Source organism: Sphingomonas sp. P3_C6, from assembly GCF_056402595.1.
Genome location: NZ_JBFUHB010000004.1, coordinates 224,029 through 279,161 on the forward strand (window position 1 = coordinate 224,029; position 55,133 = coordinate 279,161).

55 protein-coding genes and 1 tRNA gene (2 of these 56 only partly in view) are annotated in these 55,133 nt (G+C 65.4%); 28 read left to right on the forward strand and 28 right to left on the reverse strand.

Annotation, left to right across the window (positions count from 1 at the left end; genetic code table 11):
* From otsB to AC1DT7_RS07435, 6 genes are all read right to left on the reverse strand, one after another.
* Positions 1 to 368, reverse strand: partial view of a trehalose-phosphatase gene (gene otsB, locus AC1DT7_RS07410; protein ID WP_478035287.1) — the 5' portion only. It extends 316 nt beyond the left edge of the window; 368 of the gene's 684 nt are visible here — the first part of the coding sequence; it begins with the start codon at positions 366 to 368; its stop codon lies off the left edge, out of view.
* Between the two features lie 256 nt (positions 369 to 624).
* Complete coding sequence (gene hmgA, locus AC1DT7_RS07415) at positions 625 to 1,911, reverse strand: homogentisate 1,2-dioxygenase (RefSeq protein ID WP_478035288.1); 1,287 nt, start codon at positions 1,909 to 1,911, stop codon at positions 625 to 627.
* Between the two features lie 233 nt (positions 1,912 to 2,144).
* Positions 2,145 to 3,218: a 4-hydroxyphenylpyruvate dioxygenase gene (hppD, locus tag AC1DT7_RS07420; protein ID WP_478035289.1), complete on the reverse strand. Its 1,074-nt coding sequence runs from the start codon at positions 3,216 to 3,218 to the stop codon at positions 2,145 to 2,147.
* Positions 3,219 to 3,308: 90 nt separating this feature from the next.
* Complete coding sequence (locus AC1DT7_RS07425) at positions 3,309 to 3,689, reverse strand: DUF427 domain-containing protein (RefSeq protein ID WP_478035290.1); 381 nt, start codon at positions 3,687 to 3,689, stop codon at positions 3,309 to 3,311.
* 51 nt (positions 3,690 to 3,740) lie between these two features.
* Complete coding sequence (locus tag AC1DT7_RS07430) at positions 3,741 to 4,490, reverse strand: SDR family NAD(P)-dependent oxidoreductase (RefSeq protein WP_478035291.1); 750 nt, start codon at positions 4,488 to 4,490, stop codon at positions 3,741 to 3,743.
* Positions 4,491 to 4,647: 157 nt separating this feature from the next.
* Positions 4,648 to 5,226 carry a TetR/AcrR family transcriptional regulator gene (locus tag AC1DT7_RS07435; protein ID WP_478035292.1) on the reverse strand — a complete coding sequence of 193 codons (579 nt, stop codon included), beginning with the start codon at positions 5,224 to 5,226 and terminating at the stop codon, positions 4,648 to 4,650.
* An 82-nt stretch (positions 5,227 to 5,308) separates the two neighbouring features.
* Between AC1DT7_RS07435 and AC1DT7_RS07440 the strand changes: the two genes are divergently transcribed.
* The 6 genes from AC1DT7_RS07440 to AC1DT7_RS07465 all read left to right on the forward strand — a co-directional run bounded on the left by AC1DT7_RS07440 (position 5,309) and on the right by AC1DT7_RS07465 (position 14,387).
* Entirely contained in the window at positions 5,309 to 5,761 is a 453-nt protein-coding gene (locus AC1DT7_RS07440; protein WP_478035293.1) for a MarR family winged helix-turn-helix transcriptional regulator, read from the forward strand.
* Positions 5,762 to 5,829: 68 nt separating this feature from the next.
* Complete coding sequence (locus AC1DT7_RS07445) at positions 5,830 to 7,917, forward strand: malate synthase G (protein ID WP_478035294.1); 2,088 nt, start codon at positions 5,830 to 5,832, stop codon at positions 7,915 to 7,917.
* A gap of 122 nt (positions 7,918 to 8,039) precedes the next feature.
* Positions 8,040 to 9,536 (forward strand): flavin-containing monooxygenase, encoded by a 1,497-nt coding sequence (locus tag AC1DT7_RS07450; RefSeq protein WP_478035295.1) that lies wholly within the window; start codon positions 8,040 to 8,042, stop codon positions 9,534 to 9,536.
* Positions 9,537 to 9,989: 453 nt separating this feature from the next.
* Positions 9,990 to 11,366, forward strand: a complete 1,377-nt coding sequence (locus AC1DT7_RS07455; protein ID WP_478035296.1) for an EAL domain-containing protein — start codon at positions 9,990 to 9,992, stop codon at positions 11,364 to 11,366.
* A 63-nt stretch (positions 11,367 to 11,429) separates the two neighbouring features.
* The gene (locus tag AC1DT7_RS07460; RefSeq protein WP_478035297.1) at positions 11,430 to 13,931 is read left to right on the forward strand and encodes an ATP-binding protein; all 2,502 of its coding nucleotides are present in this window, start codon (positions 11,430 to 11,432) and stop codon (positions 13,929 to 13,931) included.
* A gap of 66 nt (positions 13,932 to 13,997) precedes the next feature.
* Complete coding sequence (locus tag AC1DT7_RS07465) at positions 13,998 to 14,387, forward strand: response regulator (RefSeq protein ID WP_478035298.1); 390 nt, start codon at positions 13,998 to 14,000, stop codon at positions 14,385 to 14,387.
* A 343-nt stretch (positions 14,388 to 14,730) separates the two neighbouring features.
* On the opposite strand, the gene AC1DT7_RS07470 is transcribed toward AC1DT7_RS07465, so the two are convergent.
* Positions 14,731 to 15,564 carry a class I SAM-dependent methyltransferase gene (locus AC1DT7_RS07470; protein ID WP_478035299.1) on the reverse strand — a complete coding sequence of 278 codons (834 nt, stop codon included), beginning with the start codon at positions 15,562 to 15,564 and terminating at the stop codon, positions 14,731 to 14,733.
* A gap of 42 nt (positions 15,565 to 15,606) precedes the next feature.
* Here AC1DT7_RS07470 and AC1DT7_RS07475 point away from each other — a divergent pair, with 42 nt between their 5' ends.
* The 5 genes from AC1DT7_RS07475 to AC1DT7_RS07495 all read left to right on the forward strand — a co-directional run bounded on the left by AC1DT7_RS07475 (position 15,607) and on the right by AC1DT7_RS07495 (position 18,071).
* Complete coding sequence (locus AC1DT7_RS07475) at positions 15,607 to 16,341, forward strand: ComF family protein (RefSeq protein ID WP_478035300.1); 735 nt, start codon at positions 15,607 to 15,609, stop codon at positions 16,339 to 16,341.
* Between the two features lie 31 nt (positions 16,342 to 16,372).
* Positions 16,373 to 16,630 (forward strand): glutaredoxin 3, encoded by a 258-nt coding sequence (gene grxC / locus AC1DT7_RS07480; RefSeq protein WP_478035301.1) that lies wholly within the window; start codon positions 16,373 to 16,375, stop codon positions 16,628 to 16,630.
* A 10-nt stretch (positions 16,631 to 16,640) separates the two neighbouring features.
* Complete coding sequence (locus AC1DT7_RS07485; protein WP_478035302.1) at positions 16,641 to 17,465, forward strand: carbon-nitrogen hydrolase family protein; 825 nt, start codon at positions 16,641 to 16,643, stop codon at positions 17,463 to 17,465.
* A complete protein-coding gene (locus AC1DT7_RS07490) occupies positions 17,462 to 17,917 on the forward strand; it encodes a DUF1178 family protein (protein WP_478035303.1) in 456 nt (151 codons plus the stop codon). Before AC1DT7_RS07485 ends, AC1DT7_RS07490 begins: the two co-directional genes overlap by 4 nt.
* Before the next feature lie 77 nt (positions 17,918 to 17,994).
* Positions 17,995 to 18,071, forward strand: a tRNA-Arg gene (locus AC1DT7_RS07495).
* A 331-nt stretch (positions 18,072 to 18,402) separates the two neighbouring features.
* Here AC1DT7_RS07495 and AC1DT7_RS07500 read toward each other — a convergent pair.
* The 5 genes from AC1DT7_RS07500 to AC1DT7_RS07520 form a co-directional block, all read right to left on the reverse strand.
* Positions 18,403 to 18,669 (reverse strand): hypothetical protein, encoded by a 267-nt coding sequence (locus AC1DT7_RS07500; RefSeq protein WP_478035304.1) that lies wholly within the window; start codon positions 18,667 to 18,669, stop codon positions 18,403 to 18,405.
* Between the two features lie 114 nt (positions 18,670 to 18,783).
* Positions 18,784 to 20,328 (reverse strand): ArnT family glycosyltransferase, encoded by a 1,545-nt coding sequence (locus AC1DT7_RS07505; RefSeq protein ID WP_478035305.1) that lies wholly within the window; start codon positions 20,326 to 20,328, stop codon positions 18,784 to 18,786.
* 38 nt (positions 20,329 to 20,366) lie between these two features.
* Positions 20,367 to 21,899 (reverse strand): hypothetical protein, encoded by a 1,533-nt coding sequence (locus AC1DT7_RS07510; RefSeq protein ID WP_478035306.1) that lies wholly within the window; start codon positions 21,897 to 21,899, stop codon positions 20,367 to 20,369.
* A gap of 353 nt (positions 21,900 to 22,252) precedes the next feature.
* Positions 22,253 to 22,525, reverse strand: coding sequence for an SWIB/MDM2 domain-containing protein (locus AC1DT7_RS07515; RefSeq protein WP_478035307.1), 273 nt, complete (start codon positions 22,523 to 22,525; stop codon positions 22,253 to 22,255).
* Between the two features lie 246 nt (positions 22,526 to 22,771).
* On the reverse strand, positions 22,772 to 25,258 hold the full coding sequence (locus AC1DT7_RS07520; RefSeq protein ID WP_478035308.1) for a TonB-dependent receptor: 2,487 nt from the start codon (positions 25,256 to 25,258) through the stop codon (positions 22,772 to 22,774).
* A 231-nt stretch (positions 25,259 to 25,489) separates the two neighbouring features.
* Between AC1DT7_RS07520 and folE the strand changes: the two genes are divergently transcribed.
* From folE to AC1DT7_RS07540, 4 genes are read left to right on the forward strand one after another with little or no spacing between them, the layout of a single operon-like run.
* Positions 25,490 to 26,110, forward strand: coding sequence for a GTP cyclohydrolase I FolE (gene folE, locus AC1DT7_RS07525; RefSeq protein WP_478035361.1), 621 nt, complete (start codon positions 25,490 to 25,492; stop codon positions 26,108 to 26,110).
* 4 nt (positions 26,111 to 26,114) lie between these two features.
* Complete coding sequence (locus AC1DT7_RS07530) at positions 26,115 to 26,891, forward strand: SDR family oxidoreductase (protein WP_478035309.1); 777 nt, start codon at positions 26,115 to 26,117, stop codon at positions 26,889 to 26,891.
* On the forward strand, positions 26,884 to 27,255 hold the full coding sequence (locus AC1DT7_RS07535) for a dihydroneopterin aldolase (protein ID WP_478035310.1): 372 nt from the start codon (positions 26,884 to 26,886) through the stop codon (positions 27,253 to 27,255). Before AC1DT7_RS07530 ends, AC1DT7_RS07535 begins: the two co-directional genes overlap by 8 nt.
* Entirely contained in the window at positions 27,252 to 27,743 is a 492-nt protein-coding gene (locus AC1DT7_RS07540; protein ID WP_478035311.1) for a DUF3237 domain-containing protein, read from the forward strand. Before AC1DT7_RS07535 ends, AC1DT7_RS07540 begins: the two co-directional genes overlap by 4 nt.
* Before the next feature lie 44 nt (positions 27,744 to 27,787).
* Here AC1DT7_RS07540 and leuA read toward each other — a convergent pair whose 3' ends face one another.
* From leuA to miaA, 7 genes are all read right to left on the reverse strand, one after another.
* Positions 27,788 to 29,446 (reverse strand): 2-isopropylmalate synthase, encoded by a 1,659-nt coding sequence (leuA, locus tag AC1DT7_RS07545; RefSeq protein ID WP_478035312.1) that lies wholly within the window; start codon positions 29,444 to 29,446, stop codon positions 27,788 to 27,790.
* Positions 29,447 to 29,608: 162 nt separating this feature from the next.
* The gene (locus AC1DT7_RS07550) at positions 29,609 to 30,247 is read right to left on the reverse strand and encodes a TMEM175 family protein (RefSeq protein ID WP_478035313.1); all 639 of its coding nucleotides are present in this window, start codon (positions 30,245 to 30,247) and stop codon (positions 29,609 to 29,611) included.
* Positions 30,244 to 30,858 carry a YceI family protein gene (locus tag AC1DT7_RS07555; protein ID WP_478035314.1) on the reverse strand — a complete coding sequence of 205 codons (615 nt, stop codon included), beginning with the start codon at positions 30,856 to 30,858 and terminating at the stop codon, positions 30,244 to 30,246. The genes AC1DT7_RS07550 and AC1DT7_RS07555 overlap by 4 nt, the downstream gene beginning before the upstream one ends.
* A gap of 130 nt (positions 30,859 to 30,988) precedes the next feature.
* A complete protein-coding gene (gene ilvC, locus AC1DT7_RS07560) occupies positions 30,989 to 32,008 on the reverse strand; it encodes a ketol-acid reductoisomerase (protein WP_478035315.1) in 1,020 nt (339 codons plus the stop codon).
* A 136-nt stretch (positions 32,009 to 32,144) separates the two neighbouring features.
* A complete protein-coding gene (ilvN, locus tag AC1DT7_RS07565) occupies positions 32,145 to 32,660 on the reverse strand; it encodes an acetolactate synthase small subunit (RefSeq protein ID WP_272627349.1) in 516 nt (171 codons plus the stop codon).
* 132 nt (positions 32,661 to 32,792) lie between these two features.
* Complete coding sequence (locus AC1DT7_RS07570) at positions 32,793 to 34,541, reverse strand: acetolactate synthase 3 large subunit (RefSeq protein WP_478035316.1); 1,749 nt, start codon at positions 34,539 to 34,541, stop codon at positions 32,793 to 32,795.
* Between the two features lie 80 nt (positions 34,542 to 34,621).
* The gene (gene miaA, locus AC1DT7_RS07575; protein WP_478035317.1) at positions 34,622 to 35,572 is read right to left on the reverse strand and encodes a tRNA (adenosine(37)-N6)-dimethylallyltransferase MiaA; all 951 of its coding nucleotides are present in this window, start codon (positions 35,570 to 35,572) and stop codon (positions 34,622 to 34,624) included.
* Here miaA and serB point away from each other — a divergent pair.
* Positions 35,565 to 36,443 (forward strand): phosphoserine phosphatase SerB, encoded by an 879-nt coding sequence (serB, locus tag AC1DT7_RS07580; RefSeq protein WP_478035318.1) that lies wholly within the window; start codon positions 35,565 to 35,567, stop codon positions 36,441 to 36,443. The two genes, miaA and serB, sit on opposite strands and share 8 nt — an antisense overlap.
* 69 nt (positions 36,444 to 36,512) lie before the next feature.
* Here serB and AC1DT7_RS07585 read toward each other — a convergent pair whose 3' ends face one another.
* Together AC1DT7_RS07585 and AC1DT7_RS07590 are read right to left on the reverse strand one after the other, a co-directional pair.
* Positions 36,513 to 36,974 (reverse strand): DoxX family protein, encoded by a 462-nt coding sequence (locus AC1DT7_RS07585; RefSeq protein WP_478035319.1) that lies wholly within the window; start codon positions 36,972 to 36,974, stop codon positions 36,513 to 36,515.
* A gap of 60 nt (positions 36,975 to 37,034) precedes the next feature.
* A complete protein-coding gene (locus AC1DT7_RS07590; protein ID WP_478035362.1) occupies positions 37,035 to 37,313 on the reverse strand; it encodes a BufA1 family periplasmic bufferin-type metallophore in 279 nt (92 codons plus the stop codon).
* 229 nt (positions 37,314 to 37,542) lie between these two features.
* Between AC1DT7_RS07590 and AC1DT7_RS07595 the strand changes: the two genes are divergently transcribed.
* The 5 genes from AC1DT7_RS07595 to AC1DT7_RS07615 all read left to right on the forward strand — a co-directional run bounded on the left by AC1DT7_RS07595 (position 37,543) and on the right by AC1DT7_RS07615 (position 40,852).
* On the forward strand, positions 37,543 to 38,082 hold the full coding sequence (locus AC1DT7_RS07595; protein WP_478035320.1) for a sigma-70 family RNA polymerase sigma factor: 540 nt from the start codon (positions 37,543 to 37,545) through the stop codon (positions 38,080 to 38,082).
* A complete protein-coding gene (locus tag AC1DT7_RS07600; protein WP_478035321.1) occupies positions 38,079 to 38,720 on the forward strand; it encodes a DUF1109 domain-containing protein in 642 nt (213 codons plus the stop codon). The genes AC1DT7_RS07595 and AC1DT7_RS07600 overlap by 4 nt, the downstream gene beginning before the upstream one ends.
* An 80-nt stretch (positions 38,721 to 38,800) precedes the next feature.
* Positions 38,801 to 39,067, forward strand: coding sequence for a BufA2 family periplasmic bufferin-type metallophore (gene bufA2, locus AC1DT7_RS07605; protein WP_478035322.1), 267 nt, complete (start codon positions 38,801 to 38,803; stop codon positions 39,065 to 39,067).
* Positions 39,068 to 39,269: 202 nt separating this feature from the next.
* Positions 39,270 to 40,100, forward strand: a complete 831-nt coding sequence (gene bufB / locus AC1DT7_RS07610; protein ID WP_478035323.1) for an MNIO family bufferin maturase — start codon at positions 39,270 to 39,272, stop codon at positions 40,098 to 40,100.
* On the forward strand, positions 40,097 to 40,852 hold the full coding sequence (locus tag AC1DT7_RS07615; RefSeq protein WP_478035324.1) for an HvfC/BufC N-terminal domain-containing protein: 756 nt from the start codon (positions 40,097 to 40,099) through the stop codon (positions 40,850 to 40,852). Before bufB ends, AC1DT7_RS07615 begins: the two co-directional genes overlap by 4 nt.
* Positions 40,853 to 40,872: 20 nt before the next feature.
* Here the strand turns inward: AC1DT7_RS07615 and AC1DT7_RS07620 are convergent, their stop codons facing one another.
* Positions 40,873 to 41,916: an SPOR domain-containing protein gene (locus tag AC1DT7_RS07620; RefSeq protein WP_478035325.1), complete on the reverse strand. Its 1,044-nt coding sequence runs from the start codon at positions 41,914 to 41,916 to the stop codon at positions 40,873 to 40,875.
* Between the two features lie 202 nt (positions 41,917 to 42,118).
* Between AC1DT7_RS07620 and AC1DT7_RS07625 the strand changes: the two genes are divergently transcribed.
* Genes AC1DT7_RS07625 through AC1DT7_RS07635 form a run of 3 tightly spaced genes read left to right on the forward strand, consistent with a single transcriptional unit; the run spans position 42,119 to position 44,922 of the window.
* Positions 42,119 to 42,835, forward strand: coding sequence for an AAA family ATPase (locus tag AC1DT7_RS07625; RefSeq protein WP_478035326.1), 717 nt, complete (start codon positions 42,119 to 42,121; stop codon positions 42,833 to 42,835).
* 4 nt (positions 42,836 to 42,839) lie between these two features.
* Positions 42,840 to 43,526, forward strand: coding sequence for a hypothetical protein (locus tag AC1DT7_RS07630; protein WP_478035327.1), 687 nt, complete (start codon positions 42,840 to 42,842; stop codon positions 43,524 to 43,526).
* A 19-nt stretch (positions 43,527 to 43,545) separates the two neighbouring features.
* Positions 43,546 to 44,922: an SPOR domain-containing protein gene (locus AC1DT7_RS07635; protein ID WP_478035328.1), complete on the forward strand. Its 1,377-nt coding sequence runs from the start codon at positions 43,546 to 43,548 to the stop codon at positions 44,920 to 44,922.
* A 266-nt stretch (positions 44,923 to 45,188) separates the two neighbouring features.
* On the opposite strand, the gene AC1DT7_RS07640 is transcribed toward AC1DT7_RS07635, so the two are convergent.
* On the reverse strand, positions 45,189 to 46,418 hold the full coding sequence (locus tag AC1DT7_RS07640) for a dihydroorotase (protein WP_478035329.1): 1,230 nt from the start codon (positions 46,416 to 46,418) through the stop codon (positions 45,189 to 45,191).
* Positions 46,415 to 47,404: an aspartate carbamoyltransferase catalytic subunit gene (locus AC1DT7_RS07645; protein WP_478035330.1), complete on the reverse strand. Its 990-nt coding sequence runs from the start codon at positions 47,402 to 47,404 to the stop codon at positions 46,415 to 46,417. Before AC1DT7_RS07645 ends, AC1DT7_RS07640 begins: the two co-directional genes overlap by 4 nt.
* 128 nt (positions 47,405 to 47,532) lie before the next feature.
* On the opposite strand from AC1DT7_RS07645, the gene AC1DT7_RS07650 reads away from it, so the two are divergent.
* Positions 47,533 to 48,129, forward strand: a complete 597-nt coding sequence (locus tag AC1DT7_RS07650; protein ID WP_478035331.1) for a DUF805 domain-containing protein — start codon at positions 47,533 to 47,535, stop codon at positions 48,127 to 48,129.
* Positions 48,130 to 48,138: 9 nt separating this feature from the next.
* Here the strand turns inward: AC1DT7_RS07650 and AC1DT7_RS07655 are convergent, their stop codons facing one another.
* Positions 48,139 to 48,747: a hypothetical protein gene (locus AC1DT7_RS07655; RefSeq protein WP_478035332.1), complete on the reverse strand. Its 609-nt coding sequence runs from the start codon at positions 48,745 to 48,747 to the stop codon at positions 48,139 to 48,141.
* 173 nt (positions 48,748 to 48,920) lie between these two features.
* Here AC1DT7_RS07655 and AC1DT7_RS07660 point away from each other — a divergent pair, with 173 nt between their 5' ends.
* Positions 48,921 to 49,820: a helix-turn-helix domain-containing protein gene (locus AC1DT7_RS07660; protein ID WP_478035333.1), complete on the forward strand. Its 900-nt coding sequence runs from the start codon at positions 48,921 to 48,923 to the stop codon at positions 49,818 to 49,820.
* A gap of 129 nt (positions 49,821 to 49,949) precedes the next feature.
* Here AC1DT7_RS07660 and AC1DT7_RS07665 read toward each other — a convergent pair whose 3' ends face one another.
* The 3 genes from AC1DT7_RS07665 to AC1DT7_RS07675 form a co-directional block, all read right to left on the reverse strand.
* A complete protein-coding gene (locus tag AC1DT7_RS07665) occupies positions 49,950 to 51,230 on the reverse strand; it encodes an MFS transporter (protein ID WP_478035334.1) in 1,281 nt (426 codons plus the stop codon).
* Between the two features lie 86 nt (positions 51,231 to 51,316).
* Positions 51,317 to 51,781 carry a Holliday junction resolvase RuvX gene (gene ruvX / locus AC1DT7_RS07670; RefSeq protein WP_478035335.1) on the reverse strand — a complete coding sequence of 155 codons (465 nt, stop codon included), beginning with the start codon at positions 51,779 to 51,781 and terminating at the stop codon, positions 51,317 to 51,319.
* Positions 51,778 to 52,887, reverse strand: coding sequence for a DUF3089 domain-containing protein (locus AC1DT7_RS07675; RefSeq protein ID WP_478035336.1), 1,110 nt, complete (start codon positions 52,885 to 52,887; stop codon positions 51,778 to 51,780). Before AC1DT7_RS07675 ends, ruvX begins: the two co-directional genes overlap by 4 nt.
* Before the next feature lie 111 nt (positions 52,888 to 52,998).
* On the opposite strand from AC1DT7_RS07675, the gene AC1DT7_RS07680 reads away from it, so the two are divergent.
* Together AC1DT7_RS07680 and gatC are read left to right on the forward strand one after the other, a co-directional pair.
* Entirely contained in the window at positions 52,999 to 54,795 is a 1,797-nt protein-coding gene (locus tag AC1DT7_RS07680) for a DUF4153 domain-containing protein (RefSeq protein ID WP_478035337.1), read from the forward strand.
* A gap of 73 nt (positions 54,796 to 54,868) precedes the next feature.
* Positions 54,869 to 55,133, forward strand: partial view of an Asp-tRNA(Asn)/Glu-tRNA(Gln) amidotransferase subunit GatC gene (gatC, locus tag AC1DT7_RS07685; protein ID WP_478035338.1) — the 5' portion only. 23 nt of this gene lie beyond the right edge of the window; the window shows 265 of its 288 coding nt (coding positions 1–265); its start codon is at positions 54,869 to 54,871; its stop codon lies beyond the right edge, outside the window.

Here is a 55,133-nt window from a genome sequence, read left to right on the forward strand (position 1 = left end):
CCGACCTCGGGCGCGAGGCGATAGTGCACCGCGACGCCGAGCGATTTGACCTCCACGACAATCCCCTCCCGGTCGGCGAACGCTGCGCGGATGATATGCTCCGCGGCAATCAACGCCTGAGCACGGCTCGCGGATAGTCGCCGCGTGCCGGCATGGATTTCGGCCCCATGGCTCCCGACGATCGCGATGCCGTCCAGCGCGTGCCCCAGAAAGGCGTGGAGCTGCTCGACCGATCGTCCACTGACTAAGGCGATTCGGCCGGAAAAGGTTCCCGCCAGCCGCCGAAGCAGCTCAATCAGTGCGGCATCGACCGTCACCAGATCGGGCCGATCGACGATATCGACCAGCGTTCCGTCGAAATCGAGCAAGACGCTGTTCCCCGGCACGAGCCTGGGGGGTGGCGCCAGCCGCGCAGCGGAGGAAGATGAGGTTTGCATCCGACCAACCTAGGTGGCCAGCCGCGAGATTCAAAACCGAGTGACTGGCTGATCCCAAGCGCGACGCTGATTGGCGCAGCCTGCGCTTACGTTCGCCTGCGCGGTACAGGTCACGTCTGCGGTAGCCTGTCGTCTCGACTGGGCGTCAAAGACGAGACACCGGATTCCGGCTCATTGCCAGGCGCGCCTATCCCGGCAATTCCGCCTTCGGAAATCCCGTCCATACCTGATCATAATCCTCGTCGAGCGCGCCGGTTTCCAGCGCATAGTCGGTCGGGTGGAAGACCCAGCGGCTCTCGATCATGAAGGCCATGGTGCCATCGATCTTGTGCGGCTTCAGCTCGGCCTCGCTCGCGCCCTTCCAGCTTGCGACGTCGGGGCCGTGGCCGCTCATCTGGTTGTGCAGCGAGAGCGCCCCTGGATTGAAGCCGTCGGCCTTGGCGTCATAGGCGCCCGAGATCAGGCCCATGCATTCGCTCATCACGTTGCGGTGGAACCAGGGTGGGCGAAAGGTATTTTCCGCCACCATCCAGCGCGGGGGGAAGATCACGAAATCGACGTTGGCGGTGCCCGGCACGTCGCTGGGCGAGGTGAGCACGGTGAAGATCGAGGGATCGGGATGGTCGAAGCTGACCGTGCCGATCGTGTTGAAGCGCGCGAGATCATATTTCCACGGCGCGTAATTGCCGTGCCAGGCGACGACATCCATCGGCGACCGGCCGAGATTGGTCGTCCACAGGTTGCCGAGGAACTTCTGCACCAGCTCGACATCGCCCTCGCGGTCCTCGAACCAGGCGACCGGCGTCTCGAAATCGCGTGGGTTGGCGAGGCCGTTCGCGCCGATCGGGCCGAGATCGGGGAGGCGGAAGGGCACCCCGTGATTCTCGGCGACATAGCCGCGCGCCTTGCCCTCGGGCAGCACGACGCGGAAGCGCACGCCGCGCGGGATCAGGGCGATCTCACCGGGCTTCACGTCGATCCGGCCGAGCTCGGTATAGAGGGTGAGGGCGCCCATCTCCGGCAGGATCAGCAGTTCGCCGTCCGCCGAGACGAAGGCGCGATCGACCATGTCCTTCGAGGCGCGGTAGATGTGCATGGCGACGCCGGCCTGGCTCTTCGGGCCGTCGCCGGCGACGATCATCGTCGTCAGGCTGTCGAGCCAGTCGGCATCATCCTCCAGATCGAGTGGCCCCCAGCGCAGGCGATTGGGCGCGAGGGGCTGCTGGCTGATGCCGGGGGCGAAACGCTTTGCGCCGGTGTAGCGGGTGAAGGCGGGGTGGGCGGCGGAGGGACGCAGGCGGTAGAGCCAGGAGCGGCGGTTTTCGGGGCGCGGGGAAGTGAACGCGCTGCCGCTGAGTTGTTCTGTGTAGAGGCCGAAGGGGGGCTTTTGCGGGGAATTGCGGCCAATGGGCAGGGCGCCGGGCACTGCCTCGGTTGCGAAGTGGTTGCCTAAGCCGGTTTGGTAGTCGGACACGCGGTCGCTCCTCTTACCCTCTCCCCCTGTGGGAGAGGGAGGGGCCCATCGCGAAGCGATGGGAGGGTGAGGGGGACACTCGATCGTTCCGAGCCTCACTCCCCCTCATCCGGCCCTTCGGGCCACCAGTTTGCCCATTTTACGGGCCGAAATATCCCCCGGATATTTCTAAATCATGCTGGGAGCATGATTTACCCGGGAAATGGTCAAACTCCCACAGGGGGAGAAGGAAGTCAGGCCTCGACCGCTCCGGGCACGACACCCCTGCGGATCTGGTCGAGCTCGATGCTCTCGAACAGCGCCTTGAAGTTGCCCTCGCCGAAGCCGTCATTGCCCTTGCGCTGGATGATCTCGAAGAAGATCGGGCCCACCATGTTCTCTGTGAAGATCTGCAGCAGCAGGCCGCCGCCGGTTTCCGGCGCGCCGTCGATCAGGATGTCGCGCTTGCGCATCTCCTCGACGTCGTGATTGTGGCCGGGCAGGCGCTTGTCGATCAGGTCGAAATAGGTCTGCGGCGTGGTCTGAAAACGGATGCCGTTGGCGCGCAGGGCATCGACCGTCGCGAAGATGTCGTCGGTCGCCAGCGCGAGATGCTGGATGCCTTCGCCCTTATAGTCCTTGATGAACTCCTCGATCTGCGAATGCTCGTCCTGGCTTTCGTTGAGCGGGATGCGGATCTTGTCGTCGGGCGCGGTCATCGCCTTGGAGAAGAGGCCTGTGGCCTGACCCTCGATGTCGAAATAGCGGATCTGGCGGAAGTTGAAGATGCTCTCGTAATAATTCGCCCAATAATCCATCCGCCCGCGCTGCAGGTTATGAGTGAGGTGGTCGAGCGTGTGCAGGCCGACTGTATGCTGGTCGGGCGACGCCCCCTCTACGGGCTCGAAGTCGATGTCGTAGATCGTCGCGGCCCCGCGGCGGTCGACCAGATAGAGGTTCGCGCCGCCGATGCCTTCGATCGCCGGGATGTTGAGCTCGGCCGGGCCGACCTTGCCCTCGACGGCGACCGCGCCGCGTTCGACCGCGAGCTTCAGCGCCTTGGCGGCATCGGCAACGCGGAACGCCATCGCGTTCGCCGAGGGGCCATGCTGGTCGCGGAAATTCGCGACCTGGCCGTTGCCATCCATGTTGAGCAGGAAGTTGATGTCGCCCTGGGCGTAGCGGCGGACATTCTTGGAACGGTGGGTGCCGACATGGGTGAAGCCCATCTTCACGAACAGATCCGCCAGCGCATCGGGATCGGGCCCGGTGAACTCGACGAACTCGAAGCCGTCCAGGCCCATGGGGTTATCGTTCGTGTCGGTCATCATGAGTCTCCGAAGAGCAAAGTGGTAACAGATGAAACTATGTAGAGGCGTCTCACCCGTTCGTCCACTCCTCAACGCGCCCATGCGGTATCAGGATGCTGGCAATTGCTCGATCGTGACGCGGTCCGTGTAGAAAGCGAGATGGTCTTTGATCTGCGCGACCGCATCATAGGGCGCCTCATAGGTCCAGATCGCATTCTCGGCCTTGTCGACGCCGGCAGGCAGCGAGAAATAGGAGGCGTCGCCCTTGTACGGGCAATAGGTCATATGGTCGGTGCGCGAGAGTAGCGCCAGGTTGGCATCCTCGCGTGGGATGTAGAGGACGGCCGGATAATTGGCCTCGCGCAGGACGAGGGCGTTGGCTGTGTCGGCGATTATCTGGTCGTCCGCCGTAACCTTCACGCGGACGGTGCTCGGCTCGATGCTGATGGGATGGTCGGGGCCGGGGATGCGGATCGGTTTGTCGGTCATGGCGATACCTCGCAAAAAAAGGGCGGCCCCAAAGGACCGCCCGGTATTTTATCAGAGAGCGGCGCGCTTGCCGCCATCGACGTTGACGACATGGCCGGTGATGAACGAGGCCTTGTCGGAACCGAGGAAGACCACTGCCTGGGCGATCTCGTCCGGCGCGCCGGTGCGGCCCAACGGTAGGGTCGAGGCGAGGCCGGCCTTGCCCTCTTCGCCACCGGTGAAGCGGTCGAGCATCGGCGTGTCGATCGGGCCCGGCGCGACGGCGTTGACGCGGACGCCGAACGGAGCGCCCTCGAGGGCAGCCGCCTTGGTCAGGCCTTCGACGGCATGCTTGCTGGCGGTGTAGAGCGCTGCATTGGCATAGGCAGCCTGGCCGAGCACCGACGAGATGTTGATGATCGAGCCCGAGCCCTGGGCCTGGAGCACCCGCAGTTGGTGCTTCATGCTGAGCAGCACGCCGAGCACGTTGGTGTCGAACATCGCCGCATAGCTTTCCGGCGTCTGATCGGTGATCGGGCCGGACTGGCCTTCGGTCCCGGCATTGTTGACCGCGATGTCGAGACGACCGAATTTGGCGACGGTGCCGTCGACCAGTGCGCGCAGATCATCATCGTGGCGGACGTCGGCACGGATGAAATGCGCTTCGCCGCCGAGATTACGCAGCTCCGCGGCGACGGCTTCGCCGGTTTCGGCATTGCGGCCGGAGATGACGACCTTCGCGCCCTCGCGGGCAAAGGCTTCGGCGGTGGCGCGGCCGATGCCGCTAAGGGCGCCGGTAACGAGGACGACGGGTGCTGACATTGTGGTGATCCCTGATGAATTCCGGCAGGCGAGATGCGCTGCGGCTCATCAAATATGTACGTACGTATTTAGCGCAAGGGCGCCACTATGTCCGTCCATAGTATATTTTATAAAGGGTTGATCGGGAAGGATTATAAATCCGATGATATCGGGCTGTTCAGCGCAGCAGAATGTCCAAGGCGATCCGTTTGAGCCGTTTCATCGGCTCGGCGCTGCGCTCTACCTTGGCGAGCAGGTTCGATCCCTGCAGCGCCGAAACCAGGAAGGCGGCGATGTCGTCGCAATCGAGATCGGCGCGAAGCTCGCCCGCCGCCACCGCGGCCTTGAGGCAATAGGCAATCGCGTCGGCCACCGCCTCGAAATTCTCGACGAGATGGGGTCGGATCGTATCGTTGCCGCTGGTTTCGATGGCGAAATTGCCCATCATGCAGCCATTGCAGACCTCCTCGCCCGAGGCGCGCGCGATATTCGTGTCGAGAAACGCTTCGAATCGGGCGAGCGGTGGTAGCGCGTCGTTGCGCAGCGTCCCGGCCATGAGGGCAAGGCCCTGCTGGAAATACATATCCAGTACTTCGAGGCCAAACGCCTCTTTCGATACGAAATGGTTGGTGAAGGACCCTTGCGGCACGCCCGCCGCCTGGACGATGTCCCGCACGCTGGCACCGTTAAAGCCGCGCTCATGCACGACCCGAACGCCGGCCGAGAGGATTTTGTCGCGGTTGGAAAGCTTTGCCATGCAAATAATATGGCCGTCCATATTTCGATGTCAACTATTACACCGGGGTGACGAAGCATCCGCGGGACGCTAGCGAAGACGAATGCCCAGTCTGAAGCTTGAACAGTTCCTGCCTTATCGCCTGTCGATCGCGTCGAACCGGGTGTCGTCGGCGATCGCGACTGCCTATCAGTCCCTGTTCGGGCTGCGCATTCCCGAATGGCGGCTGATCGCGGTGATCGCGGAGAGCGACGGCCTGACTCAGCAGGCATTGGGGGCAGCGACCCGGATGGACAAGGTGACGGTGAGCCGCGCGGCCATCGCGCTGGTCGATCGCGGCCTGGTGCAGCGGCGGCCAAACCCGGACGATCAGCGATCGCATCTGTTGTCGCTGACCATGGCGGGCAAGTCGTTATATGAAAGCGTCGCTCCCAAGGCGCTCGAGCTGGAAGCGCAGGTCTTTGCCGGCTTTTCTCCGGACGAAATCGCCGCGTTCAGCGTGATGCTCGACCGGATCGAGGCATCGGCCGCGCCGCTCGACCCCGAACAGGCTTGATGCACGGCCCCGGCCTGTCCTAAGCGGTCGCTACTCCCCAGGCAGTCGTGACTTCTCCAGGAGGCCCAATGCCCGAAATGTTCGATCGTGCCGGTTTGTCCGTTGCCCCACAGCTTGCGTCCTTCGTCGAGGAGCAGGTGCTCCCGTCGCTTGGCATCGATCCTGCCAGCTGGTGGCGGGGGGTGGCCGATATCTTCGCGCAATACGCCCCCGAGAATCGCACGCTTCTGGCCAGGCGCGACGCGCTGCAGGAGCAGATCGACAGCCGCTATAGTGCGGGCGAGGCCGCCGACGAGGCGTTCCTGCGCGACATAGGGTATCTGGTGCCCGAACCCGCGCCCTTCACCATCGGTACCGAGAAGGTCGATCCCGAGATCGCGACCATGGCCGGGCCGCAGCTGGTCGTGCCGGTGCTCAACGCCCGCTTCGTCCTCAATGCGGCCAATGCCCGCTGGGGCAGCCTGTACGATGCGCTCTATGGCACCGATGCGTTGCCCGGCATGGCGGTTCCCGGCGGTTATGATCCGGTGCGCGGCGCACAGGTGATCAACTACGCCAAGGCGTTCCTCGACCAGGCGGTGCCGCTTGCCGACGAAAGCTGGTCGGACTGGCGTGGCGGCACACCCGACCTGGCCGATCCGTCGCAGCTGGTCGGACGGAAGGGCGAATCGCTGCTGCTGCGCCATAACGGCCTGCACATCGAGGTCCTGATCGACCGGAGCTCAGTGATCGGGAGCCGGGACCCGGGCGGTATCGCCGACGTCATCCTCGAATCCGCGCTCACCACCATCGTCGATCTCGAGGATTCGATCGCCGCGGTCGATGCCGAGGACAAGGTCGCGGCCTATACCAACTGGCTCGGACTGATGCGCGGCGACCTGATCGAGAGCTTCGACAAGGGCGGCAAGACGATCACGCGCAAGCTGAATGCCGATCGCACCTATGATTCGACAGAGGGCACGTTGACGGTGCCGGGCCGCAGCCTGTTGTTCGTGCGCAATGTCGGCCATCTGATGACCACGCCGGCGGTGGTGCTGGGTGACGGCAACGAGGCGCCCGAGGGTATCCTCGACGCGATCATGACCGGTACGATCGCGCTCTACGACCTGCGCGGGCAGGGCCAGTATCGCAACAGCCGGGCCGGGTCCTTTTACGTCGTGAAGCCCAAGATGCATGGCCCGGAAGAGGTCGGCTTCACCAACCGCCTGTTCGATTCGGTCGAGGATCTGCTCGGGCTCGATCGCCACACCATCAAGGTTGGGGTGATGGATGAGGAGCGCCGGACCTCGTCGAACCTTGCCGCCTGTATCGAGGCGGTGAAGGACCGGATCGTGTTTATCAATACCGGCTTCCTCGACCGCACCGGCGACGAGATGCACACCGCGATGCGCGCGGGCCCGATGATCCCCAAGGCCGAGATGAAATCGAGCGACTGGATCAAGGCCTATGAGGACCGCAATGTCCGTATCGGGCTGGCGCATGGTTTCTCTGGCAGGGCGCAGATCGGCAAGGGCATGTGGGCCGCACCGGATCGCATGGCCGACATGATGGAGCAGAAGATCGGTCATCCGAAATCGGGTGCCAACACCGCCTGGGTGCCGAGCCCGACTGCGGCGACGCTGCACGCGATGCATTATCACCAGGTCGATGTGTTCGCGCGCCGTGAGGAGATCGCGCGCGAGGCGATCCCGGCGCTGACGCCCCTGCTGACCGTGCCGGTCGCCGCCAAGGGCCGTAACTGGACGCCGGACGAGGTGCGCGCCGAGCTCGACAACAATGCCCAGGGCATCCTTGGTTACGTCGTGCGCTGGATCGATCAGGGCGTCGGCTGCTCCAAGGTGCCGGATATCCACGACATCGGCCTGATGGAGGATCGCGCTACGCTGCGCATTTCCTCGCAGCACATGGCAAACTGGCTGCTGCACGGCGTGGCGACCGAGGCCGACATCGATGCGGCCTTTGCGCGCATGGCAGCCAAGGTGGACGTGCAGAATGCGGGCGACCCGCTGTACCGGCCGATGTCGGGACACGAGGCGACGAGCCTCGCCTATCAGGCCGCCCGGGCGCTGGTGTTCGAGGGGCTTACCCAGCCCAACGGCTATACCGAGCCGCTGCTGCACGCCTATCGCGCGCGGGCAAAGGCGGAAACGCACTAAGAGGTTCCATCGTCCCCGGCCTCCGCCGGGGACGGGTTCCCTGGCGGAAAGCATTTCGGATCGAAACTGATCTTTGCGTCCGTGCGGAAAATCGAATATCGGGTATCGCGGGAGAGCGATACATGGGCCTTGAGCATTTCGATGTTGTCGTGGTGGGAGCCGGAATTTCCGGTATCGGCGCCGGCTATCATATGCAGAAGCTGTGCCCAGACCGCAGCTACGTCATCCTCGAAGGCAGGGAGGCGATGGGAGGGACCTGGGACCTGTTCCGTTATCCCGGCATCCGTTCCGATTCCGATATGTACACGCTCGGCTATTCATTCCGTCCCTGGACCGAGGCGAAGGCGATCGCAGACGGGCCGTCGATCCTGAAGTATGTCAGCGACACCGCCCATGATGCCGGGATCGACCGGCATATCCGCTATCGTCACCATGTGAAGCAGGCTGGATGGTCGACGCCCGATGCGCGCTGGACGGTCGAGGCCGAAGGGCCCGACGGGCCGGTCGCCTTCACCTGCAATTTCCTTTTCATGTGCAGCGGCTATTATAATTACGCGCGCGGCCACACGCCGGATTTCCCGGACGCGGACAGCTTTGCCGGGCGCATCGTGCATCCGCAATTCTGGCCAGAGGATCTCGATTATAGCGGCAAGAATGTCGTGGTGATCGGCAGCGGCGCGACCGCGGTGACGCTGGTGCCGTCGATGGCCGAAAAGGCGGCGCATGTGACGATGCTGCAGCGATCGCCGACCTATGTCGTGTCGCGCCCGGCCGAGGACGGCTTCGCCAACTGGCTGCGGCGCAAGCTGCCGGCGATGCTTGCCTATGACATCACGCGGTGGCGCAACGTGCTGTTCCAGATGTTCTTCTACAATCTCGCGCGCAAGCGGCCCGAAAAGACCAAGGCGCGGCTGCTGGAGATGGTCCGGACCGAACTCGGCCCGGATTACGACATCGCGACCCATTTCACCCCGCGCTACAACCCCTGGGACCAGCGGCTGTGCCTGGTGCCCGACGGCGACCTGTTCGCCTCGCTCAAGAAAGGGGAGGCCTCGGTCGTCACCGACACGATCGAACGCTTCACGCCGACCGGCATCAAGCTGTCCTCGGGCGCGGAGCTGCCCGCCGATGTGATCGTCACCGCGACCGGGCTCGAGCTGCAATTGCTCAGCGATGTCGCGTTCAGCATCGACGGCGCGCCCGTCGATCTGTCAAAGACCTTCAACTACAAGGGCATGATGTACAGCGACGTGCCGAACCTGGCCTCGTCCTTCGGCTATACCAACGCGTCCTGGACGCTGAAGGCCGATCTGACCTGCGCCTATGTCTGCCGGCTGCTCAATACGATGAAGAAGCGCGGGCTGCGCCAGGCGACGCCGCGCATCGGTGACGAGGAACTGACGCCCGAGCCGTTCCTGAGCTTCAGTTCCGGCTATGTCACGCGGGCGATGGAACGGTTTCCGAAACAGGGCAGCAAGAAGCCGTGGAAGCTCCATCAGAACTACGCAAAGGACGTCGTCTCGTTGCGCTTCGGTTCGGTCGATGACGGCATGGAATTTTCGAATCCGACCCCACGCACCGAGGCGAAGCTGCCGAAGCGTGAGCAGGTGACGGCCTGAATCAGGCCGGGCTGGGGTTTGGATAGCCAGGAACGCCGGAACACAGTCCAGGCAGAGATAAAGCCAATTGGAGCTATTGGTTACCGGATTCCTGCGAGTCCCGAATCGGGACGAGGCCGGTAACTGCGGATAGTGCCAGGCTGGCCAGTCCGCTTTCGCGCTTGAAACCAGGCGCCGGTCGTATCGACCCGATCCCCAACCAACCTTCTAAAAAGACAGGCTATTTCGGCCAGGTATCGGGTCGATGAACTGGTTTACCAGGGACGGACGCCCTCGCCGTAGATCAGCGCAATAATGAACTTAAGCACTTGCTTTCTCCCTTGTGCACTCAGGCGAGCGCACGGACTTATTAACGGAAAATTAGGCATAAAGCAATCGGATTTCCGCCGATTTCGGCCCGGCATGGGGCGTTTTAAGAGTTCCTTCAGGGGTGTGCTGCTAACGCTCCCATTGATGGCGCGCGCTTCACGCAAATATCGCCCCGCAGGGGGGCTGGGAGGTCGTGGTGCGCGGCTGCTGATGCCGGCGGGCCTGCGTCACCGTTCAAGCGAGGAGACCGGCATGTCGGACGATGCGCAGCCGCCCTTGCCGAAGTCGTGGCAATTCCTCTGCCTCGCCGAAATTTCGAATTTTGCGGCGCTGCGCCGCCATCTCGGCCGGTCGCGCGCCGATCGCCTGCCGACCGACGTCGGCGGCCGGATCGATGCGAGCCTGGCCGATGCCCGTATCACCGTCGTCGGCCGCAATATCGTCGAGATCGCCTTCGAGGGCGATTCGCTGACCGATCTCGCGGCAGCGCTCGGCTGCCTGACCGCCGATTTCGACCTGCCGCTCGATCTGGATGGCGAACAGCACCGGCTCGAGATGCATTTCGGCGCTGCTGCCGCACCGATCGGCAATGCCGAAGATGTTCGGCTGGCCGAAGAAGCCGAGAGCGCGCTGGAGCAGGCTCGTAACGAGGCGCATGCCGTCATCCGGGATCTTTCCGCCGGCACCCCGGCCTTCGACCGGCTGACGCTGACCCGCGAACTGCCCGGCGCGATCAAGAACGGGGAGATGTTCCTCCAGTATCAGCCCAAGGTTCATGTCCGCCGCCAGGAGATTGCGAGCGCCGAAGCGCTGGTACGCTGGCAGCATCCGACGCGCGGGCTGATCCTGCCGGGCGACTTCATCACCGTTGCCGAGGAAGCGCGCGAGATTTCGGCGCTGACCCTGTGGACGCTCGACCAGGTGATCTCCGACCAGCGGCTGCTCGCCGAGGACGGCAACAACCTGACCATCTTCATCAACATCTCGGGCCAGCTGCTCGCCGATGTCCGCTTCGTGAAGCTCGCCTGCGCCAAGGTAATTGAGAGCGGTGCGAAGATCGGCTTCGAGATCACCGAGACATCGGTGATCCGCGATCCGCAGAGCGCCATCTTCAATCTCCAGGCGTTTGCCGATGTCGGCATCACCATCGCGATCGACGATTATGGTGCAGGCCTGTCCTCGCTTGCCTATCTGAAGCAGCTCCCGGCAAAGGAGTTGAAGATCGACAAGATGTTCGTGCTCCAGCTGACTAGCAGCAACCGCGATCCGCTGATCGTGCGATCCACCATCGACCTTGCCCATGCGCTGGAGATGGAAGTGACCGCCGAGGGCGTCGAGACCCAGGCGGCGATGGCGCTGCTGAGCGTGATGGGCTGCGATATGGTGCAGGGTTATCTCATCAGCCGCCCGGTCTCGATCGACGCGTTCCGCCAGTTCCTGCGCGACGACAAGGCGCGCACCCCGGAAGAGCCCGGCCATGCGATGTTCCGCCCCCCGGCGAGCTTCTGGAAAAGCGCCTGAGCGCAATATCGCCGCGTTCTTTAGCGCGTATTTAACGTGTCCCGTCCACACTGGACCGCGATGATGGGGATCGACCTTCGCGCCGTTCGGGCAGCGCTGATGGCGCTTGCGGCTATTGCCGTGTGTGCGCCAGTGCAGGCACAGACTTCTGCGCCTCAGGCCGATGCGTCGCGGACCGGGGATGCCGGAGCCAGATTCGACGCAATCGTCGCCGACGCCAAGGCGACCATGTTGATCGACCCCGGCAAGACGATCGTCAAGGCTCAGGCGGCGGAACGCGCGGCCCAGGGTCTGACCGGCCGTCAACGCACGATCGGCATTGCGACCGGGCAGTGGCTCCAGGGCGAAGCCTATCTGCGGCTCAACGACGAAAAGCACGCCAAGTTGTTGATCGACAAGGCCTTGCAGGGTGTTTCGACCGGAGGGGTACCGACGAAACTCAATGGCGACCTGCTGTTGTCTCGCGGCGGACTCCACACCATGACCGCGAATGTCGCGGCGGCATTGAGCGACTATCAACAGGCGCATAATATCTATCGGGCCATCGGCGCGACGCGCAGCCGCGCCGTGGCGTTGCAGAGCATCGCGCTGCTGTATCAGGAAGCCGAGGACTATGAGAACGCGCTGGCCTATTACAAACAGGCCGGCGAGGTATATCAGGGCGATCCCTCCCTCGCTTTCACCAATGCCAATAATCGGGGTGTATGCCTGAAGGAACTCGGTCGGTTCGCCGAAGCCGAGAAGCAATTCCGCGAAGCACTTGTCCTGGCGCGGTCGATGGACAGCGCCGCGCTCGAAGTCCTGGTCCTCCGCAATATAGCCCGCGCCGACCTTTCGATGGGGAAGCTCGATGCCGCCGATCGCGCCATTGCCGAGGGCGCGAGCGTGTCAAGTCGCGTCGGAGCGTCGGCCTCGGCCGAGCAGGATGCCAGTGTGGCGGCGCAGGCGGCACTGCAGCGCGGCCAACTCATACGGGCGGAAACGCTGATCGACCGCAGCTTTCGGGGCGTGGATCTGACTCAGACGACCCTGTCGTTCCGTGAAGCGCATCAGACCGCCTATGAACTGTTCAAGAAAATCGGCGACCAGGAGCGTGCCCTCATCCACCTCGAGGCGCTGAAGCGGCTCGACGACCAGACATCGACTCTTGCGGCATCGACCAATACCGCGCTGGCGGCCGCACGGTTCGATTCCGTCAACCAGAAGGCCCAGATCGAGAAACTCCGGGCGGACGAGTTGCAGCGCAATATCGATTTCGAGCGCTCCCGCACCCAGACCCAGCAACTCATCTTCATCGGTGCCGGTGTCGCGACGCTGATCATCGTCGCGTTGCTCGGCTTCGGCCTCGTTACGATCCGGCGCAGTCGCAACGAAGTGCGCGCCGCCAATATCGATCTTGCCGCGACCAACAGCGCGCTGGGCAAGGCGCTGGCCGCGAAGACCGAATTCCTGGCGACGACCAGTCACGAGATCCGCACGCCGTTGAACGGCATCCTCGGCATGACCCAGGTGATGCTGGCCGACCGCAAGCTCGACGAACCGACGCGCGACCGCATCGAGGTGGTGCACGGCGCGGGCCTCAGCATGCGTGCGCTGGTCGACGACATCCTGGACGTCGCCAAGATGGAAACCGGCAACATGACGATCGAGCGCGAGGCGTTCGACCTGAAGGCCACGCTGAACGAAGTGTCGCGCATGTGGGAGGAGCAGGCGCGGGGCAAGGGCGTCGCCTTCACGCTCGATCTGGACGATTGCCCGGAGCGGATCGAGGGCGATGCAGCCCGGCTGCGTCAGATCACCTTCAACCTCTTGTCCAACGCGCTGAAGTTCACCGCGAGGGGATCGGTGCGCTTGCGTGCCTTTTCAGACGAGGGTGGCCCGGACCCGCTGCTCAAGATCGAGGTACGCGACACCGGCATCGGCATCCCGGACGACAAGCATGAGCTCATCTTCGAATCCTTCCGTCAGGTCGATGCGGGGACCACCCGCAAATTCGGCGGCACCGGCCTTGGGCTGGCGATCTGCCGCAACCTGGCGCGAGCGATGGATGGCGATGTCACGGTATGCAGCCGGACTGGGGAAGGCTCGATCTTCACGCTCGCCCTTCCGCTGATCCGCGCGGCCGCGCCGGAATCCGTGGAAGAGGCATCGGAGACGCATGCGCTGATCATCCTCGACCGCAATCCGATCTCGCGCAGCATGCTGCGCGCCGTGCTCGAGGCGCGAGCCGGCACTGTATTGTTCGCCGGAACGGTAGACGACGCGATCGGCCTGATCGGGGCAGGGGGCGTTTCCCGGCTGCTGATCGACGATGCGACACTCAAGGCAAATGAAGATCTGCCCGCCGCGCTGGCGGCCCTGACGTCGGCGGCGGCAGAGGGCGGGGTCCTCTCCGCCCTGCTTTGGCAGGCGCCAAGCGACGATCAGCGCGCCGAATTCCGTGCGGCGGGTGTCGATCTGGTGATCGGCAAGCCCATTGCGGGTGCTGCTCTGGGTGAAATTCTGTTCCCATTGTATAAAAGCGACACCGCTGGCGACACCGATCTTGTAACGCGCGCGGCATGATCCGATAGAGACATCCGATATGGTTCCATTTTACCACCAAGCGGCCAGCGCCCCGGCATTCAGGCCATGAACATCCTCTTCATCGAGGATGATCCGATGAATCGGCGTGTCGTTAAGGACATGCTCGACGTGGCCGGCGCGACGATGGTCGGTGCCGAGAGCGGTGAGATCGGCCTGCAGATGATCCAGGACCAGGATTTCGACATGATCCTGGTCGATCTGCGCATGCCCGGCATGGATGGGATCGAGGCGATCCGCCATATCCGCGGCCGTCCCGACGCAAAGGGCAAGCTGCCGATCATCGTGGTGACGGCCGATACCGCGATCGACCTGCGCGAGCGGTGCCTGGCAGAGGGCGCCGACGAAGTGCTGTTCAAGCCGGTCGCGATGGATTCGCTGTTCGATGCGATCGGCCGGATGCTTGCCCGTGGATCGGGCGAGGGCATGATCGGCTGAGCGCCGCCGGCGCCGGTAAAGGGCGCTGAATTCCCTGTTCCGGGCGTTTATCAGGGAATTTAACAGGGAAATTCGTTTTTCTGCGGCCTTTTTGGCCGATTTTTCCGCAAATATACGCCAGATATCAGGGCGTTAAATGCGAATTCCCTGTTATCTGGTATCAGGGAATTCCGTTCCGTTTATCAGGGAATTCGGTTGCCCGATCAGGGAACCGGCTCGGTCCGATATAGAGACGACGATGAGAATGAGCGGAACGGCGGCATGATGCTCCGCAAGTCCGATAATGCGCCGATCCTTATGCCCGTTGAATCGATCGACATTATCACTGGCCGTCCGCCATTGCTCAGGCTGGCGGGATTCGCTTCAGCGCGTCCGCCAGCGAGGCAGTTGCGCTGCCACGCCGGGCGGGTTGGGGCTGGGACGGGGCAGGGGACCAGCCGGTCAGGAAGACGATCTCGAACCGCTCGGCAATGCGGCCGTCCGGGTCGGCCTGAGCGGCGAAGGCATCGGCGGCGCGGGCGAGGGTATCCCGGCGGAGCGGCGTGCGGCCGAGTAGCAGGTTGGTTGCCGCCATGCCGCGCAGGTCGGCCAGCAGCCGTCCGAGATTGCCGTACCGCACGCTCAGCGATTCCACATCGGCGACGGGCAGGGTGAATCCGGCGCGGACCAGCAGGTCGCCGGCGGACCGTACATCGATCTGCGGATGGATGCGGGCGGCCGGTCGATCCCGTTCGGCCTCGCGAAAGGCGGTGCGCAGGGTCGACAGGCTGCCGGCGCCGGTGAAGGCGGCGAGGAACAGGCCATCGGGTCTGAGCGCGCGGCGGATCAGGGTCAGGGCGCCGGGCAGGTCGTTGACGCTGTCGAGCACGCCGGCCGAAATCACCAGGTCGAAAGAGGCGTCGGCGAAGGGCAGGCGATCTTCGTCAGCCTGGACGTCGCCAGCGAAAAGGCGGCCCGAATCGCAGCGGACGATGCGCGCGCCGGGCGGCGGCTGGAACGCGCCGTCGAAGCTGCCCAGGTCGAGGATGTCGGCGAAGCTGCGCGTGACCGCGCCGAGCCGTTCCTGAATTCCATCGAGCATCGCCGCACGCAGGAAATCATGCTCGGCAAAGCCGGCGGCGGCCCGGTCGCGGCGGGTGCGTCGGGCGGATCGGTCGAAGATATCGGGTACGCTCACGTGGCGGCTTGTGCCGCCGGACGGGCGGCGCGACAAGGGCATGTGCAGCGGTTTCTCGCTCCCCTTCGTGTCGCCGCCAATCTCGCCTTGCCGCCGAGGTGCCCTGGCTGTGGCGCGGTGACGGGCGAGGACCACCGCTTCTGTGCCGCCTGCTGGGGTGCATTGCGCTTTCTCGGTCCGCCCTGGTGCGCCGGGTGCCATGCCCCTTTCGCCTATGACCGGGGAGCGGGCGCGCTGTGCGGCGCGTGCCACCAGACGCCGCCGCGCCATGCCGGGATACGCGCCGCGGTCGCTTATGGCGATGTCGCGCGGACGGTTGCGCTCAGGCTGAAATATGGCGGCCGCACCGCCTTTGCCGAGACGGTCGCCCGGCAGATGGCCCGGCTGATGCCGGAAAGCGCCGACCTGCTGGTGCCGGTGCCGCTGCATCGCTGGCGTATCTGGTCGCGGGGCTTCAACCAGGCCGCCCTGATCGCACGCGAGCTGACCCGCGCCACCGGCGTGCCCAATGATCCGATGCTGCTGTCGCGGACAAAGGCCACGCCGCCGCTGCGCGGCATGGGGGCGCAGGGCAGGGCAAAGGCGGTCGCGGGTGCCTTTCGTATCCGGCCGGACGGGAAGGACAGGCTGCGCGGCAAGGCGGTGGTGCTGATCGACGATATCCACACCAGCGGCGCGACCAGCGATGCCTGTACGCGCGTGCTGCTGCAGGCCGGGGCGGCGAGCGTGACGATATTGTGCTGGGCGCGCGTGCTCGATCCTGCAGCCGACGATTGACAAGCGGCGGGACCGCCCACATTTCGGAAGCATGGCAAAGATCGAAATCTATACCAAGGCTTTCTGCCCTTATTGCACCAGGGCGATGCGGCTGCTGGACAGCAAGGGCGTCGAGGTCGAGGAATTCGACATCACCATGGGTGGGCCGAAGCGTGCCGAGATGCTGCAGCGCGCCAATGGCCGCAGCACCGTCCCGCAGATCTTCATCGACGGCAAGCATGTCGGCGGATCGGACGATCTCGCCGCGCTCGAGCGTGAGGGCAAGCTCGACGCCCTGCTTGCGGCCTAAGGCCCGCGGCATGAGGATCGCGCTGCTCCAGATGACGACGGGTGTCGACCCTGTCGCCAATGCGCACACCATCACCACCGCCATCGCCGATGCGGCGAAGGGTGGCGCCGTCATGCTGTTCACGCCCGAGATGTCGGGCCTGCTCGACAGCAATCGTGCCCGGGCATCTGACAATCTTCATCGCGAGGCCGACGATCCCGTGCTGGCCGCTGTGCGCGAGGCCGCGGCCGACCACGGCATCTGGGTTCATCTCGGCTCGCTCGCGGTGCGCGGCGACGATGGCAAGCTGGCCAACCGCGCTTATGTGATCGGCCCCGACGGCACGATCCGCGCCCGGTACGACAAGCTGCACCTGTTCGACGTGGACCTGCCGACGGGTGAGAGCTGGCGCGAATCCGCGACCTACACGCCGGGTAGCGGCGCGGTGGTGGTCGATACGCCGGTTGGTCAGCTGGGCCTCGCCATCTGTTACGACATGCGCTTTCCCGACCTGTTCCGCGCGCTGAGCAATGCGGGTGCGACGGTGCTGGCGGTGCCGGCTGCGTTCACCCGGCCGACCGGCGCCGCGCACTGGCATATCCTGTTGCGGGCCCGGGCGATCGAGGCGGCGGCCTTCGTCGTCGCGGCGGCGCAGACCGGCGTGCATGAGGATGGCCGGGCGACCTATGGCCATTCGCTGGTGATCGACCCCTGGGGCGAGGTGCTGCTCGACATGGGCGAGGAGGCCGGCCTCGGTTTCGCCGAGATCGACCCGGCGCGTACCGCCGATGTCCGCGCGCGGATTCCGGTGCTGGCGCATCGCCGCACCATTCCGGAGGTCGCGACGGCCTCATGATCGTGTTCGATCTGCGCTGTTCGGGCGCGCACGTGTTCGAGGCGTGGTTCGCCTCGAGCGGTGCGTTCGAGGACCAGCGCACGCGCGGGCTCTTGTCCTGCCCGATCTGTGGTGACGGCGATATCGGGAAGGCGGTCATGGCGCCGAACATCCCCGCCAAGGGCAATCGCACAAATATTGTGGCGCCCGCGCCGGCAGCCGAAGCGCCATCGCCCGAGGTGATGAAGGCAGCGATTCGTGTCCTTGCGGCGGCGCAGGCCAAGGCGCTCGAAAAATCCGAATGGGTCGGCAGGGCTTTTGCCGATCGCGCGCGGGCGATGCACGCCGGCGAGACCGATCATGCGCCGATCCATGGGGAGGCGACGATTGGCGAGGCCAAGGCGCTCGCCGAAGAGGGCGTGACGATCGCCCCCTTGCCGTTCCCGGTGGTGCCGCCCGAGGCCCTCAACTGAACTGGCACCTGAACCGGGCGTTCGCGCGTCTCCGCCCGATTGACCGGCGCCGGGCCAATCTCTACCAACCCCGTCGCGCCCCCGTAGCTCAGCAGGATAGAGCGACGGTTTCCTAAACCGCAGGCCGGTGGTTCGAGTCCACTCGGGGGCACCAGCTTACAGGCTTGTTCAAGGCAGCGACGTCCGTGGTTCTTCCCCGGGTTTCGCTGTCTGTCGTCCTGTTGGAGTGGCTTGGGATTCCGAAAAGTTCACCATTGGGTCGAGTGCGGAACCTGGATGCAGGCCGCCGCAGCAGCTGGCGGATACGCAGTCACACATCGCCATGCGAGCAAAACGCCCTCGGAGATATTCGGAAACGCTCACCTTTACCGATGCGAATCTGAGCCCCGAAGAACCCCGATGAGTGAGGACCCTTACGAAGAGAAGGGGCAGGGCTTCGACGAGCTTAGCCCGAACGGAAAGGGGAGTAAGGCGAGGCGCGCCGCTCATCCCTTCTGCGCTGCCGGTGCATGCCCGCCGAGGGCGAGTATCGATACCCTTCGACCCCTGGGGCGCAGCGTATAGTCGCAGGCCAGGGCTACCGTGGCGAGGATGGCCAGCAGGGCCGACGAGATGTGCCAGGAATTGCTGGACTGTCCGCTCCAGCTGAAGATCCTCGCATAATAATTTCCAAGGTCGAGCAGGATCAGGATGCAGCCATAGGTCGATGAAATACCGAGCAGAGAGACGATCCTGCGTGTCATGGCGTTCATGTGTCGAGGCCCTTGTTTGCGGTCGTTCGGTCATGGCTGGCGACGGCTCTCCGTCGATCTCGAGACTAAGCGACCTTGGTTAACCGTGCCTTGACGAGACCGTGCATGCGACGGCTAACGGACTGGGACTGCTGCGCAGCCTTCTATGTCCGCTACGTCCCGGCCTTTTGCCATCAGGCGGGTCACGCCTTCGGCATCGCAGCTGGCGAGGATGACACCGTGCCTCGTGTCTGCGGCGGCAAGGCTGGTCGAATGGTCGATCGCGACGCCCCGCGCCCGCCACATCTCCCGATAGGCAAGCAGAACGGGGGCGTAGTGCGGCGTGCCCTCGAGGACAAAGCCGGGATCGACGACAAGGATCGGCCGGTCGGCGGCGGGCGCGATCCTGGCGAAGAGCGCACCATAGTGACCCGACCGCGCACCTTCGCCGACGATCGGCACATAATAGCGCCGGGCGACTGCCCCGGCCACGCCCATCAGGACGGGCCCCACTGCCACGACGAACAGCGCCGCCGCGATCAGCCGGGCATAGGGGGCATCGGGACGCAGTGCGGCCAGCGCTTGCGCGAACAAGGTACGGCATGTCGTCGCGGCGGCGATGGCCATGAAGGGCAGCGCGGGAAGGATATAGTGATTGAGCTTCGACGCGGCGCAGGTGAAGACGAGTAGCGTCGTCACGACGATGCTCAGCGAGAAGATCAGGACGAGCCGGGCGCGGCCGCGCGCAAGGAACAGGGCGACGGGTGACAGGAAAAGCAGGGGGGTCGCCGCAAAATAGCCAGCGCGGAGCTGATCGATATAGAACCAGCGCGATTTCGTCGCGACCAGCGACGATTCGAAACGGCCGCGCACGTCGTTGAACAACGCTGCGTTCAGATATCCCGGCCCCAGGATTTCGCGGAGCAGCAGGAAGCCGGCCAGCGTCGCGGTAATGCCGATCGCCAGGACATAATAGCCGGGCGTCGTAAGCAACCGCCGCCACCGGGCGGTTACGGTCAGATGCACGATCACGCCGAGCCCGGGCACCAGCGCTGCGACGCTCTTGGTGAGAAAGGCGCAGCACAGGGCCACGCCGATCAACGCCAGCAATGTCGGGGCGGGGCGGGGGCGATGCAGCGCGAGGAACAGCAGGCAGAGATAGGCGGTAACGAAGAACAGCAACAGGGAATCATAGTCGGCCGTGCGGGCGCTATGCTCGCCGAAATAGGCCGGGCTCAGGACCAGCAGGACGGCGGTGAGTGCTGCGCTGACCACCGATCCGGTGGTACGGCGCACGAACCAGAAAAGGATTGCCAGCGTACCGAGCGAGGCGATCATGCTGGGCAGGCGTAGGGCCCACTCGCTGGGGCCGAAGATGCCGACGCTTGCTGCCATGAGCCAGATCAGCAGCGGCGGCTTGGTGTTCCACAAATCGGGCGCGCCGCCATAGGTCGTGACAAGCCAGGATCCGCTCTCGCGCATTTCCAGCGCGTTCACGATGTTGCGCGATTCATCCCATAGCTGGATGGGCATCACGCTGCGATCGACGAAAAGGAACGCAGCCGACAGGATGAGGATCGCCGCGGCGACGAGATTGCCGGGATCTGCCCATTGGCAGGCGGCTGGTCGCCGGGCAGGCTTTGGCGACGACGGGCTCATCGTGGCAGTGATATCAGCCAAAGCCTAAGCTTTCGGTTACCATAAGTGCGGTCGCGCGCTCAGAGCGGTTTGCACGACGCTTTGTCGGCCCTCACCGAATAGACTGCGGAATGCCCATCCGACCAGATCGGGGTCAGGTCGCGCGCCCGCACCCGCCCTGGCGGGAAACCGATCGTCCACACCCGCTGGAATGTGCAGCGATCGAAGGCGCCGATCGCCTTGTCGAAATCGACCGATTGATCGTCGCTGCCGGCCGGGTGAACGATCTGGGAGGGATCGCTGTCGAACGGAACCGCTTCGGGATGGAGCGGGCGAATGAGTTGCTGGCCGGCCAGGGCCCATTGCTCGTTCGTAAAGACCCGGCGCCGCGCGATGGCGATCCCGGCGATATGGGACAGGCGCGGGTTGAACCAGGATTTCAGGCTCGGCTCGTCGACGAGCACGAGGACGGCCGACCCGCGCGGGATCGCCTCGATCGCCCGCAGCGCCATGGTCTGCCCCTGGCTGTACAGTATGAAGGCGAAAGTCGTCGTCACGAGCCGCATGGCGAAGAATGCGGCACCTCCGATCGCCAGCCGCCGCTCGAGGGCTCCGTGTTGAGGGGCAACCTTTATGGCGAGAATCCCGAGCGCTGCGGCACAGGGCAGGATACGCATATCGACCCCGGCGCCGCCCTGGAACAGGCGTGGGAGCAGGATGAACGCGACAACGCCGAGCAGGGCAGGGATGCCGAGAACGCCGACAAAGCCGAGCCGGGTCGACCGAATGGCTGCCCATAGAAGGCAGGCGATCACCGTCACGCAGGCGATATCGTAGAATTTCCAGCGCTCCCGCAGCAGGGATATCGCCCATTGGATCTTTGCACTCCAGTGGAACCAGTCGCCGGTATCGCCGGCAAGCCGATCGCTGGCGCCGCCGATCATGATCGCGGCCGGCCAGATCATCGGCAGCGCCATCAGGGCGGCCATCACCGCCGCATGGGGCCATCGATCGCCTGCGGCCACCCGCAGCCGCCACTCGGCACCGATCACGAACAGGCCGAGCATCGCCCAGCCGAAGCTGTGACAGAGCCATGCCACGCCGGCAAAAGGCACGAACACCCATAGCCGGACATGAGCCGGCCGCGTCCGCGCCAGCCGAAGCCACAATGCCAGGCCGGCCAGGGCAAGCGCCGCTGCGAGGCAGAAGTTCACGAAACCGAGCTGGAAGGGGAAACCATAGGCAAGGGGAAGGGCGAACCCGGCGGTGGCGGGCAGGCGGCCATGCGCCTCATAGCCCACCCATAGCATGGCGGCGACCGTCGCAGCCGGGATCAGTCCAATAACTAGCCAGGCGGCAGGTTCCACGTCCAGCAGCGAATGCAGCGCGAGGACCAGCAGATCGACGCCGAGATTGCCGATCACGCTCCAGTGAACGGCATAATGTTGTGACAGAGGGGTGATGCCCGCCTCCGCCAGAATGCGATAGCGGCCGATATGGCCGGGCGCGTCAGTCAGTGGCGCGAACGCCGGCCAGAGCATCGGCACCACCGCTGCCAGCACCGCGAAGAAGGCGAAGCGGCGGGTTCGCCACCAGGCCGCGTGACCGTTCATGCTTTGAGGCCATTATTTTTGCCTGCTGCCAGGATCGATGGCCAGACCGGCACCGCATCTACGAAGCACAGGAAGGACGGGCGCTGGCGAAGCAGGCCTGGCAATGAAAGATGTCGCTGCAATCTAGCGACCGCGCACCTGCGCTTGTGGAACGCGAGCCCCTTTCATGACAACCATTCTCCCCCCCCCACAAGGCTCCTACCGGCGCATATATTCGGGGTGTCGTGCCGGTACCAGCGGCTCTCGCGCGAGGCGGTGCCTGCTGCCGAGATCGGGATGAGGGTATTCAAGTCCACTCTGGGGGCACCGGCGCCGCTTGCGCGGGCGGTGCCCACCGGAGTGGGCCGTGTGGCTTACGCCTTGACGTGCTGTGCGATGTACTTGTTCATTTCGAACATCGTGACCTTGTCGCGACCAAACACCTTCTTCAGCTTCTCGTCGGCGAGGATCTCGCGCTTGTTCGCCGGGTTCTGCAGGTTGTTGGACTTGATATAGTCCCACACCTTGCTGATCACCTGGCTGCGCGGCAGCTTGTCGTTGCCGACGATCGCGCCCAGCTCTGGGGACGGCTGCACCGGCGCATGGATGCCACCGGTCTTCGGAGCTGCCGTGGGTTCTTTCGCCATAAATTGTCCTTCCTGATGTGTCGTTCATGTCGACATCGGTTTCACGCCTGTTTGAGCGTCTCTCGCTTGTGCGCTGCCTTTTTGGGATTGTCACGCCTTACAGTGGCTAATCCCCCTCCGTAACGGCGCAGATGCGATGGTTTTCGACGGGGATGCGACGGTACGCGCCGTTTCAAGATCGAAAACAAAGAAAAACCCCCTCTCCCGGTGGGGAGAGGGGGCGATTCCCATGCGTGGCCGCTGGGTTCAGAAGCTCTTGCGGAGCGTCGCGCCAAAGGTGCGGGGCTGGTTCGGATAACCGCTATAGCTGCCATCCTGCGCGACCGTGGGGAAGGTCGAGATAAGGTAATTGTCCTTGGTCAGGTTGCGTACCCAGAACATCAGCTCGAGCTGGTTGGCCCTGCTCTGGAAGCCCAGGCTGGCGTTCACCGTGTTCTGCCCATAGGTCGACAGGTTCGGCGGCGTGGTTTCGGTGAGCTGGAACTTGCTCATATAATTATATTCGCCGCGCAGATACGCACCGATATCGTTCGTCAGATCGTGCGAGAGCGTGGCCGAGGTCGAGAAGCTCCAGGTCGGGATACCCGCAGGCTTCTGGCCGGAAAGGTCGCGGAACGACGGGCGAAGCCCAGTCAGCGGGTTCTGGGGGCACCGAGCGGTATCGTAGTTCACGCACGCCGCACCGGTGAAGGAGTCGTATTTGGGATCGAGATAGGTGACCGAACCGGTGAGGGCTAGGATCGGGGCCGGGCTGTAGGCAGCATCGACTTCGAAGCCACGGACCGATTCCTTGCCTGCGTTGACCAGGCTGTAGCCCAGGCCGGTAAAGGCGTTGGACTGGAAGCCCTTGATCTCCTGCTGGAACACCGCGAGGTTGAAATAACCGCCGCGGAACTTCGCCTTGGCACCAGCTTCATAGACGGTCACTTCTTCCGGCGCGGCCGAGCGGCCGACACCGTTCAGCGGCGGGCGGCTGTCCGACGACAGGTTGATCGCGCTCGCCTTCCAGCCGGTCGAGTAGCTGACATAAACGTTTACGAAATCCAGGTCATAGGCGGCACGAGCCGCATAGGTGACCTTGTCCCCCTTGATGATCCCGGTTTCATTGGCATTGGGATAATTGATCGGGCCGTGGTTCGGTGTGTTGCCGTAGAAGAACTGGACCGCTCCGAGCGCGCCGAACAGGTTGGTCGGGATTTTTGCGCCCGGCGGCGCGGCGGGGTTGAGAATGGTCAGCGGAAGGAACCCGAGTTCCGGGACGTTCTGCAGATTGAGCGCCGAGAAGGGATCCTGCAGCACGACGAAGGACTGCGCTTCCTTGCGATCGTTCAGATAAGCTAGGCCCCCCGTAACGGTCAGACGGTCCGTGATCTTGTAGTCGACCTGGCCGAACAGCGAGTAGGAGGTCTGCTTCAGCTTGTAATTGTCGGCGAGGCCCTGGCCTGCCTGAAAGTAGGTCCGACCGGGGCGGATCGCCGGGTTCACGAGCGATTGCAGCGTTTCGAGCTGAGTCACTGCGCCGCCCGTGAGGGCATTAACGAAGGCACGCGCATCCTTGCCGAAGCGGATGTCACGACCCGTGGTGAGCTTTTCGTTCTGGTAGAAGCCGCCGACCAGCCAACTGAGCGGCCCGTCGCTCGTCGAGGCAAGCCGGAATTCCTGAGTGAAGGTCTTGGCGTTGTTGGCCGTCTTGTTGTTCGAAATGTCGGCGGCGGTGAAATCGATGTCCTGATCGGACCGGTTGACCTGGTTGCGATAGGCCGTGATCGAGGTCAGCTTCGCGAAGCCCAGGTTCCAGTCGACCTGACCCGAAACGCCCTTGCCCTCGACCCGGTTGAAGGGATCCGTGTTGAAGATGACGTTGCGGTCGAAAATCCTGGTGGTGTCCGAAACGGCGAAGCCCAGCGACTTGATCGCCTGGGTCGCCGGGCCGTTGAAGATCGAGGTGACGCCGCAGCACACTTCCTTGATCAGGTTGTAATCGGCGATGACGCGGATCGAGAAGTCCGACGACGGTTCGAACAGCACGTCGCCGCGAACCGACCAGCGATGGCGGTCGTTGACGCCGCTGCCGGTGGTCAGGTTCTTGAAATAGCCGTCGCGTTCATTGAGGCTGCCGGACAGGCGGAAGGCGAGACTGTCGCTGATCGGGCCGGTGATGGTGGCCTTGGTCTGCATCTGGCTGTAATTGCCGACGCTGATCTCCGCCTTGCCGCCCCATTCGAACGATGGGCGCTTGGTCACGATGCTGATGGCGCCGGCCGACACGTTCTTGCCGAACAGGGTCGATTGCGGTCCACGCAGGACTTCGACACGCTCGATCTCGGGAAGATCGTCGAGGGCGGAGGCTGAACGCGAGCGATAGACGCCGTCGATGAAGACGCCGACCGAGCTTTCGATACCGTCATTGCCGTTGCCGTTGCCGAAGCCGCGGATGATGAAGTTCGTCTGGCCGGCCGCGTTGAACTGAGCGACCTTCAGCGACGGAACCACCGACTGGAGATCGATCAGGTCGCGGATCTGCGCCTTCTCGATCGTCGCCGCACTGGTGACGGCCACCGAGATCGGCACGTCCTGCAGGGTCTGTTCGCGCTTCGTGGCGGTGACGATGATATCGTCGCTGTCGCTCAGTCCGGCATCCTGGTTGGCCGGCGCGGGAGTGGTTTGCGCCAGGGCCGGGGCGGCGTAGAGCAGCACAATGGCCGACGCGGCGAGCAATTCGAACTTCTTCATGATGATATCCCCTCTTGGCCAGCCCGTCGGTCTTATGCCAACTGAGCGTCGTTCGTAATCCAGGTATGCGAATTCTGCGTCGGGGGGAATCGGCCGTCAATGGCAGAATCGTAGGAAAACGGCGGGGTTGCGTAGTTGTTGCCCAAATGAGACAGTTTCGGAATCGAACTTAAATTGCACAAAGCGACATTGCCGTAACGTCAGGTTCGAGTAAGGCACAAACAAATGAGTATGGAACATCGCCCTGGCGGGCCAGAAAATGGCGACCTTGTTGCCGAAATACCCAAGATTCCGGTCCCGGACGAAGTTGCCGAGGCGGTGCGTACGCTGATCAGATGGTCGGGTGACGATCCGACGCGTGAAGGATTGCTCGACACGCCCCAACGCGTCGCCCGCGCGTGGAAGGAATATTGCTCGGGATACCAGGACGATCCTGCGCATCATCTGTCGCGCATCTTCGAAGAAGTGGGCGGTTATGATGAGATCGTCTTGCTGAAGGACATCCCGTTCCAGTCGCATTGCGAACATCACATGGCGCCGATCATCGGCAAAGCGCATATCGCCTATCTGCCCGGCAATTATGTCGTCGGCATCTCCAAGCTGGCGCGCGTGCTCCACGCCTTTGCCCGGCGGCTGCAGGTCCAGGAGCGGCTGACCGCCGAGGTGGCCGACTGCATCTGGGAGAATCTGAAACCGGTCGGCGTCGCTGTGGTGATCGAGGCGAGCCATGCCTGCATGACGGCGCGGGGCGTGCGCACGCCCGGCGTCTCGATGGTCACCAGCCGCATGATGGGCGTATTCCGCGAAGATGACCGCAGCCGCAAGGAAGTGCTCGCGCTGATGGGTTATTGAGCGCGTGAACGATCTGGTGCGGACGGTGCTGGTGACGGGTGCGCCGCGGCGGATCGGCGCGGTGATCGCGCGGCATCTCGCCGGGCGCGGCTGGCGCGTCGCGATTCATCACCATCATTCACCCGGAGAGGCCGAGGCGCTGGCGCTGACCTTGCCGGAGGCATGCGTGCTGACGGGGGACCTGGCCTTGCCGGGGACCGCAGCCGATCTGGTCGCCGCCGCGCGCGCCGCATTCGGCGGTCCGCTCGGGGCGCTGGTCAACAACGCTTCGTTGTTCGCCTATGACCGGCCGCCTGCGATCGATCCGGAGATGTTGCGCGACCATGCTGCGGTCAATCTCGACGCGCCGGTGCTGCTCGCCTCGGCGCTGGCGGCGCAGGAGGATCTTGGGGCAGGGGCGGTGGTCAATATCCTCGACCAGAAGCTGGCCAATCTCAACCCCGACTTCTTTTCCTACAGCTGCGGCAAGATCGCGCTTGGCGGCGCGACCGCGATGCTCGCCCAGGCGCTCGCGCCGCGTATCCGGGTCAATGCCGTGTCGCCGGGCATCTCCCTGCCCAGCCTCGACCAGACCGAAGACGAATTCCGCGCAGTGGCATCCGACAATCTGCTGCGCTGCCCGATCGAGGTGACCGCCATCGCCGAGGCTGTCGATTTCCTGCTGACGGCGCGGGGGATCAGCGGGCAGAATCTGTTCGTGGACAATGGCCAGCATTTCCTGCTGCGCGACAGCGATGTGATGTTCGAGACGCGCCGGGCAGGCCGGGCGGCTCATGGCTGAGGGTGTTCGTTTCACCACGATCCTCGACGGGCTCGAGCTCGTCATGGGCCTCGGCATCCATGCCGAGGAACTGGCGGCGCCGCAGCGCGTGATCGTCACCGTGCGCATGGAGGTGGACTATCCGGCACCGCCTTCCGACGACCGGATCGACGAAGTGCTCGACTATGACTTCGTCCGGAACGACATCCGGGCGCTCGTCGCCGGGCGGCACTTTCATTTGCAGGAGACGCTGTGCGAAGCGATCGCCGCGCTGTGCCTGAGGGACCGGCGGGTCGCACGCGTCACGGTGCGGTCAATGAAGCCCGATATCTATCCGGACGCCGCCGTCGGGTGCGAGATCGTGCGGGACAGGGAGATTATATGACGAAGCTCAGCGACGACCTTCCCGAAGCATTGCTGTCGGTGCGAACCCGGCCGCTTTTCGTGATGCGCCTGAACGTAGGCGCGATCCACGCTGTCGGCGGGCCTGAAGGCCCAACGCAGCGCGTTGCCGCCGTGCCGAGCGGTGTGTTCGAAGGCGAGCGGCTCTGCGGGGGCGTGCTCGACGGAGGCAGCGACTGGCAGACGGTGCGCGGCGACGGGACGACCACGCTGGATGTTCGCCTCCTGCTCCAGACCGACGACGGCGGGGTGATCGGCATGACCTATGCCGGCATCCGCCACGGCCCGCCCGAGGTCATGGCGCGGGTCGCGAAGGGCGAGGCGGTTGATCCTGCCAGCTATTATTTCCGGACAAGCGCGCGCTTCACCACATCCGATCCGCGTTACGACTGGCTCAATCGCATCCTGGCGATCGGCACCGGACATCGCCTTTCGACGGGGCCGGTCTACAGCCTGTTCGAGGTGCTCTGAGACGATGGCTTTCCTCCCCATCGACGATGGGGAGGAGAAAGCGGCTATGCGGCGTTGGCCGCGCTGAGCACCGCCCGGACCGAGGCGGTTGCGATATCCGCATCGATGCCGACACCGAATACAGTCCGCCCGTCGGCAGCCCGGCATTCGACATAGGCCGCCGCCTGCGCGTCCGCGCCATGGCCGATGGCGTGCTCGCTGTAATCGACCACGTCGAGCTGCGGGCCTGTCGTCTCGCTGAGCGCGGCGATGATGCCGGAGATCAGGCCGTTGCCGCGGCCCGAAATCGAGCGCTCCTCGCCCCCGATCGCGACCCGGCCGACGAACAGACGGTCACCTGCCGCGCCGCTCTCATGATAGTCGAGCAGCGTGAAGCGGTCCGAAGGCTTGGCCAGATAGGCTTTCTGGAACGCGTTCCAGATATCCTCGGCGTTCAGCTCGCGGCTGGTCTCGTCGGCCATCGCCTGGACGTGGCGGCTGAGATCGGCCTGGAGACGCTTGGGCAGCTTGAGCCCCTTGTCCTGCTCGATCACCCAGGCGACACCACCCTTGCCCGACTGCGAGTTGACGCGGATCACCGCCTCGTAGCTGCGGCCGAGATCGGCCGGGTCGATCGGCAGATAAGGGACTTCCCAGAAATCGTCGTTGCGTTCGGCCTGGGCGGTGAAGCCCTTCTTGATCGCGTCCTGATGCGAGCCGGAGAACGCCGTGAACACCAGCTCGCCGGCATAGGGATGACGCGGATGCACGGGCAGCTGGTTGCAATAGGTGACGGTGTTGATGATCTCGTCGATGTCCGAGAAGTCGAGCTTCGGATCGATGCCCTGCGTGTACATGTTGAGCGCGACGGTCACCAGGTCGCAATTGCCGGTGCGCTCGCCATTGCCCAGCAGGCAGCCCTCGACGCGGTCGGCACCGGCCATCAGGCCGAGTTCCGCCGCCGCGACACCGGTGCCGCGATCATTGTGCGGGTGGAGGCTGATCACCACGCTGTCGCGGTTGCGGATATTCTTGCCGAACCATTCGATCTGGTCGGCATAGATGTTGGGCGTGGCACACTCGACCGTCGCGGGCAGGTTCAGGATCAGCGGATGATCGGGGGTGGGGCGGAGTATCTCCATCACCGCCTCGCAGACCTCGACCGAGAAATCGAGTTCGGCGGTGGAGAAGGTCTCCGGCGAATATTCGAAATGCCAATCGGTACCGGGTTGCGCCGCCGCGCAGTCGCGCAGGACCTTCGCGCCGTCGACCGCGATCTGGCGGACTTCGTCGCGGCTCATGCCGAACACGATCTTGCGCCAGGCCGGGCTGACCGCGTTGTAGAGGTGGACGATCGCCTTTGGCGCGCCACGCAAGGATTCGAAGCTGGTTTCGATCAGGTCGCGGCGGGACTGGGTAAGCACCTGGATCGTCACATCGTCCGGAATGCGGCCGGTCTTGACCAGGCCCGAGATGAAATCGAACTCGGTCGCACCGGCCGAGGGGAAGCCGACTTCGATCTCCTTGATGCCGACCTTGCAGATCAGGTCGAAGAAGCGGGTCTTCTTCTCGCCGTCCATCGGATCGATCAGCGCCTGGTTGCCGTCGCGCAGATCGGTCGAGAGCCAGCGCGGCGGCGTCACGATGGTTCGCGACGGCCATTCGCGATTGGGCAGGTCGATCTGCGGGAAGGGGCGGTATTTGGTCGAAGGATCACGCAACATGGTTTGGTCCTCGCTGCTCGCGGTCGTCATTTGGGTTGGATAAGGCCCTTAGGCGGGTCGCGCGCGCCGCGATGGGCGCACGTCGAAGGTCACGCCTAAGGGCGCGTAAGTCGAAGCAGCGAAAGGCGTAGAGCCAGCGTCATGTGAAACCGCGTTACCGTGTCACCGCGCCTCATGTCCAGCCCGTCCTTCGAACAACCTGTCCAAAGGACCCTCGGGCAGGAACCACAGGACCGCGACCAGGGCGGCGCAGGCGATGCCGAGCCAGGGCGAGAGGAAGGACAGGGGAATGCCGACAAGGTACAGCAGCCCGGCGAACAGGCCTTTTCGCGCATATTCCCGGTAATAGGTTTCGGCAGCCGGGCCCCGCTTGCCCGTCCGCCGGATCGTCGCCTGGAGCCACATATAGGCAGCCGACGGCAACAGCATCGTCGCGAGGTAGAGCAATGTCGATTCGAGGTTGAAGTGATGCTCGCCGAGATACGAGGTCGAGAAGGGGACCAGCGACAGAGCGAACAGCAGCAGCATGTTCGACCAGATCAGGCTGTTGGTGACACGGGTCGCATGGGTGAACAGCCGGTGGTGGTTGACCCAGTAGATCGCGACATAGGCGTAGCTCAGGATATAGGCGAGAAAGACTGGCCAGAGCGTCCAGAGCTTGTCCATCCCCTCGGAGATCGGGGGATGGAGCTCCAGCACCATGATCGTCACGATGATGGCGACCACGCCGTCCGAGAACGCCTCGACGCGGCCGATGCCAGGCCGGCCTTCCTCGTTCCCTGACGGCGCGGGCTCGCTCACGGTGCGACGAACCCAGCGTTGATGGTCAGGTCAACCTTGTCGGAGACGCCGGGGAGGGAGTAATTGATACCGAAGTCGCTGCGCTTGATGCTGGTGGTCGCGGCGAAGCCGAAATTGAGCTTCTTCGCGCCCTGGGCCGCATTGCCAGCGCCGACGAAGCGCGCGGTGAGTACGACCGGCTTGGTCACGTCCTTCAGGGTCAGGTCGCCGGCGATGGTGGCCGTCGTGCCGCTGATCGTCACCTTGGTCGAGACGAACTTGGCGGTCGGGAACTTCGTGGCGTCGAAGAAATCGGGCGTCTTCAGATGCGCGTCGAGTTGAGGCACCGTGGTCAGCACCTTGTCGATCGGGATGGTGACATCGACCTTGGAATTGCCCGGATTGGCGGTGTCGACCACCAGCGTGCCGGTCGGCTGGGTGAACTGACCGGTATATTCGGTGAAGCCCAGGTGGTTCACCGTGAACAAGATCTGGCTGTGGCGCGGCTCGACCTGATAGGTGCCGGAGACGACCTTCGTCGCGTCGGGCGTGCCGGGAGGGCCGGCAGGCGGTGTCTGGGCGAGCAGCGGGGCAGTCGCCAGGGCCAGAACGGCTACGATAGCGATACGCATATGGATCTCCGATACGGAAAAAAGGGGCCGCGCCAAGATGACGCGGCCCCTCGTGAATGCAAGCGCCGAAGCGGAAACGATCCGTTGGCCGGGCGTAGCTCGAAATGCCCTTGACGGATCGCGTCGCGGATCAGTTCTTGTCCTTGTCCACCAGCTTGTTCGCGCCGATCCAGGGCATCATCGCGCGCAGCTCGGCGCCGACCTTTTCGATCGGGTGGGCGGCGGCGGCCTTGCGCGCTGCCTTCAGCTCGGGCTGGCCGGCGCGGTTGTCGAGCACGAAGTTCTTGACGAAACGGCCGCCCTGGATGTCGGCGAGCACGCGCTTCATCTCGGCCTTGGTCTCGTCGGTGATGATGCGCGGGCCGGTGGTGATGTCGCCATATTCCGCGGTGTTCGAGATCGAATAGCGCATATTGGCGATGCCGCCCTCATACATCAGGTCGACGATCAGCTTCACCTCGTGAAGGCACTCGAAATAGGCCATTTCCGGGGCGTAGCCGGCCTCGACCAGCGTCTCGAACCCCGCCTGGATCAGGTGGGTGAGGCCGCCGCACAGCACGGCCTGCTCGCCGAACAGGTCGGTCTCGCATTCCTCGCGGAAATTGGTCTCGATGATGCCCGAACGACCGCCGCCGACGCCCGAGGCATAGGCGAGCGCGATGTCGTGCGCGTTGCCGCTGACGTCCTTGTCGATCGCGATCAGGCAGGGCACGCCGCCGCCGCGGACATATTCGCTGCGCACCGTGTGACCCGGGCCCTTGGGCGCGATCATGATCACGTCGAGATCCTCGCGCGGCTCGATCAGCGCGAAATGCACGTTCAGGCCGTGTGCGAAGGCGATCGCCGAACCCTGCTTGAGGTTGGCGTGGAGATCGTCCGCATAGATCGCCGCCTGATGCTCGTCGGGTGCGAGGATCATGGTGATGTCGGCCCAGGCGGCTGCCTCGGCATTGGTCATCACCTTGAAGCCGGCGCCTTCGGCCTTCTTCGCGGTGGCCGAACCGGGGCGGAGCGCGATCGCGATCTCCTTCACGCCGGAATCGCGCAGGTTCTGGGCATGGGCATGGCCCTGGCTGCCATAGCCGACGATCGCGATCTTCTTGTTGGTGATGAGGTTCAGATCGGCGTCGCGATCGTAATAGACACGCATTGATTAGGCTCCTTTATTTCAAAAAAATCCGCCGTCATGCCGGACTTGTTCCGGCATCCATCGTGCAACCGGCGATGACCTCGCCTGTGGATGGATGGACCCCGGAACACGTCCGGGGTGACGAAACATTGGTGGCTCAGGCCGCTTCTTTTCCCCGCGCGATGGCGACGATGCCGGTGCGGGCGACTTCGATCAGCCCTACTTCGCGCATCAGCGTGATGAAGGTGTCGATCTTCTCCGGCCCGCCGGTCACCTCGAACACGAAGCTCGACGTGGTCGCATCGACGACGCGGGCGCGGTAGACATCTGCCAGGCGCAACGCCTCGATCCGGTGATCGCCGGTGCCACGGACCTTTACCAGCGCCAGCTCGCGTTCGACATGCGGCCCGAGTGCGGTGAGATCGGTCACCGAATGCACCGGGATCAACCGGTCGAGCTGGGCGAGGATCTGCTCCATCACATGGTCGGACGCCGAGGTGACGATGGTGATCCGGCTGACCGCCTTGTCGGAGGTCACGTCGGACACCGTCAGGCTTTCGATATTATAGCCGCGCGCGGTGAACAGGCCGGCGATCCGGGCAAGGATGCCCGGCTCGTTGTCGACCATGATCGCCAGCGTGTGGCGCTTCGCGGTTTCTTCCTTGATATGCATCTTAAATCCCCCTCCCGCTTGCGGGAGGGGCTAGGGGAGGGCGTGTGCCCCCAGCCGAGTTTCTGATTGGGGACAGGCCCTCCCCCGACCCCTCCCGCAAGCGGGAGGGGAGATTTGCTGTGTTCGTCTTCATCAGACCAGTGCCTTCGCCTCGTCGTCCATCTCGCCCGAGACTTCGGCCGCCTGGAGAATCATGTCGGTATGGGCCGCTCCGCTCGGGATCATCGGGAAGCAGTTGGCGAGCTTCGCCACCATGCAATCCACCATCACCGGCCCGTCATGGGCAAGCATCTCGGCGATGCCGGCCTCCAGCTGGTCGGGATGCTCGATGCGGATGCCCTTCCAGCCATAGGCTTCGGCGAGCTTAACGAAGTCCGGCAGGGAATCGCTGTAGCTCTCCGAATAACGGCTCGAATAGGTCAGTTCCTGCCACTGGCGGACCATGCCCATATATTCGTTGTTGAGAATGAACACCTTGACCGGCAGGCGGTATTGCGTGGCCGTGCCAAGTTCCTGGATGTTCATCTGGATCGAGGCTTCGCCAGCGATATCGATGACCAGCGCATTGGGATTGCCGAGTTGCGCGCCGATCGCGGCGGGCAGGCCGTAGCCCATGGTGCCGAGGCCGCCCGAGGTGAGCCACTTGTTGGGCGCCTCGAAATCGAAATGCTGTGCGGCCCACATCTGATGCTGGCCGACCTCGGTGCTGATGATCGGCGACTTCTTGTGCGTCGCCTCCCACAGCGCCTTGATCGCGCGCTGCGGCATGATCTCGGAGGCGCTGTCGACGAAATCGAGGCTCTTCACCGCGCGCCAGCCGGCGATACGGCGCCACCAGTCCGACAGATCGGGCTTGGGATGGCGGCGCGCCTTGTAGACCCGGACCATGTCCTCGAGCGCGTGGCCGACATCGGCGATGATCGGCAGATCCACGCGAACATTCTTGTTCACCGACGACAGGTCGATATCGACATGGATCTTGCGGCTGTTCGGGCTGAACGCGTCGAGCCGACCCGTCACGCGATCATCGAAGCGCGCGCCGAGGCAGAGGATCAGGTCGGCCTGGTTCATCGCCCAGTTCGCTTCGTAGGTCCCGTGCATGCCAAGCATGCCCAGCCACTGGTCGGATGCTGCGGGGAAGGCGCCGAGGCCCATCAGGGTCGACGTGACCGGGGCACCGGTGATCCGCGCGAGCTCCCGCAGCAGCTGGCTCGCCGCAGGGCCCGAGTTGATGATGCCGCCGCCGGTGTAGAGGATCGGCCGTTCCGCAGCCGCGAGCATGTCGACCGCCTGCTCGATCAGCGACTGGTCGGCCTTCACCTGCGGGCGATAGGTCTTGTGCTTGATCGGGCCCGGCTTGACGTAGCGCGCGCTGGCGACCTGGACGTCCTTGGGGATGTCCACCACGACAGGGCCGGGGCGGCCCGAGGTGGCGATGTGGAACGCCTCATGGATGACGTCGCCGAGGCGTGCCGGATCCTTCACCAGATAATTATGCTTGGAGCAGTGACGCGTGATGCCGACGGTATCGGCCTCCTGGAACGCGTCCGTGCCGATCAGCGCAGTCGGCACCTGGCCGGTGATGACGACCATCGGGATCGAATCCATCAGCGCGTCGGTGATGCCGGTGACTGCGTTGGTCGCGCCAGGACCCGAGGTGACGAGCACGACGCCGGGCTTGCCGGTCGACCGGGCATAGCCCTCCGCTGCGTGTGTCGCGGCCTGCTCGTGGCGCACCAGGATGTGCTTGATCCGCTTGCTGCGGAACAGCGCGTCGTAGATCGGCAGGACGGCACCGCCCGGATAGCCGAACACGACTTCCACCCCGAGATCGCACAGCGCCTCGACGAGGATATCGGCTCCGCTCTTCTCGGTCGTCATATTCTTTCCTACACATTGGACGCTGCCACGACGCAATATTGCTTCGCGAATGGCGCCGTTAAAGATCGATAATTTGTTCGTCAAGCGCCTTGAAGGAATCTAGTTTCAAAATCGTGCAGCAGGGCGCATGTTTCTGTCTCCGTGCTGCGCCGCCACATAGCGGGAGGTTGGTTCCGAAACCACGTAAATTGTCGTTTGGCATATTGGCGGGTCGCCAATTGCGCCGCGGCAAGTGCCTCTGGCTGCCCCATGGTGCCGGCGAGCATCGCCCCGATCTCCGGCACGCCGATGGCGAGGCGGACCGGCGCGGTGGGCAGGATATCGGTGCGGGCGAGGACTGCCCGCGCTTCCTCGATCCCGCCGCCGGCGAACATCGCCGCGAGCCGCGCGTCACAGCGGGCGAGCAGCCACTCGCGATCGGGCAGCATGACCATCGCCATCAGGTCGATCTGATGGCCGATCCCGCCGACCTTTGCCTGCTGCCACGTCGCGAGGGTCTTGCCGGTGGAACGGACGACCTCAAGCGCGCGGGCGACGCGGGTCGTGTCTGCGGGCGCGAGCCGGGCAGCGGCGGGCGGGTCGAGCTCGCCGAGCTGTCGATAGGCATCGGCTACCGGCAGTGCGCGAACCTCTTCGCGGATCGCGGGATCGATCGGCGGTACGGGCGCAATGCCGTCGAGCAGGGTGCGCATGTACAGGCCGGTGCCGCCGGCGAGCACCGGCAGGAGACCGGCCTGATGCGCGGAGGCGATTTCGGCGCGGGCTTCGGTCGCCCAGCGCGCGGCAGAATAGATGTCGGCGCCGTCGACATGGCCGAACAGGCGGTGCGGTACACGTGCCTCCTCCTCACGGCTCGGGCGCGCCGACAGGATGCGCAGATCGGCATAGACTTGCGCTGAATCGGCGTTGATCACCACGCCGCGATGTTTTTCCGCGATCGCCATGGCGAGCGCGGACTTGCCGCTGGCGGTCGGCCCTGCAATGAGCGCCACGCGCGGCAGGGCTCGCGGCAAGGGAGACGTGATGTTCATCGCAACGCTGATAGCAGCGGGAAATCTCAGCGGGGGCGATATTTCGGCCGCCCGGGATCTGCTCGACCAGGCGGGTTGCCTGCCGGCGGCGCACGCCTGGCTCGATGAGGGCTTTGCCGCCGACATCATGTTCGGTCTTGATCTCCAGGCGGCGCGGACCGCGCTCGACGGCGCTTTCCCAGGTGTCGATGTCGTCGTGCAGATCGCCGAAGGGCGGGCCAAGCAGTTGCTGGTCGCCGACATGGATTCGACGATGATCACCGTCGAATGCATCGACGAACTGGCCGATTATGCCGGGATCAAGCCGCAGATCGCCGCTGTCACCGAGGCGGCAATGCGCGGCGAGCTCGATTTCGAATCGGCGCTCGATGCGCGTGTCGCGCTGCTCAAGGGATTGGACGAGGGCGTCATCGCGACCTGCCTGGCCGAACGGGTGAAGATCATGCCCGGCGCCGTATCGCTGGTCCGCACGATGAAGGCACGCGGCGCGAAGGCCATCCTCGTGTCGGGCGGTTTCACCCGCTTTGCCGAGCCGGTCGCGGAGATGATCGGCTTCGACCGCGCCATCGCCAACCGGCTCGAGATCGTCGACGGATCGCTGTCGGGGCTGGTGGTGAAGCCGGTCGTCGGATCGGACACCAAGGAATGCACCCTGGTGGAGGCCACGGCCGAGCTTGGCCTGTCACCGGAGGCGACGCTGGCGGTGGGCGACGGCGCCAATGATCTCGCGATGATCAAGCGCGCCGGGCTCGGTGTCGCCTATCACGCCAAGCCGATCGTCGCCGCAGCGGCAGCGGCGCGGATCGATCACAACGACCTGACGGCGTTGCTGTATGCGCAGGGGATCGCCCGGAAGGACTGGGCTGCCTGATCTGCCGTCAGGGTCTTTAATTGCTGGGCCATTAGTGACGATCCGCCCGGGAGGGACGAGTGCGGCCGCTCAGCGCTCGACCTCCGGCGCCAAGCTGCGTGCCAGCAAGCGATCGAGCGACCAGGCGCCGCCGCCCCGCCCCATCAGCGGCAACAGGATCGCGACCCAGCTCAGATGGGTCGGCCAGGCGTCGGGATAGACGAAGACCTCGATGGTCAGCGTCATCAGAAACAGGGCAAGTGCTGAGAAGCGGGTCGCCAGCCCGAGCACGAGCAGGATCGAGAAGAGATGCTCCGACACCGTCGCGGCCACCGCGGCGATCTCGGGTGGAATCAGCGGCAGGGCATAGTCTGTGCGAAACAGCTCATAGGTGCTGTCGGTGACGGTCAGCAGGCCCTCCACCTTGGTCCTGCCCGACAGGAAGAAGATCGAGGCGATGCCGAGCCGCCCGATGAGCAGCAGCAGGGCATCGGGCACCAGTGCCGAAGCGCGCCTGACGGTGCGCAGGTACGATTGGACGAGGGGGATCATGGCATGCTCCATTCGGGATCGGGCGGGGCGCGACCCGGGACGCGCCCCGAAAAGAGCCGATCAGGCCTTTGGGGTCAGCGAGCCGGTGCCCTTGGGAGTCTTGATCGAGGTGCAGGTGCCGGCCTTGACCAGCTTCCACGCATCGCCCTGGTAATTGGCCTTGGACGTACCGGCGCAACTCGTGCCGGCACCGGCCTTGCAGTCGTTCTTGCCGGCGAGCGCGACGCCATAGCATTTTTCCATCGCCGGCTTGGTCTGGGCCGAGGAGGGGGCGGCGAGGGTCGCCCCGGTCACGGCGAGGGCAAGTGTGGCGGCAAGGGTGGCGTTGGTCGAACGCATCATGATTTCCTTCGATTGGGATGGCCTCGGGGCGCGCGGTACCGCCGGGGGAGGGCGGCACCGCGCGGTGCCCGGGTAGAGGAGGCTGGAATGCCCGGGTCACTCAGCCAGTTCGGCGACGACGCCCGGGCGGTTACAGATTTTCGCCATAGAAGATTTTTTCGGCAGGCCGGCGGCGATGCTGTAACCAATGGCGTGGTTGCCGCGAATTCTTCCCGAGGGAGCGCAAATGCGGGCAAGCGAGGCGGAGTTGCGTGGATTGATGATCAGCGGGCTCGACGGCGATGCCGGCGATCACGCGGCATTATTGCGCCTGCTCGTGCCCCTGCTGCGTGGCTTCTACCGGCGCCGTTCCGGCGACCGCGACGACGATATCGAGGATTTGGTGCAGGAAACGCTGATTGCGGTGCATACGCGCCGCGCCACCTATGATCGCGACCGCGCCTTCACCGCCTGGCTGTTCGCCATCGCCCGGTACAAGATGATCGACCATTTCCGCCGCCGTCGCCGGTTCCAGCCGATCGAGGGGCTGGAGGACATCTTGGTCGCGGAAGGGTTCGAGGATGCGTCGAGCGCCCGCATGGATGTCGCCGACCTGCTCGAGACGCTGCCGGCCAAGCAGGCGCGGATGATCCGCGCGACCCGGCTCGACGGGCTCAGCATCGCCGAGGCGGCCGAGGCCGATGGCATCGGCGAATCCGATGTGAAGGTGTCGGTCCATCGCGGGCTCAAGACATTGATGTCGCGTATCCAGGGAGGCCGGCGATGAACACCGACGACCTCATCAATTCCCTGTCCAGCAACGTCGCGCCGGTGCGGCGTGGTGCGGTCGGCCGGCGCATCCTGCTCGGGCTGGGCGGCGGCGTGCTCGTATCGATCGTGCTCGTCGTGGCGGGGATGGGCGTACGGCCCGACCTCCACACCGCGATGCACGGTTTCTCGTTCTGGATGAAATGGGGCTACACCATTTCCCTGTCGATCGCGGCGCTCGCGATGACGATCCAGCTCGCCCGGCCCGACACGCTGCGGCTTCGCGGCCTGTGGCTGATCGTGATTCCGGCCCTGCTGCTCGCCGGCGTCGGTGCGACGGAGCTGATCAGGACGCCGACCGGCGACTGGCTGAAGATGTGGCTGAGCTATAGCTGGATGCAATGCCCGTGGCGTGTGGTGGCGCTGGCGATGCCGATCTTCATCGGGCTGCTCTGGTCGTTCCGCCGCCTGGCGCCGACCCGGCTGCGCGCGGCCGGTGCCGCGGCGGGGCTGTCGGCGGGGGCGTTCGCCGCGACCGTCTATTGCCTGCACTGCCCGGAGGTGTCGGCGATCTTCGTGCTGACCTGGTATTCGCTCGGCATCCTGCTCGCCACCGCGATCGGCGCGCTGCTCGGGCCACGGCTGCTGCGCTGGTAAATTTCCGGTCGCTGTAACCCGGCGCCGAGCCGGGTCGAATGAGGGAGGCCAATAGGCAATTCCTTTCACCGGAGACCAACATGACCATCGTTCGCACCAGCATGAGCCTTGCCGCCGCCGCTGCCGTCGTCGCCATCAGCGCCGCAGCCCCGACCGCCGCCACCGCCGCGAAGGCAGGCGCCGCGAAGATCCATTGCTACGGCATCAACACCTGCAAGGGCACGTCCGACTGCAAGACGGCGAAGAACGACTGCAGGGGGCAGAATGACTGTAAGGGCATGGGCTTCAAGGAAGTCTCCGCCAAGCAGTGCACCGCTGCGGGCGGCAGCCTGACCGCGCCCAACTGATCGCGACCCGGCCCGGCGGTGTGTCGCATCGCCGGGCCGCATTTCCCCGATATTCCCTCCCCGGCGAAGGCCGGGGTCCAGATGGAAAGGCTTTTGTGATGACACGAAGCGCTCGTTGCCTTCTGTTCCCCAACCGGGCCCCGGCCTGTGCCGGGGAAGAAAAAAGGGCGGGATTCGCGTCGATCATGGGAGAGGCGTTTCAATGATCCCCCATTTCTCTGGCCACGGCCTGGGCCTGCGCAAGCCACATTATGCGGACTTCCTCGAACACCGCGTCGGCGTGGATTTCGTCGAGGTGATCTCGGAGAATTTCATGGTCTCCGGCGGCAGGCCGCGCCAGATTCTGCGTGAGGTGCGTGCGCGCTATCCCGTCGCGCTGCACGGCGTCTCGATGTCGATCGGATCGGCGGACGGCCTTGATGGCGCGTATCTCGCGCGGTTGCGGCAGCTGGTGGACGAGATCGAGCCGCTGTTCGTCTCGGATCATCTGAGCTGGTCGCGGATCGATGGCTTCAATTCCCACGACCTGCTGCCCTTGCCCTATACGCGCGAAGCGCTCGATCTGGTCGTCGCCAATGTCTCCCGCGCGCAGGAAATGCTGGGCAGGGCGATGCTGATCGAGAACCCGTCTACCTATATCGACTTCCCCGATGCCGACATGACCGAGTGGGAATTCCTGGGCGCGCTCTGCCAGCGGACGGGTTGCGGGCTGTTGCTCGACGTCAACAACGTCTTCGTCAGCGCGACCAATCATGGCTTCGATCCGATCGCCTATCTCGACGGCATTCCCGCTGAGCGGGTGTGCCAGATCCATCTCGCCGGTCATAGCCAGGGCACCGAGCTGCTGATCGACACCCATGACCAGCCGGTGCCCGTCTCGGTCTGGGATCTCTACGCCCATGTCCTGCCGCGGCTCGGGCCGGTGGCGGCGATGATCGAGCGCGACGATGCCATTCCCCCGCTCGCCGATCTGCTCGCCGAGCTGGCGATCGCGCGCCGCATCGGCGACCGGGCGCTGCAGGCCGCGGCATGAGCCTGCTCGCCCTGCAACGCGACATGCGCGCCTGGCTGGTCGCTGAGGACCGGCCGGCGGCCATGCGGCTCGGCGATGGCGTCGTGCCGGGCCTGCGGGTCCATCTGAACAATTACCGCGCGCAGCTCGTCGCCTRCCTGGCCGAAAGCTTCGCCCGCACGCGCGACTGGATCGGGGACGAGGCATTCGACCGGGCGTCCGCTCTCCATATCGACCGGGTGCCGCCGAGCAGCTGGACGCTCGACGCTTATCCCCGCGATTTCCTGGCGACGCTTTCCCTGCTCTATCCCGACGACCCGGAAGTGGCCGAGCTCGCCTGGATTGAAGGCGCGCTCGGTGAGGCCTTTGTCGCGCCCGACGCCCCGGCGCTGTCGACCGCCGACCTGACCGATATCGACTGGGACTGCGCCGTGCTCGCCTTCACGCCGACGCTCGATCTGGGTGCGTTGACCAGCAACGCCCCGGCGCTCTGGTCGGCGCTCACGGAAGGCGAGGTGCCACCACCGGCCGAGTTGCTTGCCGAACCAGGCGCGATCCTCGTCTGGCGACACGATCAGGTCTCGCGGTTCCGCGCGATCGATCAGGTTGAGCACCAGGCCCTCTCATGGGCGCGTGGCGGCATGCCCTTCGCGGTGCTGTGCGAACACATGGTCGCCTCTTGGGGAGACGGCGATGGGATCGCCCGGGCCGGCGCGCTGCTCGGCCAGTGGATCGCCGACGGCTTGATCGTCGGCGTTCATGCTTCAGCCTAAAGCTGGCCCGATCGGCGGCCTCACGGCGCGATCGGAACGCAGGGTGTCTTGGTCGGCCTGACCGCCGCGCACATCCGCGCCGCCTCGGCGGAGGAGGCGACGGGGCCGGCCTGGAGCTTGGTCAGCGTGCCGGTCCGGACCAGGAAGGGCTGTAGCCCGCGTAGCGCGCCGACCTGGCCCTTCAGCTTGTTCCACAGCGTCGTCGCATTGCCTTCGTCGCGGAAGGCGCCGAACTGCAGGCGCCAGCCGCGGCCGGCGACCGGGGTGCGCTCGCGCGCCGGCTCAGGCTGTGCCGCTACCGTCTGAGGCGGCGGCGTGCGCCGGGTTGGAACCCGGCCGACCGTCGGGGCGGGCGGGGTGAAGGACGGCGTGGCACCGACATTCGGCTGAGCGCCACGATTCTGGTCGTAGGAAGACGGCGGCAGATCGGTGCCCTTCATGGCGACCTGATTGCCCTGGCCGGTGATCTCGGGCGGCAGGACCGGCCGCTTCGCCTCCGCCTCATATTGGCGCGCAAGGGTGAGGCCCTTCTGGCGATCATTGGCCGGGATATACTGGTCCATCTGCGCCTGCACTTCGGACGCGCGGGGCTGGCCCTGCGCGGCGGCGCGGACGAGCAGCGCATAGGCGCGAGGCCAGTCGCGCGCGGCGCCGTCGCCATTATAGAGCATGGTGCCGAGCACGAGCTGCGAGCGGGGCTCGCCGCGTGCGACCGACTTTTCGAGCCAGGGCAGGGCGTCGCTGCGCTTGTTGTTCTGGAACAGCATCAGGCCGTAATTGGCCTCGGCCTCGATCTGCCCCTGAAGCGCCGCCTTGCGATACCAGCTTTCCGCCATCGCCATGTCGACCGGCACGCCGCGCCCGAGCTTATAGGCCTGGGCGAGGTTGAACTGGGCATCGGCGTCGCCCGCGACCGCCGCGGGACGCCACTCGTCGACTGCCTTGCGATATTCGCCGCGACCCCAGGCGTCCACGCCCGCCTTGACGTCGGCCCATGCCGGTGCCGTGATCGCCATGAAGATACCGGCAAGGCCAAGAGCCGCCGGCCGAAATGCCTTGCGCATGATGTCTCCCATCCCCGCTACGCTACTTGGGGTGATAATATTTGGGGGTGATAATGCCCTCTAACGGGGATTTGGCAAAGATTTCGTTAGGGACGAAATACCGTTTGGGGACGGAACCTTGCCGCGTCTCCGTCTCGTTAACCGCTTCTTGACGTGTCGCATGGCATTCAACCGCCTCGAATAGCGGGAGTTGAAGGGGCACATGCGCGTTCTCGCGATGGCATCGCAAAAAGGCGGATCCGGCAAGACGACCTTGTCAGGGCATCTGGCCGTCCAGGCTCAGCTCGCCGGGGCCGGTCCGGTCGTGCTGATCGATATCGATCCCCAGGGGTCGCTATCGGATTGGTGGAACGAACGGCACAGCGAATATCCCGCCTTTGCCCAGACCACGGTCGCCCGGCTCGCCGCCGATCTGGAGGTGCTGCGTCAGCAGGGCTTCCGCCTGGCGATGATCGATACGCCGCCGGCCATTACCATGGCGATCCAGAGCGTGATCGCGGTGGCCGAGCTGATCGTCATCCCGACCCGACCGTCTCCGCACGACCTGCGCGCCGTCGGCGCCACCGTCGATCTGTGCGAACGCGCCGGCAAGCCGCTGCTGTTCGTGGTCAACGGCGCAACGCCCAAGGCCAAGATCACTTCCGAAGCGGCGGTCGCGCTGTCGCAGCACGGCACCGTCGCTCCGATCACCGTTCATCACCGCACTGATTTCGCCGCCTCGATGATCGACGGCCGCACCGTCATGGAAGTCGACGTCAAGGGCCGGTCGAGCCAGGAGATCCAGCAGCTCTGGACCTATATCTCCGACCGCCTCGAGAAGAATTTCCGCCGCACCGTCTTTGCCGCACCGGCAACCTCCAATGGCTATGCCGCGCAGCGCCCCGTAGCAGGTGGCTTCGGCCGCCGCGTGGTGGGGTGATCCGATGACGATGTCCGGACAGCCAAAGCCGCTCGCGTCGCTCTCCTCGACACTGCTTGCCCGCAAGGGACAGGCCCGCCCCGCCATGCGCCCCCAGGGCTTTGGCGGCTTCGGTTCCTTCACCGGGACGCAGGACGATCTCGGTTGGAACGATATGGGCCATCCGGAAGGCCATGGTGCCGAGCCGGTCTATGCGCCGCCCGCCGCCGTTCCGCCGGTGCTTCGCCAGCGCGAGGCGCTGCAGGAGGAATTCGAATCGCCGCAGCCGTTGCTCAAGTCGCGCGCGATTCAGCTCGAAGGCTCCTATGATGCCGAACCGGCCCATGAGCCGGAAGAGGCCCGGGAGCCCGAGGCTTATGAGCCCGAGGCTTACGAGTCAGAGCCTCTGGCTCCGACCGACCCCGAACCCGTGTTCAAGCCGGCGCCCGTCGTCCATGCCTTGACCGCCCCCGTCGCCACGGTCTCGCCGGCCACTGCCGCGGGGATCGGGCGCGAGGCGATGGCGAAGCGCGGCAAGGTCGCCTTCACGCTTCGGCTCGATCAGGACCGCCATCTGCGTCTTCGCCTGGCGAGTGCGCTGCACAATTGTTCCGCCCAGGTCCTGGTGACCCAGGCGCTCGACACTTTCCTTCAATCCCTGCCTGAGGTGGAAGAGCTGGCGCGCCAGTTGCCGCCGAGAGCAACACGTTGAATCGAATAGGGGAATTTCGATGAAGACCCGGGCGATCGTCACTCTAGGGCTTACCGCACTCGTTGCCTGCGGGGCACTGGCCGGCGTCACCTCGCATGGCGGCATGGCCTTTGCCAGTGCGCGAGACGAATCGAAGGCCGAGCGCAAGGCGGCAGCCGAAGCGGACAAGGCGCGCGCCGCGCTTGCCAGGGGCAAGGGCGAGCAGGCGGTGATCCATGCCGAGGCAGCCGTCGGGCTGCGTCCGCAGATGACCAGCTTCCGCGTGCTGCTGGCGAACAGCTATCTGCGCGCAGGCCGCTTCGACTCGGCGCGTCAGGCCTTTGCCGATGCGATGACGCTCGATCCGTCCAACGGCAAGCTGCCGCTCAACCTCGCGCTTGCGCAGATCGCCACGGGCGACTGGGGCGGGGCCCGCCAGACTCTCGATGCGCACAAGGATATCATCCCGGTCAGCGACCGCGGCCTGGCGATCGCGCTGGCCGGTGACCCCGCGAGCGCGGTCGAACTGCTCGATGCCGCCGTCCGCACGCCCCAGGCCGATGCCAAGACCCGCCAGAACTTCGCGCTGAGCCTCGCCCTTGCCGGCCGCTGGCAGGACGCGAAGACCATGGCCGCCATCGACCTGGCACCGTCAGAGGTCGATAGCCGGATCATGCAATGGGCCGAATTCGCCCGCCCGAAATCAGCCTATGATCAGGTTTCCGCGCTGCTCGGCGTCACGCCGGTGCGTGATCCCGGCCAGCCTGTCGCGCTGGCGCTGAACGCGTCGTCGGGCGCTGCGCTGGCCGCCGTTCTCGCCCCGGTCGATGCCTTCATGCCAGGCCAGGCGGAGAATGCGGCGCAGGTCGCGCAGCAGATGGCGACGCCTGCTCCGGAGGCAGCGCCGGTGCCTATGGCCGATACCGCGGTCGCGACCGCACCGGTCGAGGTCGCTCCGGCGACCGGGCCGGCCTTCGCCAGCGTCTCGTTCGGGCCGCGTGAGGAAGTCGTGCAGCGCCTGCCGTCGAACCCGACCGCGAAGCCGTCGGTGCGGGTGGCCGTTGCCAAGGTCGCTGCGCCAGCTACGGCCGCGCCCGAAATGGCCCGCGCGGCCGGCAAGGGCAGCTATTTCGTCCAGCTCGGCGCGTTCGAGAACGCCGCCGTCGCCAAGGACGCCTGGAATCGTGCGGTCCGCCGCAACGCCAATTTCGTCGGCCAGACGCCGTCGGGCATGAACATCTCGTCCCGCGCCGGTAGCTTCTATCGCCTGTCGGTGGGCGGTTTCGCCCGCAATGAGGCGGTGGCACTGTGCCAGAGCTACAAGGCGAAAGGCGGCACCTGCTTCGTCCGCGCCCATGCCGGCGACCAGGTCGCCCTTTGGGCACGTCCGGCCGGCCGCCAGATGGCGTCGCGCTGAGGCATTGCCAGGCGGCTAAAGCCGCTGGTGTAGAGGAAAATTGAGCGGCGGGGAGCAATCCCCGCCGTCTCCTTTTGCGCGACGCGCTGCCACTCCAGCGGGCTTCTAAACGCTCGCCGGCAAAGGCCGGGGTCCAGTTGGGGGACGATGATGATCGTCGTCGCGCTCCGTTTTCTCGACCTTCCCAACCGGAACCCGGCCTCGCCGGGGAAGCAAAAAGAAGAATCGAAGCAGCGCGTCCGACGGGTCGGATTTAGCAGGGCGTTCTAGCGAAGCTCGGTGCCGCCCTTGAACAGGCGTAGCACCTTGCCTTGCACGGGCAGCTTGTCGAACGGCGTGTTGCCCGCCTTGGCGACCATACGATCGGTGTCGATCTGCCACGGGGCTTCCCAGTCGAGCAGCATGAAGTCGGCGGGCGCGCCTGCCGCCAGCTTGCCGGCATCGAGCCCGAGGATCTTCGCTGGATTCGCCGCGAGCAGCGCGAACAGCGTGTCGATCCCGATCACCTGATCGCGCACCAGGCCGAGTGACAGGGCGAGCAGCGTCTCGGCGCCCGCCATGCCCGCCGAGGAATCGGCGAAGGGCAGGCGCTTCTCCTCAGGGCCACGCGGATCGTGGCCCGAGCAGAGCACATCGATCGTCCCGTCGGCCACTGCCGCCAGCGCCGCCTTGCGGTCGCTTTCGCTGCGCAGCGCCGGGGACAGATGCGCAAAGGTGCGGAAATCGCTCATCGCATTGTCGGACAGGAACAGATGCGCCGGCGTGATGCCGCAGGTCACCGGCAGTCCGCGCTGCTTGGCGCGGCGGACCAGGTCGAAGCCCGCCGCCGTCGTCACCTGGCGGAAATGAAGGCGGGCGCCGGTTTCCTCGGCGAGCAGCAGGTCGCGTGCGATCGCCAGCGCCTCGGCGGTGGCCGGGGCGGAGGGCAGGCCGAGCCGGGTCGCGGTCTCGCCCTCGGTCGCCACGGCCGAGCCGACCAGTCCGGCATCCTCGGCATGGGTGATGACGGTCAGGTCGCAGTCGCGCGCATAGGCAAGCACGCGCCGCATCACGCCTGAATCGGCGATCCAGCGGCGGCCGGTCGCGATGGCGCGGGCGCCCGCATCGCGCGCGATCGCCATCTCGGCCAGGTCCGTGCCGGCGAGGCCGCGCGTCGCGGCGGCGATCGGATGGACCCAGATGTCCGGCTTGCCCATGTCGGCGGCACGCTGGATGATGCCGGGATCGTCGAGCACCGGCGACTGATCGGGCATCAGCCCAACCCGCACGATGCCGCCCGCGCGGCAGGCTGCCTTGTCGACCGCGAAGACGCCGAGATCGATGATCGCGGGCGCGATCATGACCGAGCGGCCGAGCTTGCCGCAATCGACATCGTCGACACCCTCGGGCGCTGCGTCACGGCCGATCGAGACGATCTTCTCGGCATCGATCACCAGCGTCGCGGTGCCGTCCGCCGGCGCCGTGGCAAGCGAGGCATTGGAGAAAGCGCGGATCATGCCCAGCCCTCCACCTTGCGGGCTCGTCGTGTCAGCACGTCGAGACAGGCCATGCGTACCGCCACGCCCATTTCGACCTGCTCGGTGATGGCCGAACGATCGACATGGTCGGCGACGTTCGAATCGATCTCGACGCCGCGATTCATCGGGCCGGGATGCATCACCAGCGCGTCGGGCCTGGCTCGGGCGAGGCGATCGAGGGTGAGGCCGTAGCGCATGTGATATTCGCGCATGGAGGGGACGAATCCGCCCGACATGCGCTCGGTCTGAAGGCGCAGCATCATCACCACATCGGCGCCGTCCAGCGCCGCGTCGAAATCGGTGAAGGGCGTCACACCCATGCGCTCGATCGCGGCGGGCATCAGCGTGGAGGGCGCGCAGACGCGGACCTCGGCGGCGAGCGCGGTCAGCGAGAGGATGTTCGATCGCGCGACCCGGCTGTGCAGCACGTCGCCGCAGATCACCACGCGCTGTCCCGCGACCGACCCGCGACGGCGGCGGATGGTCAGTGCGTCGAGCAGCGCCTGGGTCGGGTGTTCATGGCTGCCGTCGCCGGCATTGAGCACCGGACAGTCGACCTTGTCGGCGATCAGCCGCACCGCGCCCGAACTCATGTGGCGGATGACGATCACGTCCGCGCGCATCGCGTTGAGCGTCATCGCGGTGTCGATCAGCGTCTCGCCCTTCTTCACCGATGACTGGGCGGCATGCATGTTGACCACATCCGCACCGAGGCGCTTGCCCGCGATCTCGAACGACAGGAGCGTGCGCGTGCTGTTCTCGAAGAACGCGTTGATCTGGGTAAGGCCTTCGAGCCGCTTGTCGCTCTTCGCGCGGCTGCGGTTCGCATCGACCCATTGTTCCGCCTCGTCGAGCAGGAACATGATCTCGTGCGGCTGCAATCCGTCGATTCCGGTCAGGTGCCGGTGCGGGAAGACGGCGCTGCCCTTGATGAGGGTCGCGGGGCGATGATCTGATGCTGGCATTAAAGGGGTTCGGTAACGGCGGCAGGGGCAGCGCGCAAGCGGTCCGGCAATCGTGATTGTGGACAAGTCGCCAATGGACCGGGGCGGAGACGCATCATAGAGGTGCGGCACGCAGCGAGGGGGCGGTAATGGCAGGTTTTTTGGGAATGGTCGGGCGCGGCGTGCGCAATATCCTGCGGTTCTCCGGGCGCGACACGCTATCGCAATTCTGGTCCTATGCCGCGGTCGTCATTGGCGCCTCGCTGGTCGCGGGCGGCATGTTGTTCGTACCGATGATGGCGGCGACCATGGCGAAGATGCAGAGATTCGCGGCGGAGCATCCCGATCAGGCCGATGTCGTCACCGGCCCTGGTAGCTATTCAATCTCGATCCACGGCAATCATCCCGAACTGATGCCGGATGTCAGCGGGTTGATCAGCGGTGTGCTGGTGGTCGCCGTCATCGTCGTCGTCCTGCTGGCAGCGGCCGTAACCCGGCGGCTGCATGATCGTGGCAGAGGCGGTTATTGGGCGCTGGTCCCGCTCTTCTTCCTGGCGTCGGGAATGGCGGGGATGCGGGTTGTCTTCAGCCAGTTCGGTGCGACCGGGGAGCCCGATATGGGACTGTTCGGGCTCCTTTTCCTCAATAACATCCTCTATCTCGCGTCGCTCGCGTTGCTGGTTGTCCAACTCGTCCAGGATGGCAACAAGGGGCGGAACCGCTACGGGGAAGATCCGCGCGTCTGACCGCGGCGCTCACCTGATCGGTCGCACTACCAGGACCTTCAGATATTCGATCCGGTTTGCCGAGGGCACCGTCATCTGCAGTTGCGACCAGCGGCCGGGCAGCCAGGCGCAACCGTGCGGATCGGCCTGCGGGCCGATCGGGCCGATCTTCACCGGCAGCGGCTTGATCACCTCATAGGTGACGACCCGGTCGACCTCCGGTTTCCAGGCATATTGGACCGCGAGATAGAGGCGCACGTCGCGAACGCTCTCGATATTGTCGAACGTGCCATAGCCGCCCGGGCTGGTTTCCGGCTGGCCCTTGGCGATGGCCATCTGGAAACGCGTTCCGACCGCAAGCTGGGTCTCGTTCGGGATGAACCAGTTGGGCCAGGGATCATTGCCCGAGGCGATCGTCTGATAGGCGGTGGTCGCTTCCGCATCGGTCGCGTAGCGCCAGCGCTGATCCTTCCACCAGATACGTCCCGGGCGGGAAGAGATCGACTGGGCGTCGCACCGGGTGCTCGCCGAGGCGCTGTCTGGCCGGCCCGCGCCGCCGGTGGCACAGCCGCTCAGTAGGGCGAGCACGACAGCGGCGGTGACAGGCCGCAAAGACGGGATTCCGATGATCGACGGCATAAGTTGAGGCCCCCCGGCAAACTGCGGTGATGATATCCGATACTGCCCGTGCCGCCACCCCGACAGGGTCCAGATCGGCTGTTTCGTGTTGGCACGAAATGGCCTCGACCTCAGGTGCTTGCCGTGTAGGATCATGGTAAATCCGGGTCGCGGATTGGGTGGGGAAAGTGACGATGGATCATCCAAGGGCGGCCCCCGGCTGGCCCGTGCCCCAGGTGCGGTTTCATCTGCCTGCGCCTGAACTGCGCGATCTGGTCACCGCCTATGTCATCGTGGAATCGGCCGGCTCGCTGTGCGATTTTCTGCATCCGGAATGGGCGAACATCCGGTTCATCCTGTGGGGTAGCTGGGACATCCAGGATCTGGAGACGGGGGCGATGGTCCCCGCCATGGCGCCGGCGCTGTTCGGCCCGACCGACCGCACCCGACAATTTTCGAGCCCGGCCGGCGGCCTGCTCGGCGTCGGGCTGACGCCGCTGGGCTGGGTCAGGCTGATCGGCGGCAATGCCGGTGCGATCGCGAACAAGGTGATGCCGCTGGGCGATGCGCTGGGGGCAAACGGCGACGACCTGGCCCGATCGCTTCGCGCCTGCGAGGACGATGCGGCGCGCGTGGCCCTGCTCGACGATACGCTGGTCCGGCGGGTGAGGAGCGGCGGCAAGCGCAGCCCGCAGGCGCTCAAGGCACATGAGGTGCTCGTCTCGGGTTCGGCGCGCGATGTCGCCGAATTCGCCGAGCAACTCGGCATGCAGCAGGCCAAGCTCAGCCGCCTGTGCCTGCGGGTCTTCGGCTTTACGCCCAAGCGGCTGCTGCGCCGCCAGCGCTTTCTGCGCACGCTCGGTGCCGTCCGCGATTCGCTCGATCGGCCACTGACCGAGCTTATCGACCCCGCTTATTACGATCAGGCGCACTTCAACCGCGACTTCAAGGCATTCATGGGCACTACGCCAGGCGCCTATTTCAGCTCGCCGCGCGAGGTGTTGCGCCGGGCGCAGGAAGAGCGGCGACGGGTGATCGGCGCGCCGGTGCAGGGGCTGCATCCGTCGAAAAACGATCGGTCGACCGACTCCTGAGCACCCTGGCCGATATCGTCGCGTGCCCGGGTTGGAACTCCACCCCGTTCGTTTCGAGCGAAGTCGAGAAACCTGGCCTGGCGCTCCATCATTGTTTCTCGACTTCGCTCGAAACGAACGGTGTAAACCCTACAGGCCTTGTTCGGCATGGAGACCAAGGCCGGGCGCTCCGTCTGATTCGGCCGTTTCGTTCTGCATCGTCGAACGCAGCGACGCGAGCAGGGCTGCGGCCATGAGCATCGCGATCACTGAAGCGAGCAGGGCGGTCTGATAGCCGTCGGTCGCATCGTGCAGGCGCCCGAAGCCGACGACGCCGATGGCGGTGCCGAACAGGGAGAGCATGAACAGGCTGCCGAAAATCTCGCCATAGGCTCTGAGACCGAACAGGCGGGAGACGAGATAGGGTAGCAGATCCTGCTCGGCACCGTTCATCAGGCCGGCAAAGAATACCGCCGCCAGCGCAACCGCAAGCCCGGGACTGTCGCTGAACAGCACGGCGAAACCCGCCGCAGAGGCGAGGCTGACGATCGCGGCCAGTCGGCTCGCGGGGAAATGATCCATCAGCGCCCCCATGCCGAGCCGCCCGGCCACCTGCGACAGGGCATAGGCGGAGACCAGCATGGCTGCGCCGCCAGCCCCCAGGCCGCGATCCATGCCGAAGGGCACGAGCTGCGTGACGAAGCCGATGGTCGCCGCGTTGACCAGAGCGATCGAGAGCGCCAGCCGCCAGAAGATCCCGGTACGACGCGCCGCGCGGGCGGCCACGCCGGAACGTTCCGGCACCAGCACGCCGGTGACGCTGATCGGCTCGAGCCGGGTCGCGCGGATCGCCAGCAGGACGAGCGGCAATCCGGCCAGGAGAGCGATGCCGGCCAGCACCAGATAGGCTGATCGCCAGCCCGACCCGGCGATCACCCAGGCGATCAGCGGCGGCAGCAACAGGGTCGAGACCGACAGGCCTGCGGTGGCGATGCCGAGCGCGAACCCGCGGTGCACGTCGAACCGGCGTGCGATCAACTGGCCGAATACCAGTGCGCCGATACCGGGTGCCGACAGGGCGAGCAGGCCGACGCCGATCTGGAACTGCCACAGGCCACCTGTCATTGTCGACAGCCAGGCGTGCGCGCCGCCCAGGATCAGCGCCGATACGATCAGGATCGGTACCGCCCCGATCCGGTCGACCAGCCGGCCGACGAACGGGGCGGCCAGCGCCCCGAGCAGTCCCACACCGGCCGCGGTCGAGATGTCGCCGCGCGACCAGCCGAAACTGTCCTGAAGGCCGGGCACGAACAGGCTCGACAGATTCTGGTAGAGCCCCGGTCCGGTCGCGAACATCGCGGCGGATCCGGCGACGATGGGCCAGCCGCGCCGCCATTCGCGTCTGCCATTGGCGGGGTGGTTTGCTGACATGGTTGTCAGTATGACCGCGACGTGACGTTTCGCAACCCGTTATGCGCGCTGGCGGCGAGGCATGGGCTAAGGGCGGGCCTGGGAGCCTAGGCGCTCACCAGCGCGTCGATTGCGCCTTGCAGGATGTACGCCGCCGCCATCTTGTCGACCAGCTCCGCCCGCTTCGCGCGGCTGGCGTCCTGCTCGATCAGGGTGCGCGTCACCGCCTGGGTCGACCAGCGCTCGTCCTGAAGGAAGATCGGGAGGCCGATATCTTCCATGTTGCGGGCGAAGGCGCGGCTCGACTGGCTGCGCGGGCTCTCGCTGCCGTCCGTCAGGTTGAGCGGCAGGCCGATGACGATGCCCTTCACCTGTTGCTCCCCGATCAGCGCGACAAGCGCGGTCTTGTCCTTCTGGAACTTGGTGCGGCGGATCAGCAGGGCAGGGCTGGCGAAGCTCCATCCCGCGTCGCACAGCGCGGTGCCGATCGTCTTGGTGCCGACATCGAGGCCGATCAGCCGGCCCCCGGTGGGGAGCGCCTCTCGAAAGATGGCGCGCTCGGTGGTGATCATTGTGCCTGTGCCTTGAACGCAGCAACTCGCCGTGCGGCATCGGCGCGGACATTCGCCCAGAACAGGCTGTAATCATATACATGGTAGTTGTTGCCCGGCAGCACGTAGTTGCCGAGATCGGGTGGTGTGCCGATCATCAGCAGGCCGCGCCCCTCGCACCGTGCCGGAACTTGGCCCGGCACGAGCGTGGCGCTGGCCAGATCCTTGGCCGGAACCAGCGTGCCGAGATTGGCCGTCGCTGGCGCTGCGGCCCCCGCCGTCCCGTTGATCGGGTTGGTGCAGATGATCGCCGTGTCCTTTCGGGGCGCTCCGGTCAGGCCCGCCGTCGCATCGAACGTCTCGAAGATCAGCGAGGGATCGGCCGGCTCGGCGAAACTGAGCCAGGAGAGAATGCACCCCGATTGTTCGGTGGCCTGGCATTCGGGCAGGCCCATGCGCGGCAGGTCGGCGGTCTTGGACACCGGCCAGCCGACGACGTAAGCCGCAACGATCCGCTTCGCGAGCGGCGTGCCGGCGATCCGGTCGCGCAGCAAGCGGCTCAGATGGAACGCGCCCTGGCTATGGCCGGCCAGGATGATCGGCCGGTCACCGGCCTCCTTCAGGAACTGGTCGAAGGCAATCGTCACATCGCCATAAGCGAGATCGAGCGCCTTTCCGGCTTCCGGCTGATTGGTCAGGAAGGCACCGAACGTCGCCTGGCGATAGCGCGGCGCCCAGATCGCGCCGACCTCGTTGAAGGCGCTTGCCTGGGCGCGGAGGAACAGCTCCGCGACCGCATTCGCCTCGGGGTCGTCGATCGGGCCGTTCCAATGCGCCGCGTTGATGTAGGATGTCGGGTGGATGAAGAAGATCGCAGCCTCCGGCGCGGCGGCGGGCTTGTAGCCCTCCGGGGTCCAGAGGGCAGGGTTGCCTGCGCGATCCGGCCTTGCGATCCACATCTTCGGATCGGCATAGGCGGCGGCCTTGACCGGCGCCTGCACCTCGAACGGCGCGGAGGGGATCTTCGACCAGCGGATCAGCTGCGTGCCGAATAGCGCAAAGGCGAAGCCGCCGGCGACCACCAGCATGATGAGAAGGGCGAAGGCATAGAGGAATTTCCGGGCCAAGGCCTGTGGTCTCCAAGAGGGAAGCGGTGCGGGGAGCGGATGCCGCAGGAAGGCCGCGCTTGCAATCCGCTTCGGTCCTGCGCTCATTATGTTCAGAAGAGGGGAACGGGAATGACCGATCGGGCGATGGAAACAGGCGACGGGCCGGAGGGAAGCTGGCGCCTGCGGCCGATGATCCTTGCCGTGATCGGTGCGGTCGCGGCGATCCTCATGCAGCAATTGCTCGATCGCGGCCCTTATACCGGCAGCCCGTATCTGCCCCTCGAAAGCTGGCGAATCGCCCTGTCGGTCGCGATCGGCACCGGCGCGATCACGTTCGGTTTCGGCGTGGAGCGGGTCCGGCTGCCTTGGGCAGTCGGCTTTGCGGTGCTCGCCGGAGCGGCGGCGGGCCTGATCTATCACTGGAACGGCGGCAATGACGGCTGGTCGGATTTCGGCAACTGGCGCTATGCGAGCCTGTTCCTCGCGATCGCGATTGCCGTTCCCCTGTTCCAGACGGCACGCGACGAGGGGGCATGGCGCTTCCCCTATCCCGAAGTGCATGGCCATGCCTGGACCAATGTGGTGCTGTGGTTCGCCTGCTGGATCTTCGTCGGCATCGTCTTCGCGCTCGCCTGGTTGCTGTCGGCGCTGTTCGACCTGATCGGCCTGCATTTCGTACGCGAGATGCTGGAACGGCACTGGTTCGCCGCCGGGCTGGCCGGCGCGGCGTTCGGCGGGGCGCTCGGCCTGTTCCGCGAGTGCGATCGGATCGTGCGGCTGCTCCAGCGCGTGGTGACGGCGGTGCTCGCCGTGCTCGCGCCGGTGCTGGGCGCCGGACTGCTGCTGTTTCTGCTGGCCTTGCCCTTCACCGGGCTCGGCGCGCTGTGGCAGGCCACCAAGGCGACGACGCCGATCCTGCTGTGCTGCGCGATCGGCGCGCTGATCCTGGCCAATGCAGTGATCGGCAATGGCGAGGACGAGGAATCGACCAATCCGGTGCTGCGCTGGGCAGCGATGGCGCTCGGCCTTGCGATCCTGCCGCTGGCGGTGATCGCCGCCGTCGCGACCGGCCTGCGCATCGGCCAATATGGTTTTACGCCCGACCGGCTCTGGGCGCTCGTCTTCGTCATCCTCGCGACGGCTTATGGCATCGCCTATCTCGTCTCGCTGGTGCGTGGGCGCTGGAACTGGGCGGCGAGGGTAAGGCCGGCAAACCTGCACATGGCGTTCATCGTCGCGGGCGTAGTGCTGTTTCTGGCGACCCCGATCCTCAGCTTCAACGCGATCTCCACCCGGGATCAGGTCGCCCGGCTCGAATCCGGCAAGGTCGCACCCGACCGGTTCGACTGGGCGGCGCTCGCGTTCGATTTCGGCGACCCCGGCAAGGTCGCGCTAAAGCGGCTTGCCGGATCGAAGAACGCCGCGATCGCGGATCGGGCGCGCCGTGCTGCGGCGGCCGATAACCGCTACAAGGTGACGGACATCGATCGCACCTCGAAGGAAAACGCCGATCTCGACAGGCGCCTGCGCGTGGTGCCGGCGGGCGGCGTGGTGCCCGATACGCTGAAGAGCAAGCTGACGGACTGGCCGGGATGCGGCAATGGCCGCCAGGATAGCTGCACCCTGCTCTACAGGGCGGGCGACACCACCGCCGTCCTGGTGAAGGATCGCTGCATTGATCGCATCGCCGCCGAACCGGGGGCAGGGGTTTCCCCGATCGTCACCACGGGCGAGTCCTGCGTGATCCGCTACCGGCTGACGGGTGCCGAATGGCAAGCGGTCGGCGAGGGAGAAGCGGCACGGCCGGATGCCGCGGCGCGCGCCGCGCTGAAGGGAGCGCTGGCGGCGGGCAAGGTCGAAATCCGCACCGTCCCGCGCCGCCAGGTGTTTGTCGGCGACGTGCCGGTGGGCGATCCGTTCGAATAACCATCCGCTCCCGGAGCCTTTGGTTGCGCGTTTTGGTTGCGCCCCTTGGCCGCGCTCTGCTAGCCGCGCGGCCATGTCCGTAGATATCGCAACCGTGAAGAAGATCGCGAGCCTTGCCCGCATAGCGATCACCGAGGAAGAGGCCGCGCGCATCGCGCCGGAGCTCGACAACATCATGGGCTGGATCGAGCAGCTCGGCGAGGTCGACACATCGTCGGTCGAGCCGATGACCGCCGTCATCCCCAACCATCTGCGCCTGCGCGACGATGTCGTCACCGACGGCCATGTGCGCGATGCGGTGCTCTCCAATGCCCCAGCGGCGGAGCATGGCTTCTTCG

Bases quoted from the DNA above. Each gene is read 5' to 3' on its own strand.
- ruvX (WP_478035335.1), bottom strand. From the start codon at position 51,781: ATGATCACCACCGAGCGCGCCATCTTTCGAGAGGCGCTCCCCACCGGG.
- AC1DT7_RS07520 (WP_478035308.1), bottom strand. From the start codon at position 25,258: ATGAAGAAGTTCGAATTGCTCGCCGCGTCGGCCATTGTGCTGCTCTAC.
- AC1DT7_RS07535 (WP_478035310.1), top strand. From the start codon at position 26,884: ATGGCTGAGGGTGTTCGTTTCACCACGATCCTCGACGGGCTCGAGCTC.
- AC1DT7_RS07555 (WP_478035314.1), bottom strand. From the start codon at position 30,858: ATGCGTATCGCTATCGTAGCCGTTCTGGCCCTGGCGACTGCCCCGCTG.
- AC1DT7_RS07660 (WP_478035333.1), top strand. From the start codon at position 48,921: ATGGATCATCCAAGGGCGGCCCCCGGCTGGCCCGTGCCCCAGGTGCGG.
- hppD (WP_478035289.1), bottom strand. From the start codon at position 3,218: ATGACCGACACGAACGATAACCCCATGGGCCTGGACGGCTTCGAGTTC.
- AC1DT7_RS07645 (WP_478035330.1), bottom strand. From the start codon at position 47,404: ATGCCAGCATCAGATCATCGCCCCGCGACCCTCATCAAGGGCAGCGCC.
- AC1DT7_RS07540 (WP_478035311.1), top strand. From the start codon at position 27,252: ATGACGAAGCTCAGCGACGACCTTCCCGAAGCATTGCTGTCGGTGCGA.
- AC1DT7_RS07635 (WP_478035328.1), top strand. From the start codon at position 43,546: ATGAAGACCCGGGCGATCGTCACTCTAGGGCTTACCGCACTCGTTGCC.
- AC1DT7_RS07425 (WP_478035290.1), bottom strand. From the start codon at position 3,689: ATGACCGACAAACCGATCCGCATCCCCGGCCCCGACCATCCCATCAGC.
- AC1DT7_RS07490 (WP_478035303.1), top strand. From the start codon at position 17,462: ATGATCGTGTTCGATCTGCGCTGTTCGGGCGCGCACGTGTTCGAGGCG.
- serB (WP_478035318.1), top strand. From the start codon at position 35,565: ATGTTCATCGCAACGCTGATAGCAGCGGGAAATCTCAGCGGGGGCGAT.
- AC1DT7_RS07620 (WP_478035325.1), bottom strand. From the start codon at position 41,916: ATGCGCAAGGCATTTCGGCCGGCGGCTCTTGGCCTTGCCGGTATCTTC.
- bufB (WP_478035323.1), top strand. From the start codon at position 39,270: ATGATCCCCCATTTCTCTGGCCACGGCCTGGGCCTGCGCAAGCCACAT.
- AC1DT7_RS07640 (WP_478035329.1), bottom strand. From the start codon at position 46,418: ATGATCCGCGCTTTCTCCAATGCCTCGCTTGCCACGGCGCCGGCGGAC.
- ilvN (WP_272627349.1), bottom strand. From the start codon at position 32,660: ATGCATATCAAGGAAGAAACCGCGAAGCGCCACACGCTGGCGATCATG.
- AC1DT7_RS07435 (WP_478035292.1), bottom strand. From the start codon at position 5,226: ATGGCAAAGCTTTCCAACCGCGACAAAATCCTCTCGGCCGGCGTTCGG.
- bufA2 (WP_478035322.1), top strand. From the start codon at position 38,801: ATGACCATCGTTCGCACCAGCATGAGCCTTGCCGCCGCCGCTGCCGTC.
- AC1DT7_RS07600 (WP_478035321.1), top strand. From the start codon at position 38,079: ATGAACACCGACGACCTCATCAATTCCCTGTCCAGCAACGTCGCGCCG.
- grxC (WP_478035301.1), top strand. From the start codon at position 16,373: ATGGCAAAGATCGAAATCTATACCAAGGCTTTCTGCCCTTATTGCACC.
- AC1DT7_RS07570 (WP_478035316.1), bottom strand. From the start codon at position 34,541: ATGACGACCGAGAAGAGCGGAGCCGATATCCTCGTCGAGGCGCTGTGC.
- miaA (WP_478035317.1), bottom strand. From the start codon at position 35,572: ATGAACATCACGTCTCCCTTGCCGCGAGCCCTGCCGCGCGTGGCGCTC.
- AC1DT7_RS07595 (WP_478035320.1), top strand. From the start codon at position 37,543: ATGCGGGCAAGCGAGGCGGAGTTGCGTGGATTGATGATCAGCGGGCTC.
- AC1DT7_RS07445 (WP_478035294.1), top strand. From the start codon at position 5,830: ATGCCCGAAATGTTCGATCGTGCCGGTTTGTCCGTTGCCCCACAGCTT.
- AC1DT7_RS07650 (WP_478035331.1), top strand. From the start codon at position 47,533: ATGGCAGGTTTTTTGGGAATGGTCGGGCGCGGCGTGCGCAATATCCTG.
- AC1DT7_RS07665 (WP_478035334.1), bottom strand. From the start codon at position 51,230: ATGTCAGCAAACCACCCCGCCAATGGCAGACGCGAATGGCGGCGCGGC.
- AC1DT7_RS07510 (WP_478035306.1), bottom strand. From the start codon at position 21,899: ATGAACGGTCACGCGGCCTGGTGGCGAACCCGCCGCTTCGCCTTCTTC.
- AC1DT7_RS07430 (WP_478035291.1), bottom strand. From the start codon at position 4,490: ATGTCAGCACCCGTCGTCCTCGTTACCGGCGCCCTTAGCGGCATCGGC.
- AC1DT7_RS07655 (WP_478035332.1), bottom strand. From the start codon at position 48,747: ATGCCGTCGATCATCGGAATCCCGTCTTTGCGGCCTGTCACCGCCGCT.
- AC1DT7_RS07485 (WP_478035302.1), top strand. From the start codon at position 16,641: ATGAGGATCGCGCTGCTCCAGATGACGACGGGTGTCGACCCTGTCGCC.
- AC1DT7_RS07515 (WP_478035307.1), bottom strand. From the start codon at position 22,525: ATGGCGAAAGAACCCACGGCAGCTCCGAAGACCGGTGGCATCCATGCG.
- AC1DT7_RS07630 (WP_478035327.1), top strand. From the start codon at position 42,840: ATGACGATGTCCGGACAGCCAAAGCCGCTCGCGTCGCTCTCCTCGACA.
- AC1DT7_RS07460 (WP_478035297.1), top strand. From the start codon at position 11,430: ATGGGGATCGACCTTCGCGCCGTTCGGGCAGCGCTGATGGCGCTTGCG.
- folE (WP_478035361.1), top strand. From the start codon at position 25,490: ATGGAACATCGCCCTGGCGGGCCAGAAAATGGCGACCTTGTTGCCGAA.
- ilvC (WP_478035315.1), bottom strand. From the start codon at position 32,008: ATGCGTGTCTATTACGATCGCGACGCCGATCTGAACCTCATCACCAAC.
- AC1DT7_RS07680 (WP_478035337.1), top strand. From the start codon at position 52,999: ATGACCGATCGGGCGATGGAAACAGGCGACGGGCCGGAGGGAAGCTGG.
- AC1DT7_RS07455 (WP_478035296.1), top strand. From the start codon at position 9,990: ATGGCGCGCGCTTCACGCAAATATCGCCCCGCAGGGGGGCTGGGAGGT.
- AC1DT7_RS07585 (WP_478035319.1), bottom strand. From the start codon at position 36,974: ATGATCCCCCTCGTCCAATCGTACCTGCGCACCGTCAGGCGCGCTTCG.
- AC1DT7_RS07450 (WP_478035295.1), top strand. From the start codon at position 8,040: ATGGGCCTTGAGCATTTCGATGTTGTCGTGGTGGGAGCCGGAATTTCC.
- AC1DT7_RS07465 (WP_478035298.1), top strand. From the start codon at position 13,998: ATGAACATCCTCTTCATCGAGGATGATCCGATGAATCGGCGTGTCGTT.
- AC1DT7_RS07625 (WP_478035326.1), top strand. From the start codon at position 42,119: ATGCGCGTTCTCGCGATGGCATCGCAAAAAGGCGGATCCGGCAAGACG.
- leuA (WP_478035312.1), bottom strand. From the start codon at position 29,446: ATGTTGCGTGATCCTTCGACCAAATACCGCCCCTTCCCGCAGATCGAC.
- AC1DT7_RS07590 (WP_478035362.1), bottom strand. From the start codon at position 37,313: ATGCGTTCGACCAACGCCACCCTTGCCGCCACACTTGCCCTCGCCGTG.
- AC1DT7_RS07500 (WP_478035304.1), bottom strand. From the start codon at position 18,669: ATGAACGCCATGACACGCAGGATCGTCTCTCTGCTCGGTATTTCATCG.
- AC1DT7_RS07440 (WP_478035293.1), top strand. From the start codon at position 5,309: ATGCCCAGTCTGAAGCTTGAACAGTTCCTGCCTTATCGCCTGTCGATC.